The organism is Bradyrhizobium nitroreducens, from assembly GCF_002776695.1.
GTDB classification, from domain to species: domain Bacteria; phylum Pseudomonadota; class Alphaproteobacteria; order Rhizobiales; family Xanthobacteraceae; genus Bradyrhizobium; species Bradyrhizobium nitroreducens.
The window spans coordinates 3,872,543-3,930,075 of the sequence record NZ_LFJC01000003.1 but is presented as its reverse complement, the minus strand read 5'-3'; the positions used below and the strand labels follow the sequence as shown (position 1 = coordinate 3,930,075).

The following is a 57,533-nucleotide window of genomic DNA, read 5'->3' as shown; positions in this document are numbered from 1 at the left end:
TCAAGACGTTCCCCGAGGTCGCCTCCGTCTACGGCAAGGCGGGACGGGCGGCGACGGCGACCGATCCGGCGCCGACCGAGATGTTCGAGACGGTGGTCAATCTGAAGCCGAAGGAGGCTTGGCGCCCCGGCGTCACCATCGACAGCCTGATCGCGGAGATGGACAAGGCGCTGCAGTTTCCCGGCGTCTCCAACGCCTGGACCATGCCGATCAAGGCCCGCATCGACATGCTCTCCACCGGCATCCGCACGCCTGTCGGCGTCAAGGTCATGGGCACCGACCTCGTGGAGATCGACCGGCTGGCGCGGCAGGTCGAGCGGGTGATCAAGACCGTCCCGGGCACGTCGTCGGCCTACGCCGAGCGCGGCATCGGCGGCTACTATCTCGAGATCGTCCCGGATCGCGAGGCGCTCGCGCGCTACGGCATCCTGATCCAGGACGTGCAGGACACCATCGCCGCCGCGCTCGGCGGCCAGACGGTGACGACCACCGTGGAAGGCCGCCAGCGCTTCACGGTGAACATGCGCTATCCGCGTGACCTCCGCGACAATCCCAAGGCGATCGCTGGCGACATCCTGGTGCCGATGCCGGCGGGCGGCGCCGTGCCGCTCGGCGAGGTCGCCAAGGTCGAGCCGGCGCGTGGACCGACGTCGATCCGCACCGAGAACGGCCAGCTCGCGACCTACATCTATGTCGACATCCGCGATCGCGACATCGGCAGCTACGTCGCGGACGCGCAGCGCGCCGTGACGGAGAGCATCCAGTTTCCCGCCGGCACCTATGTGGTCTGGAGCGGCCAGTACGAATATCTGCAGCGCGCCGCCGCGCGCCTGAAGATCGTGGTCCCCGTGACGCTGACGATCATCTTCCTGCTGCTGTACCTGAACTTCAGGGCGCTGACCGAGACCCTGATCGTGATGCTGTCGCTACCGTTCGCGCTGGTCGGTGGCATCTGGATGATGTGGTGGTTCGGCTTCAACCTGTCCGTGGCGGTCGCCGTCGGCTTCATCGCCCTCGCGGGCGTTGCCGCCGAAACCGGTGTCGTGATGCTGATCTATCTCGATCACGCGCTGGCCGAGAAGAAGGCAAAGCGCGGCATCGAGGGCCGCGTCGTCACCCGGCGCGATCTCCACGACGCCATCATGGTGGGCGCGGTCGAGCGCGTCCGGCCCAAGATGATGACCGTGGTCGCCATCATGGCGGGCCTGCTGCCGATCATGTGGAGCACGGGCGCGGGATCGGAGATCATGCAGCGCATCGCGCTGCCGATGATCGGCGGCATGATCTCGTCGACGCTGCTGACGCTGATCGTGATCCCCGCGATCTTCGGCCTGGTGAAGGGGCGGGGGCTGCCGGATGGCGTGGAGCCGGCGCTCGCCGAGGAAGACGGCGCCGAATCGTCACGCGCCATGCAGGCTCCGCAAGCGGCCGAGTAGGATGAGCGCCGCGGGACGCTACGGCTGCGGCGGAAAGCGATCGAACGTCGGCAACTCGTGCGCGTGCTCCATCCAGCGCAGGCGCTCGGCGACCTGGATGTGCATCGCCGGCGGCACGGCCTCCGGATCATCATAGGTCGCGCTCTGGACGTCGATAACGCCGGGCATCATGCTGGTATTGACGTAGAACAGGCCGGTTCCGCAGTCGCCGCAAAAGTGCCGCCGAGCGTGTTCCGAGGAGTGGTACACCTTCGGCTCGCCCTTGGTCACCTTGACGGCGCCGTCCGCATACATCGTCCAGCCGACGAGCGGCGCGCCGGCGTGGAGCCGGCAATCGCGGCAGTGGCACAGCGCGTGCACGATCGGCTCGCCCTCGACCTCGTAGCGGATTGCGCCGCAGTGACAGCCGCCGGTGATGGTGCTCATGCGTTCCTCCCGATAGCAGGCCGGTTCGGTGGACCGATAGCTCTCGAGACTGGCGGCTTCAATGGCGCAATCGATCTTCGATTGCGTCCTACTGTCGCGTGACAGCTCCCGCCATGACGGCCGCGCCTAGCGCGCTTCGACCACTTCGCCGTCTTCCTTGACGAACCGGCCGACCGGGCCATCCAGCAGCTCGATGACGGCTTCGGAGGGGCGGCACAATCGCGTACCCTTCGGCGTCACCACGATCGGGCGGTTGATCAGGATGGGATGCGCGAGCATTTGATCGATCAGCTCGTCATCGCTCCATTTGGGATCGTCGAGGCCGAGGTCGCGAAACGGCGTGCCTTTCTCGCGCAGCAGCGCGCGGACGGAAATGCCCATCGCCTTGACGAGCTCGACCAGTTTCTCGCGGGATGGCGGCGTCTTCAGATATTCGATGACGACGGGCTCGACGCCGCTCTGCCGGATCATCGCCAGCGTGTTGCGCGAGGTGCCGCAAGCCGGGTTGTGATAGATCGTGACGCTCATGACCGGGTCTCCGCGCGTTACCGACGTGCCTCGACGGCCGTCGGAACCTGACTGCTGCCCGCCTCATACCATCCCCGTGTCGCCTTGACGATGCGGACGACGGACAGCATGACCGGGACTTCGACGAGCACGCCGACCACGGTGGCGAGCGCCGCGCCGGAGTCGAGGCCGAACAGGCTGATCGCGGCGGCGACCGCCAGCTCGAAGAAATTGCTGGCGCCGATGAGGGCGGCCGGAGCGGCGACGCACCAGGCCACGCCGAACCGTCGGCTCAGCCAGTACGCCAAACCTGCATTGAAATAGACCTGCACCAGAATCGGCACGGCGAGGATGGCGATGACGAGCGGCTGCCGGACGATCTGCTCACCCTGGAAGCCGAACAGCAGCACCAATGTCGCGAGCAGCGCAACCAGCGACAGGGGCTGCAGCGTCCGCATGACGCGATCGAAGCTGTCGCCGCCGTTTCGCAGCAGCGCCTTGCGCCACAGCTGTGCGACGATCACGGGAACCACGATGTAGAGCAGAACCGAGAGCAACAACGTGCCCCAGGGGACACTGATCGAAGCCACGCCAAGCAGCAGTCCCACCAGCGGCGCGAACAGGAACACCATGATCACGTCGTTCAGGGCGACCTGGCTCAGCGTGTAGTGCGGCTCCCCCTCGCACAAATTGGACCACACGAACACCATCGCAGTGCATGGGGCTGCCGCCAGCAGGATCAAGCCGGCGATGTAGGACGAAATCTGCCCGGCCGGCAGCCATGGTGCGAAGAGGTGGCCGATGAAGAAGGAGCCCAGCAGCGCCATCGAGAACGGTTTGACGGCCCAGTTGATGAAGAGGGTGACGCCGACGCCGCGCCAATGCTGGCGCACCTCGCCGAGTGAGCCGAAGTCGATCTTCAGCAACATGGGCACGATCATCAGCCAGATCAGCACGGCGACCGGCATATTGACCTTGGCGACCTCGGCAGCTGCGACCATGCCGAAAAAGCCGGGCATGACGTGCCCCAGTGCCACGCCGACGACGATGCACAGTGCAACCCACAAGGTGAGGTATCGTTCGAAAATGCCCATCGTCACGCCACGTCGTTTCTGCCGGATGTCGTGCCGTCGGAGCGGCCGATCTCGCGCAGCCTGGTGCCGAGCGACAGCTTGTCGATGCTTCTCAGCGGCAGATTCACGAAGGTGTCGATCCGATTTTTGAGATAGCGGAACGCGGTGACGAACGCCGCCTGCTGTTCCAGTTGCGATCCCTCTGCCGCGGCAGGATCCTCGATGCCCCAATGCGCCGTCATCGGCTGGCCGGGCCAGATCGGGCATGCTTCGCCTGCGGCGTTGTCGCAGACGGTGAAGACGAAATCCATCACCGGCGCATCGGGCGCGGCGAACTCCAGCCAGCTCTTCGAGCGCATGCCGTCGATCGGGTAATCCATCGCCTGCAGCGTGCGCAGCGCCAGCGGATGCACCGCGCCTTTCGGCGTGCTGCCGGCGGAAAACGCCCGAAAGCGGCCGGCGCCGTCCTTCTGCAGGATCGACTCGGCCAGGATCGACCGCGCCGAATTGCCGGTACAAAGGAACAGCACATTGTAGATCTGGTCAGGCACGGCTTCGCTCCTTGCGTTTCGGCGAGCAGCAGGATTGCAGCGTCTCGACGACGGGATTGCAGACCTCCGGCCGTCCGCCGCAGCAATCACGCAGCAGGAACAGCGCGACGTCGCGGAATTCGTCGAGATTGGCGCGGTAGACGATCGAGCGGCTGTGCCGCTCGGAGGAGACGAGGCGCGCCCGGCTCAGGATCGCCAGATGCGCGGAGAGGGTGTTCTGCGGCACTTCCAGCAGCCGGGCGAGGTCGCCGGCGGCAAGGCCGCCGGGCTCGTGCCCGACCAGCGTCCGGAATGCTTCCAGGCGGGTCGGCTGGGCCAGCGCGGCGAGGGCGAGGACGGCGTCTTCTGTTTCCATATATCCAGATTTACGGATTTATGGCGGCGGCGTCAATGTGAATCTCATCGGCTCTTTCACTCCATAATTCGAATATTCTAGAAATATGGTTTGACAGGGAGCGGCAAGCAGGGCACTGTGGCGTCATGAAGATCGACGACGCAGCTCAACGTCTGGAGGCCCTGGGTAACCGCACCCGGCTCCAGATCTATCGCGCCCTGGTCCGGGCCGGACACGCGGGCATGCCTGTCGGGCGCCTGCAGGAGAAGCTGAAGATCCCGGCGTCCACGCTGTCGCATCACATCAAGGCCCTGGTTGCGGTCGGGCTGGTCAGCCAGGTCCGGGAATCGACGACGCTGATCTGCCACGCGAATTTCGATGCGATGCGGGGGCTGGTCGCCTTTCTGGCGGCGGAATGCTGTGCCGACGAAGCCGGATGCAAGGGCGCGCAAACGGCGGCGTGATTTTTTGCGGAATTATTCGATTGTTCTGGAAGTATGGGAGAAGTCGGAATGAACGCCAAGACGGTTGCCAAGACGGTCGCCATCATCGGAGCCGGGCCGGTCGGCCTCGCCGCGGCTGCGCACGTGCTCGAACGCGGCATGTCTCCGATCGTGCTCGAGGCCGGCCCTGAAGCCGCGCATGCGGTCCGTCAGTGGCAGCATGTCCAGCTGTTCTCGCCGTGGGAATACAATGTCGACAAGGCGGCATCGCGCCTGCTCGCGCCGACGGGATGGAATTCGCCGGACCCTCATTCCTATCCGACCGGCGGCGAGCTGATCGAGCGCTATCTCGCACCGCTCGCGACACGCACGGCATTGCGTGAGGCGATCCGCACGTCGAGCCGGGTCACGGCGATCAGCCGCGCCGGCTTCGACAAGGCGAAGACCAAGGGCAGGGAGCAGGCGCCGTTCGAGATTCGCTATCAGAACGGCAAGGGGCTCGAGGTGTTGCGCGCGGATGCCGTGGTCGACGCGTCAGGCACGTGGTTCACGCCAAATCCCGCCGGCAGCAACGGCTTGCCTGCGATCGGCGAACGCGAGCGCGCGGGCCGCATCGCCTATGGCATGCCGGATGTGCGCGGCGCCGATCGCGCCCGCTATGCCGGCAAGACCGTTGCCGTGCTGGGGGCCGGCCATTCCGCGGTGGGCACCCTGATCGATCTCGCGCAGCTTGCGGGCGAGGTGCCCGCCACGCAGGCGATCTGGCTGCTGCGTGGCGACGACCCGGCCAAGGCGTTCGGCGGCGGCCGCAACGACAAGCTGGCCGCGCGCGGCGCGCTGGGCTCCGCCTTCGCCGCGCTCGTGGCCGCCGGCAAGATCAAGGTCGAGACCGGATTTGGCGTGACGCATCTCTCGGACTCCGAGGGCCGCCTCGGCGTTTCCGCAGGCTCGCGCAGCGTGGTGGCGGACGAGCTGGTCGTCTCGACCGGCTTCCGTCCCGATCTCTCCTTCCTGTCCGAGCTGCGGCTGCGGCTCGATCCGGCGATCGAGGCTCCGGTCGCGCTCGCGCCGCTGATCGATCCCAACGAGCACAGCTGCGGCACGGTCCGGCCGCACGGCGCGCGCGAGCTCGCGCATGACGAGCCGGGCTTCTATCTCGCCGGCATGAAGTCTTATGGCCGCGCGCCGACCTTCCTGATGATGACCGGATACGAGCAGGTCCGCTCCATCGTCGCCGACATCGCCGGCGACAAGGCCGCTGCGGCCCGCGTCGAGCTCGCGCTGCCCGAGACCGGCGTCTGCACGCGCGGCGGTGTCGAGGCGGCGGATGCCGGATGCTGCGGCGGTCCGGCGAAAGAGGAACCATCCGCCTGCTGTGCCGCCGATGAGACGGCCAAGAAGGCGGGTCGTGTGGGATGCGGCTGCTGATGACGCCGGTCCCAGCGGGCCGGTCGGCGGGTCCGCTCGCCATTGTCCTCGCGCTCGGAACTGCGCAGACCATTGCGTGGGCGTCGAGCTACTATCTCCCTGCCATCCTGGCGGCGCCGATTGCGCGTGAACTCGGTCTCGCGCCGACTTATGTTTTCGGCGCGCTCTCCGGAGCGCTCGTCATCTCCGGTCTGCTCGGCCCGCGCGTGGGGCATGCCATCGATACGTTCGGAGGGCGCGGCTTGCTTGCCGTCTCGAACCTCATCTTCGTGGCAGGCTTGCTTCTCCTGTCCGTGGCTCACGGCGTGGTGGTGCTGATTGCAGCCTGGGGGCTGCTCGGGATCGGCATGGGCATGGGCCTTTATGAAGCGGCCTTCGCGACGCTTGCCCGCATCCACGGCAGCAACGCGCGACGAAGCATCACCGGCATCACCCTGCTCGCGGGCTTCGCGAGCACCCTCGGCTGGCCCCTGACGACGTGGCTGGCCTCGGCGTATGACTGGCGCGTGGCCTGCCAGGTGTGGGCGGCGATCCATGTCTGTCTGGCGCTGCCGCTCAATCTGTCGCTGCCGCGCGCCGGTCCGTTGGACCTGCAGCCCCAAGCGGATCCGCTTGCGGGACGGAGATCCGGACGACAGAGCGAGACGTTCGCGATGGTGCTGCTGGCCTACATGTTCGCGGCAGCAAGCTTCGTCAGCTCGGGCGTCTCTGCAATTCTGCCGACCATGCTGGTTGCGTTCGGCGCGACGCCGGCGCAGGCTCTGTTCGCAGGTGCCCTGGTCGGGCCCGCGCAGGTCGGTGCCCGCCTGCTGGAAGCAGGATGGCTCGGCCGGTTTCATCCACTGCTGTCGGCACGGCTTGCCATGCTGATGAATCCGATCGGTGTGGTTGCCCTGGTCGCGGGCGGCCCCTTCCTCGCATCGACCTTCACGGTGCTGTATGGCGCAGGCAACGGCATCATTACCATTGCCCGCGGCACGCTTCCGCTGGCGCTGTTCGGGCCGGCGGGCTTCGGCAGGCGTGTCGGCATGATCTCACTGCCTTCGCGGGCCACGGGCGCGCTCGCGCCACTCGCGCTCGGGGTGATGGTGGAGCATTTTGGCAGCAGCGCGCTGTGGATCAGCGCGCTATTCTCGATCTCCGCGTTCTTCGCGCTTCTGTTGCTACGCGCAGACGAGACGAGATAGGGACTGACGGGAGGGGAGCATTCGAAGCCTGAGTGGTCGATCGCTGATTGCGGTGATGTGCATCGGTCAGGTCGGCAATCTGCTGCCGCATGTGACGCTGTCCGCGAACCTCGCGCAGCACCTGATGCCGGCCTGGGGACTCTCGGCGGCCGAAGGCGGGCTGATGGCGAGCGGTTATGCGTTCGGCTACATGCTCGCGGTGCCCGTGCTGACGACCTTGACCGACCGCATCGATGCGCGCCTCGTCCTGCTCTGGGGCTCGATATTGAGCGGACTCGCCACCATCGCATTCGGCGTCTTCGCGCAGGGCTTCTGGTCGGGGACTGCGATCTGGTCCATTGCGGGGCTCGGATTTGCCGGCGCCTACATGCCGGGCCTGAAGGCGCTGACGGACCGGCTTCCCGCCGGCGACACCTCGCGGGCGGTGACGCTGTACACGTCGAGCTTCTCGGTCGGTGTCGGCGTCTCGTTCCTGGTGGCGCAACTGGTCGCGGACCACTGGGGTTGGCGCGCCGCTTTTCTCGTGACCGGCTTCGGCCCCGTCGCAATGGTCGCCGCGTGTCTTCTGATGCAGGGGCAGCGGCCCGCGCCGAAGGCAGGACGGCTGTTGAACTTCGCGCCCGTCTTCGCCAATCGCGAGGCGCTCGGCTACATCCTCGGTTACGGCGCGCACTGCTTCGAACTCTACGGCATTCGTACCTGGCTGGTCGGGTTCTGGACCTTCGTCGTCGCGCATCAGGGCGGGCCGTCCTGGATGACGCCCGTGCTGATGAGCTTCTGCTTCGCGGTGATCTCGATGCCCGCCAGCATCCTCGGCAACGAGGCCGCGCTGAAATTCGGACGGCATCGTGCGATCACGATGGTGATGATCGCCTCGGCCTGCGTTGCGCTGGTGATCGGCCTCAACGCAACGGCCCCGGCCTGGGTGCTGGCACTGCTCTTGATGATCTACGGCCTGACGGTGCCGGCTGATTCCGGCGCGTTGACTGCCGGCATGTCGGCTGCGGCCGTCTCCGAGCATCGCGGTGCGACGCTGGCCCTGCATTCCACGGTCGGCTTCGGCCTGTCGGCCGCCGGCGCCTGGGGAACCGGCGTCGCACTCGACATGGCCGGTGGACCGCAGAGTGCGCGCGGCTGGCTGCTGGTGTTCATCGTGCTCGCGGCCGGAATCGCGCTGGGGCCGTTGGCACTGCTGTGGGCGCGGCGGGCCGGTGCCGAGGGTGTCGCGCGGCGGACGCGATGACGTCGCCGCGTGACGTCCGGCGTTTTCAGAAGCTGATCCCCAGCCGCGCGTTGAACGAACGGCCTGGTCCCTTGACGTTGTAGCCGTAGGCGGCCGAAGAGCCCATCATCGAGACCACCTTGTAGTCGACCAGATCGGCGCCGCCGAGCGGCAGGTAGTAGTTCTGGTTGAACAAATTGTCGATGCCGAGATCCAGCCGCACGTGCTGCCACTGATAGCCGGTGCGCAGATTGACCAGCGCGTAGGACGGTGTCGTCAGCTCGTTGTGGACCCGGCTGACCTGGTCCTTCGATCCGACCAGCTGCAGCTCGACGCTGTTGGTCCAGCCGCCGAGGCGATGGTCGAGCGCGAGCTTCGCGTTGACAGGCATCATGTGGTAGAGGTCCACGCCGTCGGTGCGCTGGCCGCGGACATAACCGATCAGGCCGCGAACCTGTCCCTGGCCGTAAACCGGATTGTCCCACACGGTCAGCCGCCCCTCGACATTGACGCCGTAGAGCGTCGCGTCGTGGTTGGCGAAGCGGAGGTAGACGAAGCCGGTGTTGGCGGTCAGGTTGGCGGGATTGCTCGCGAGGCAGCTTGCGGTCGCGCAGCGATCGACGTCGATATAGTCCTGCACGTAGCTGGCATAGGGCGTGACCTCGACGTCCCAGACCCGCTGCGCGGGATCGTGCCATCCGGCCGTGAGGCTGATCGTGTGAGCCTTCTCCGGTGCAAGATCGAGATTGCCGACATAGCCGTTGCCGTCGCCGAACCAGCCGATCATCTGCATCGCCATCGCATTGGTGGACCAGGCGTAGCGCTCATAGAGATTCGGCGAGCGGGTCTTGCGGGCAAAGCCGAATTCGTACTGGCTCATGTCGTTCGGCTCGTAACGGAGGAGGGCGGAGCCGTCGACATGAACGTCGGTGCGGGCGTGATTGACCGCGTTGAACGCGGCCGCGTCGGCGCCGTAGTCCATGGCGTTGTAGCCCTGCACATTGCCGGTGTTCATCCACACGACGTCGTTGCGCAGGCCGACGATCGAGGTCCACTGCCGGTCCCAGTGCCGTTCCCACTCGACGAAGGTGCCGACGCGGTCGCGCGTCCCGCCGTTGATGTTGATGAAACTGTTCGGGCTCATCATCATCGACCCCGCCACCGGCCTCCACCAATCGTCGAGCCGGTTCAGCGCCAATTCGTTGCCGATCCGCAGCAGGTCGTGGCCTGACAGCGCCACGGTCGCCTTCAGCGCGTAACCGCCATCGAGGCCCTTGGTATCCATCGGCATGTCGGCCACCTTGTCGGGCGCGATGAAGCCCATGGTGTGCCGGATCTGGTGCACGAAGGCGCTGGCCTCGAACTTGCCCCAGTCGAAGACGCCTTCGTAGCGGCCGTTCGCATAGAGGCCGCGGTTGTAGACCATGTCCATGTACTGGTTGACATAGCCCTGGTACGGAATGAACTGTCCGCCGACCTGGAACGTGAAGAGATTTCCGAACGTCTGCTTCGAGACGCTGATCGCATGGTTCTGCGTCTCGTAGAGCGTCGACTTGACGGTCGTCCCATCACCGGCCCTGTAATCGCCGGCACGGACCCAGCCGCCGGTGTAGGTGATGCTGGTGTCGTGGTTGGCCATGGTCGCGGTGGCGTCGACACCATAGGCGTTGCCGTTGCTGCGGAAGAAGCTCGACAGTTGCGTGCTGGTCACCCATCCGGCCTGTGCCGGCACGAAGGCCGGCGGCGCGGTCGTGACGTCGATGCGGCTGCCGATATAGTCGCCGCCGACCGATACCGGCCCGACGCCGAGATAGGCCCGCATCTTCGCGATCATCGCCGGATTGACGAACGACAGTGGCGGATTCATTTCGTTCGGGCAGGCCGGGCTGATCAACATCGAATTGATCGCGACCTGCAGCCGGTCTGCGCCAAATCCGTTGATCGCGGGCAGGCTCGACACGCCGCCGGCTCCCCACGCCGCGCCGCCGGGCAGGTCGGTGACGAGCGAGGCGGAATCGCTCGACGACAGGCCGCGGTCGAAGCCTGCCGTTGGCGGCAGGCTGACCGACGCCGGCGGCGAGCTTGCGCTCTGGTCGGGTGCCGCAGTGCTTCCGCTTCGCGTCGCGGCGGGCGGGGCGGCCGTGACGACGGCACGCGGCTTTCGTTTGCGCTGTTGCGCAGGATTGACCGTCACCGGCGGCAGCCGCTCCGCCGATTGCGCGGAAGCCGTTGTGACGAAGGGCGGCAGCAGCGACGCCACGCCGAGCAAGGCAGGTGAGATGAGCGCCGTCGTCGCGGCCTGGATGGACCGGCGCAGGCTGGTTGATGTGTTGGACATGAGCGTTTCTTTGCGAGGCCAGCGATTACGCCGGCGCATGACGGGAAGCGGGGCGCGCGCTGGCGGCCCTGCCGATGATGTCGGAAATGAGCAATGGTCGAACGCCCCCGCGCGCGCCCTAAGGCGGGTGCGGGCAGGAACCGGACGGGCGAACGTCTGCGCCGTCCTGGCGCAATTTCAGATCAGGGCAGGAGGTCCACGCGACAGATGATCGAACGACCATGCGTAGGCGATGATGCGCTGCCGGAAGGAATAGACCGCACTCGCCGTCAGCGGAATGCGACCGGCCAATGTGGGGTGAGGCGGTGGCAGGGCACCGGAGATATGGTGCGCCGCGCAGAGCGGGCAATGCACGGCGGTCTTGCCGCTGGTCTTGTCCGCGTCGGTTCGTGCTGCATCCGTGTTGTCGCCGCTGATGCACAGCTCATGAGCCGCCGCGGCGGCCGTGGGAGATACGCTCGCAACGAGGATGCTGGACAGGATGACGTTGAAGACGAGAGCATAGGCTGCAATGAACGCAGCGCCCCAGCCGATCCGTCGCTTGAAAGCGAGCCGTGTCATTCACCTGTACCCCGATGGCACACCTACCACACGAGGAAAGCGAGTCAAATCCGGAGGAGACTGGCGCGGTCGATGGGTGTCTGGTGTTGCCGCGCGAACACGTCGGGTCGCGTGACGCACTTGGCTTTGCTTCGCAGCCTCATCCCGGTGGCCTTCGCCTTCGGATCGCTGGCGATCGGAACGAAGGAGCTGCTGGTCCACGATTGACGGCACGCAGGGGGACTTTGACCTGGCGCAATGCCTTCGGAGACGAATTCGGATGAATTGCGTCCGCAATGTTCGATTTCGACCAGCCATTGTTCGTCGCGGGGCTTCTGCTCGGCCTTTCCTCCAGCCTGCATTGCTTCGGCATGTGTGCAGGCATTGCTTCCTCCTTGCACTTCGCCGCCGACTTCGGCTCGAACCGGCCGCGGCGGGGTCTGTTGACGGCGACGGTTCTGATCAACGCGGGACGCATCTCGGCCTACATGCTGGCAGGCGCCACGGTGGGCGCGATCGGATCGAGCGTGTTCGGATCGTTCGACCACGCATTCGCCCATGCGATCCTGCGTTGGGCCGCGGCCGCGGCTCTCGCCTGGATCGGATTTTCGATGCTCGAAGTGCTGTCGCTCCCGGCGTGGCTGTCGCGGCTGGCCGCGGCCGTCAGCGCCAGGATCGGCACGGCCGCGCGTGCGACGAATCTACCGCCGACGCTAGGGCTGTTCGTCAGCGGTGCGGTCTGGGGCTTTCTGCCCTGTTCCATGGTCTACGCGGCGTTGTTCTACGCCATGCTGTCCGGCTCGTCGCTCGGCGGCGCGTTGGCGATGAGCGGATTCGGTCTCGGCACCCTTCCGGTCCTGCTCGGTGCCGGGTTGGGACTTCCGTGGCTGCGGCGCCGCGCGACCGCGGGATGGCTGAGAAACACGGTCGCGCTCGCCATCATCGCAGTGGGGATCGTCAGCGCCGGCGTGTCGCCTTCGACCTTGGTCGTGTGGTGCCGAACCTGACCGGCTTGCCGACGTCTTCGATCGTCGGCCGCTGCAGTGTCGCCCGCAATGGCGGGGTGACTCGATCCGCCGCTATGGCTGCGGTGGACAGCGCTCGAACGTCGGCCGTTCGTGCGCGGCTTCGCCAGGGGGAACTGCGGCGTCAGTTTTCCACACCCACGACCGGAAGTATCGAATTGCAGATGCAGCCTACCAGCTATCGATAATTTGCCAACGCCGCTCGCCCTCGCTTTGATGGCGGCATGAGCACCAAATCACGCGAGGTCATCTGGAGCGGCCGAATTCTCGGTGCGGAAATTTCGGCCAAGCATGCGCGCGAGGAGGCGAAGAAGGCGGTCCGCGAGGCCGACCGCGCCGAAGCCGAAGCCTGGTCGGTCCGCATGGAAGGTTACGGCGGACCCTCGCAGCCGTCGCCGACGATCGCCCAATGCCTCAACGGCGGCATGGGCTGGCTCGAGGTCGAGTGCAACAGGTGCAAGACGCGCGCGAGCCTGCCGCTCGATGCGATCCGCCGGCCGCGTGATACGCCGATCTGGAAGCTGGAGGCCTCGCTGAAGTGCCGGTCGTGCCGAAAGGGACGGTCCGCGCCGCCCGTCCACATGATCAAGCTGACGGCGACGCGCAGCATCACGCCCTACAAATGGGTGCATCCGACCGAGGAGCGTTAGGGCGGCGCGGCGATGACGAGGGCGCGCGTGCCATCGCATCAGTTTGAACCATTCGCCGCGTGCTGCCGACCAAGAGCGGTGCTCGCGATCGGGTCGAGATCATGTTCGACGTTCTGGTAAATCTCCTGGCCGGTCTGTCTTTCGGCTTTCCCGCCGTGCCATGGCTTCTTGGCGCGCGATGGGGCGCGAGGGGTGTTTGGCTCGGTACCGGATTTTCCGTCGTCATCCTGCTCTGTCTCTTTCCCATCCTGTTTGGGTTCGGGTGCGGTGACTGCGGGCAGGGCGCGATCGCCATCTTCGTGCTGGTGCCGATCTGGATCGCTGCGGCATTGCTGACGGCCGCTTCGGCGGCGTTCGCTCACTTCAAGTTCGCGCGCTGACGTCCGCGAGACGTCGGGCGACGATGCCGCGCATGAGACGCAGCGGCATCCGATCTTTCCCCGAGATTTCCTTCAATTGGATTCAAGTCGACCAAGCGCATTCAATCGTCCTTAACTCGTGCGCGCGTACATCCGGGTTGTTACAACCGATAGAAACACGTCGTAACAACAACCTTCGCGAAAGCGGCTATGCGGGTGGATTGCAATGGCGGAAGCGGATGACCGGCGCGAGAGCTGGCGGCTTCATCAAGCCAGCTGGATCCCGCTGGCGGCCATGGGCGCGCTGTTCGCGGGAACTCTCGCAATATCACGCTTCTCGGTGGCCATCGAAGTCGAGCTCGTGACGAGCTTGGTCGTGACGGCCTGTCTCGTCATCTCCAGCCGCTACCTGATCTCGCGGGCATGGGGAGCGCGTTCGGCCTTCATCCTCCTCTCCATCGCGCAGCTGACGGTCGTCGGACTGTTCGGGGCTCCGCTGACCTACATCGCAGCTTCGGCCAATCTTCCCCTGCAGGACGCAAACCTCGCCTATCTCGATAATCTCCTCGGGCTCGACTGGCCCGCCTATTACAATTTCTTCGTCGCCCGGCCGTGGCTTCTGCAATACGCCGTCTTCTTCTACGCGATGATTCTGTCGCCGACGCTCACCGTTCCCATCGTTCTCGGATTGACCGGCAATTACATGCGGCTGCAGCGCTTCGTCCTGGCCTGCACCCTGACCGTGTGCGTCACCGCGCTCGTGTCGGCACTGGTGCCTGCCATCGGCACGTATCAGCAATACGGGTTGCCCGCCGATACCCAAGACTTCAAGGCGATGGGCTATCTCATCCAGCTCGAACGCCTGCCGCTCGCCCGCGACGGCTCGCTTCGCATTCTCCAGATCTCCCAGATTTCCGGAATCGTCACGTTCCCCAGCTTCCACGCCGCCGCGGCCATCCTCGCGCTGTGGGGATTTTGGGCCGTCTGGTGGCTGCGCCCGGCAGCCTTGATCCTCAACGGCGGCATGCTCATCGCAACCCCGTTGATCGGCGGACACTATTTCGTCGACGTATTTGCAGGCGTGGCCCTGGCCGCGCTTAGCATCTGCGCCACGGAATGGCGCGCCCTCGGTAAATTTGCGGGTCAAGGTGAGGATGTCTCGACGGTACGGGCCTATCCCGTGCCCGCGAAATCCGAAGTCGTTTGAAGTTGCCCGGCCGCGCGCATTTGACGAGCCGATCTCCGCACTCGCCCCCGGGATGGTCAAGGAGGTGCTCGACATCATGGTCGACCTCGCGCGGGACGGAGCGGGCGCGGGATTTCCTGGCCGAGATCATTCATTGATTGAGAACGACGATCTTCGCCAGCATGCCGCTGTTTTGCCCGGACGGGTCAAAGCGGTGTCGTCGCGGCGACAGCTTCCTGGCGCTCTCGAAGAGGCAATGATTTCAACACCCCCGCTACTGTGCATGGGGTTGTTTTTCAGTTTTTGTATTGAGCTCGCCTAAATATCCGCTCAGCGCCGGCCGCGCGGCGCTTCGGCCTTGGCGGGCGGCTCGGTCTGCGGTCCGCACGTTGCGGCGGCCAGCGTCGCCTGCGCCTGCGGCATCAGGCCGGGCTCGGGGGCGAGCGCCTTCATCACGATCAGGCCGGTGGTGCTGGGCGAGTCGATGATCAGGCGGTCGGCCGCGGTGACCTCTTCGTCCTCCGGCAGCTCGTTGTGCTGCGCCTCCGTCATCAAATCGAGCTCGATCACCTTGCGGCCTGCCGAGCGGTCGTTGATGGCGTAATAGGCGATCTCGTTGCGGGTATAGAACGACACCGAGGTGTAGGCCTGGCTCACCGGGACCGTGAGCTTGATCGGTCCGCCCGTGAGGTCATAGCGGCAGATCGCCAGCGCAAAGGCCGGATCCATGAACGGCATCGGCGAGGTCGAGGGATCGGCGAGGGGAAGCTGGGTGACGCCGTTCACCTTCGTCATCGGCGTCAGGCGCGAATAGGCGTCCTGCGTCGCGATCCGCGGCAGTGCCAGCACGCTGACCAGATGGACGACGAGGCCCAGCACGATCCCGGCAACGATGGTGAACGCCAGGCGGATCATGAGCAGCCCACCGTCGAGATGGAGGGCATCGGCGCATCGCGCTGGGTGCGCGTGGCGACGCCGACCGGGGTGTCGTAGAGGCGCAGCATCAAGGTGTAGCGCTCGATGCCGCCGGTCGGCAGCCAGTTGCCGGCACGCGAGCGCGAGGCGATGCGGATCTCGAACGAGCCGTCGGACTGGCGCACGATCTCCTGGCTGGTGAAGCCGTAGCGCTGCAGCGAATTGGCGACGAGATGGCCCTTGCGGTCGTACAGCGTCAGCGTCCAGAACCGTGCCGGCGGCGTCACGCCGGAGACGATCACGTCGCAGCGGCCGTCGAGCGGCTTCTTCTTGTCGTCGGCGCGCGCGGTGAAGGCGACGCCGTCGCCGGTGCCGATCGGCAGCTCGCCGTTGCGCACGATGGTGGCGCGCGAATAGGGGTCGACGTCGGCGGTGCCGGTGCGGGGACGGGCGGTCCAGGCGCCGATGGTCAGCGCGCCGATCTCGGTGCCGCGCGTCGTCGTCATCCAGGTCGCGCCGACGCCCACGACCGTCGCAAGCAGGAGCGCCGTCAATGTGATCAGGATCAGCCGCACGGGTTTCGATCAGTTCTTGCGCGGGGCGGCTGCGTTCGCATTCTCTTCCGCATAGTTCTGCGGGAAGGCGAGCGCGCTCGTCGACGAGGGCTTGGCCGGCTTGCCGTCGTTGTCAGCCGATTTGTTCGCGGTCTTGGCGGCGTCGTCGAGCAGCTTCTCGACGCGCACCAGGATGTCGGCGCCGCGCTTGGTCAGGACCGGCGGCGGACCCGGCTTGGTCTCCAGCACCTTCGGCGCCGCGTTGGCCTGCGCGTTGGTCACGTGCTGCGGCGGCAGCTTCTGGCCCATGCCGACGCCGGGAATTTCCCGGACCTCGACGCCCTGATGCGCCGCGACCATGATGTCGTGCCAGGTCTGCGCCGGCAGCGAGCCGCCGGTCATGCGGTTGGTCGGCGAATAGTCGTCGTTGCCGTACCACACCGCGCAGCTGAAATTGCCGGTGTAGCCGACGAACCAGGCGTCGCGATACGCATTAGTCGTGCCGGTCTTGCCCGCGGTCGGGATGCCGTCGAGGGCGGCGCGGCGCGCGGTGCCTTCGCTGACGACGTGGCTCATCATGCCTGCCATGTCGGCGGCGATGTTGGGCGGGATGGCCTGCTTCGGCTTCGGACCGTCGCGGTCCCAGCGCCAGACGAGATCGCCCGCGCCGGTACGCACCTCGAGCACGGAGTGCGGCGTCACGGACTTGCCGCGGTTGGGGAAGGTCACGTAGGCCACGGCGTGCTCGAGCACGGTGACCTCGTCCGAGCCGATCGGCATCGACGGCGTGTCGGGCAGCGGCGCCTTCAGGCCGAAGCGGCGCGCGACCTCGACGATCTTGGCGCGGCCCACCTTGGCCGGGTTCGAGGCCTTGGGCTCGTTCTTCTGGCCGATCGCGATCGACAGCTTCACCGGCACCACGTTGATCGAGCGCGTGATCGCCTGCGTCAGCGTCACCGAACCGGAATAGGAATGGCCATAGTTCTGCGGACACCAATTGCCGATGCAGACCGGGCCATCGACCACGATCGAGTTCGGGGTGAAGCCGTTGAGCAGCGCCGTGGTGTAGACGTACGGCTTGAACGACGAACCCGGCTGGCGATAGGCGTCGGTGGCGCGGTTGAACTGGCTGGCGCCATAGTCGCGGCCGCCGACCATGGCGCGGATGCCGCCGTCGAGATCGGACACCACGGTCGCCGCCTGCGTCGCGTGATAATCGCGGCCGAACTGGCGCAGCTGGTTCTCCACCGCGTCTTCCGCCGCCTTCTGCACGTTGGTGTCGATGGCAAGCCGCACCACGAAGACGCGCTCGGTGTACGACTTCGGGAAAGTGTCGACCAGCTTGCGCATCTCGTCGAAGGCGTAGTCGAGATAATAGTTCGGCGAAGCCTCGTCGCGGCGGTCGACCGCGAAGGCCGGATTGCGGCGGGCACCGAACACCTGGCCCTCGGTCATGAAGCCGGCATCGACGAGATTGTCGAGCACGACGTTGGCGCGGGCGCGGGCGGCGGGCAGGTTGATGTGGGGGGCGTATTTGGTCGGCGCCTTGAACAGGCCGGCGAGCATCGCCGCTTCGGCCAGCGTCACGTCGCGCGCCGACTTGTTGAAGTAGAAATGCGCAGCTCCATCCACGCCAAAGGTGCCGCCGCCCATGTAAGCGCGGTCCAGATACAGCTTGAGGATCTCGTTCTTGGTCAGGCGCCATTCCAGCCAGACCGCGAGGAAGGCCTCGTTGACCTTGCGCTCGATGGTGCGCTCGTTGCTCAGGAACAGGTTCTTGGCGAGCTGCTGGGTGATCGAGGAACCGCCCTGGCGGACGCCGCCGGCCTGCGCGTTGGTGACGAGCGCGCGCGCGGTGCCGGCGATGTCGATGCCGAAATGCTCGTAGAAGCGGCGGTCTTCGGTCGCCAGCGTCGCCTTGATCAGCACGTCAGGAAAATCTTCCAGCGGGATCGAGTCGTTGTGCTTGATGCCGCGGCTGCCGATCGGATTGCCGTAGCGGTCGAGGAAGGTCACCGCGAGGTCGGACTTCTTCAGCCAGTCCTCGTCCGCGGTCTCGCGGAAGGCGGGGATGGCGAGCGTGAGCATCACGATGAGGCCGCCGAGGCCGAGGGTTGCGGCTTCCGACAGCGGCTCGATGAACACCCAGCGCTTCCAGCGTCCGACATAGAACCGGTCCATGAAGGTCGAGTAGCGCTCGTAGAGCTCGCGGATGCCCTTGGCCGAGGAGAACAGCGAGGAGTCGATGCGCGCGTCGAGGTCCAGAAAGAAATTCCGGATGCGGCTCTTCCAGTTGGATGGTGTATTCTGGACCACCTAGAACCCTTGAGGCTCGCTTCGACAGCGTTCAAGCACCCGGCCGGGGCGGCACCGAAACGTCTTGCGGGAATGTTGCGGCAAACCCAAGGCGCCCGGTTCGCATCCGAGGGGGGACTTCATGTTCCTTCTAGCCGAGCGGGGTCCATAAACCAATGGTCACGCTCGCGATTTTGAACAACAGGCCTAATTGACCCCGGTTCATTACGGGCCTCGAAAGGCGCCTGCTTGCGGCATCCCGGTGCTACGGCCTAGATGGCGTCGCCGTCACTCTTTCGAACCTTGTTGAGGCGCATGACCGCAGCTCCCAAACGACCTTCCCCGCAGGAAGAATTCTTCTGGAAAACCAAGACGTTGGAAGAGATGTCGGCGGTCGAATGGGAAAGCCTGTGCGACGGCTGCGGGCGCTGCTGCCTGAACAAGCTCGAGGACGAGGATACAGGGAAGATCTATTTCACCCATATCGGCTGCAAATTGCTCGATGGGACGAGCTGCGCCTGCAAGGACTATCCGAATCGGTCCGACAAGGTTCCGGATTGCGTCCGCCTGACGCCGGCCAATGTCCGCACCCTGAACTGGCTGCCGCCGAGCTGCGGCTACAAGCTCGTTGCCGAGGGGCGCGACCTCTATTGGTGGCATCCCCTGGTCTCCGGCGATCCCAACACCGTGCATGACGCCGGTGTCTCCGTGCGCGACCGTGTCGAGGGCAGCGAGGAGGAGATTCCGGACGAGGAGCTCGAGAACCACATCGTGCAATGGCCGGCGCAGCTGCCGAAACGGGCCCGCCTGAAGCGACGTCCGAAGGACTGAGCCGCCGCCGTCAGGTCCTGGCGACGATCACGGGTTCGGGATGACCCGGGGGCGGGATGCACCCATGCGCCGCGGTGCCTGCCTGGGAAGATCTTTGCTGTCTACATTGGGCTGCATAGAACGAATCCTACGCGGCGTTGCGCCGCCACACGGCATCCGAGCGAGATGAACAAGTTCGACCGGCGGAGCAGTTCTGCCGACATCCAGACTTTGCCCGACGACCTTGCCGAGGAGCTGTCCCGGCTGCCGAGCGAGGTCATCAGCGTCGATGACGCCCCGTCCATCACGCCGCCGGCGCCGCTGTCACAGGACGAGGTCCGCACCATCGTCATCAGCCTGATGCTGACGATGTTCCTGGCGGCGCTCGACCAGACCATCGTGGCGACCGCGCTGCCGACCATCGGGCGCCAGTTCCAGGACGTCTCCAATCTCTCCTGGGTCATCACCGCCTATCTGCTCGCCTCGACCGCGGTCGCGCCGGTGTTCGGCACCTTGAGCGACATCTATGGCCGCCGCGCCATGATCATCATCTCGCTCAGCCTGTTCGTCGCGGGCTCGGTGCTGTGCGCGATCGCGCCGAACATGCCGATGCTGATCCTGGCGCGCGGCCTGCAGGGGCTCGGCGGCGGCGGCATCATGCCGGTCGTGCAGACCGTGATCTCCGACGTCGTCTCTCCGCGCGAGCGCGGCCAGTACCAGGCCTATTTCTCCAGCGTCTGGATGGTCGGCGGTATCCTCGGCCCCGTCATCGGCGGCGTGTTCGCCGAGCATCTGCACTGGTCGATGATCTTCTGGATCAATCTGCCGCTCGCGGCCGCCGCCATCGTGATGCTGCTGCCGAAGATGAAGAAGATCCCGGTGTTCCACCGCAAGCGCAAGGTCGACTGGCTCGGCGGCGTATTGCTGATGGCCTCCGCCGTCGTCTTCATGCTGGTGCTGACCTGGGGCGGCACGCGCTATCCCTGGCTGTCGCCGACCGTGCTGGCGATGGTGGGTGGTGCCGTCGCGCTCGCGGTCAGCTTCGTGTGGCACGCGCGGCGGGCCGACGAGCCGTTCCTGCCGCTGCCCTTGCTGACGGGATCGGTGGCGCCGTTCGCGCTGACCGCCGGCGGCTGCGGGCTCGGGGCGATCACCGGCCTCACCGTGCAGCTGCCGCTCTATTACGAGTCGGTCTACCATTTGAGTGCAAGCGAGGCGGGGCTTGCGCTGATCCCGCTCGCGGCGGTCTCGACCGTCGGCGCGGCCGTCGCCGGCCGCACCATGGCCCGGGCAAAACACTACAAGCGCGTCGCCATCATCGGCACGTCCTGGGCCGCGCTGTGCGGCCTCGGCCTCACGCTCACCACCTTGCCGCTGTGGGGATTGCTCACACTGATGGCGGCGTTCGCGCTCGGGCTCGGCACCACGTTCCCGGTCTGCGTGGTCTCGCTGCAGAACTCGGTCGCGCGCCCGCAAGTCGGCACCATCACCGGCGCGATGAACTTCTTCCGCTCGCTGATGTCCTCGTTCACGGTCGCCGCCTTCGCCGCGATCCTGCTCATCGCGCTCGGCATCGACGTTCCGCTCGCCGGCGAGCACCACGCCGCCGGTAGCGTCGCCATTCCCGCCGAGGACATGCGGCACGCCTTCCGCTACGTGTTCGGCGCCGCCACCGCGCTGATGACCACCGCCGCGCTGTGCCTGATCGCGATGGAGGAGCGGCCGCTGGCCGGCCCCTCGGCGCAGCAGCCCGTCGAGATGGCGGAGTAGGGCGCTAGCCCGCAGCATCCGGGAAGCTGCTCCTCCGCGGCAGCAGAATGGTGAATTCGGTGAACTCGCCAGGCGTGGTCGCGACGTCGATCGTGCCGCCATGCTGCTTCACCACGATGTCGTGACTCATCGACAGTCCGAGCCCGGTGCCTTCGCCGGCCGGCTTGGTGGTGAAGAACGGATTGAACATCTTCTCCTTCACCTCGTCCGGGATGCCCGTGCCGTTGTCGCGGATGCGGATTTCGACGTGATCGCCGCGGTCGCGGGTCGCGGCGGTCACGACCGGCTCGTAACCGGCCGCCGCGTTGTCCGCCTTGCGCCTGGTGACCGCGTAGAAGCCGTTTCCGATCAGGTTCAGCAGCACCCGCGTGATCTCCTGCGGAAACACATCGGCCGAGCCTGCCGCGGGATCGAAGTCGCGTTCGAGCGTCACGTCGAACTGCGGCGTCTCGGCCCGCGCCCCGTGATAGGCGAGGTTGAGGCTTTCCTCGACCACCGCGTTGACGTCGCTCAGCCGATGCTCGCCGCCGCCCTCGCGCGAATGCAGCAGCATGTTCTTGACGATGGAATCGGCGCGCCGTCCGTGCTGCACGACCTTTTCGAGATTGTCCTTCAGGAGCCCCGTGAGCTCGTCGACCTCGCTGCGGATATCGTCAGCAAGGGCGGCGGGTGCGAGCACCTCGTTCAGCTCGTCGGTCAATTCGGCCGAGAGCGAGGCAAAATTGTTGACGAAGTTGAGCGGGTTCTTGATCTCGTGCGCGATGCCGGCGGTGAGCTGGCCGAGGGAAGCGAGCTTTTCGGTCTGGACCAGCCGGTCCTGCGCCGCGCGCAGATCGTCGAGCGATTTCGCAAGCTCGCGCGTGCGATCCTGCACCTCGTTGAACAGGCGCGTGTTCTCGATCGCGATCACGGCCTGGTCGGCGAAGGTCTTGAGCAGGTTGATCGCCTTGTCCGGGAATTGGCCAGCTTCGGGTCGCGTCACCGCGATGGTGCCGATCGCGATGCCGTCGCGCAGCATCGGCACCACCAGGATGCTGCGATAGCCCCGGGTGCGCGCCAGCTCCTTCATGGCCTCGGTCAGATCAGGCTCGTTCTGCATGTCGCTGCGGAAGGCATATTCTCCGCTTAGAGCGACCCGGCTGTGAATCCCCGGCGACGCCAGCGGTGCGGGGAACGAACTGAGCAGATCGGCATTGCCGGCTTCGTTGTCGGTGGTGAAGGCGGCCAGGTGCAGCATGCCGTCCTTGAGGCGGGTGACGGTGGACGAATGTCCGCCGATCAGCGTCTTGGCGCTGTCGGAAATGGCCTGGAACACCGGCGTGACGTCGGCGGGCGAGGCGGCGATCACCTTGAGGATGTCGGCGGTCGCGGTCTGGCGCTCCAGCGCCTCCCGCGTCGCATTGAACAGGCTGACATTCTTGATGGCGATCACCGCCTGGTCGGCGAAGGTCTGCAGCAGCCGCACGTGATGGTCGGCGAACGCACCGGTCGCGCGGCGTGTCGCGATGATGAGGCCGATCGCCTCGCCCTCGCTCATCAGGGGCGCGAACAGCATGCTGCGATAGCCGCGGGCGCGCGCGATGTCGCGCGCGGCCGGCTCCAGCTCGGTGTCGGGCAATTGCGCCGCGGCCCCCTTGGCCACGAGCGGGTAGGGCGGGAAGCGCGCGAAGGGGACCGGGAACGAGGCCTGCAGCACCCGATCGCCGGCCGGATCGGTCGGCGTGAAGGCGGCAAGGTGGGCCGCGCCGTCGACATAGCGCAGCACCGCCGTGGAGAAGCCGCCGATCAGCCGGTTGGCGTTGGCGGCGATGGCGTCGAACACCGGCTGCACGTCGGAGGGCGAGGCCGCCATCACCTTGAGGATGTCGGCGGTTGCGGTCTGGCGTTCCAGCGTCTCTTTCGTCTCGTTGAACAGGCGTGCATTCTCGATCGCGATCACGGCCTGGTCGGCAAAGGTCTGCAGCAGCTCGACGAGATCGGCCGCGAACGCGCCCGGCTCGGCGCGCGTGACGCTGATCATGCCGACCGGCGTGCCGCGGTTCATCAGCGGCATGAACAGCACGCTGCGGAAGCCGCGCAGCCGCGCCAGCTCGCGGTTCAGCTGCGGGACGTCAGCGGCCTCGCTGTCGGGAAACTGGATCGTCTCGCCGCCGCGCACCAGGGCAAAGGTCGGAAACTCCGAGATCTTGCGCGGGAACGAGGCCTTGAGCCCTTCGTCAGCCTCGGGGCTGGTCGGCGTGTAGGCGACGAGATGCAGCTCATCGCCGATGAACCGGAGCACGGTGGCGGAGAAGCCGCCGAGCAGGCGCCTGGAACTCGACGCAATTGCCTCGAACACCGGCCGGGCATCGGAGGGCGAGGCCGCGATGGTACGCAGGATCTCGGCGCTGGCGCTTTGGCGGTCCCGCGCAATCGCGAGCTCGCTGCGCAGCCGCGCATTCTCGGCTGCGAGCTCATCGGCGACAGTCTTCGGAGGGGTGGTCATTCGCAATCCGGCTCGATGCCACGACAGACGCAGCACCAGGCCGGATTATCACATCCCCTGCGGCCGGAGCCAGCGCCCGGCTTGCCTCATGTGCCCGGCCGCGACACTTCCGTCTCCTTGCTGGTGATGAACTCCAGCAGCACCGGGATGCCTTCCCTTGTCTTCTGGATGCCGCGCCTGATCGCGGGGATGATGTCTTCGGGTCTCTCCACCCGTTCGCCATAGCCGCCGAAGGCGCGCGCCATGGCGGCGTAGTCGCCGGAAATATCGGTGGAACGATATTTCTCCGTCGAGATCGGCATCACCTTCAATTCGATCGCCATCGAGAAATTGTTCAGCAGGATCGACATGATCGGGATGCGCTCGCGCACCGCGGTCTCGAAATCCATGCCGGTGAAGCCGATCGCCGCATCGCCCCAGACATTGATGCAGAGCTTGTCGGGCTTTGCGAGCTTGGCGCCCATCGCGAGCCCAAGGCCGTAGCCGAGTTGCGTGGTCTTGCCCCAGCCGAGATAGGTGAGGGGTTGTGTCGACCTCCAGAACGGCGAAAGCTGGTCGCGCGGACTGCCGGCATCATGCGTGATGATGGTGTTGTCGATGTCGACGGTGTGCTGCAGGTCCCACAGCACGCGATAGGGGCTGAGCGGCGCGTCGTTGCTGGTGAGCTTCGGCATCCATTTCGCCAGCCATTCCTTGTGCGAGGCGGCGATCTCGGCAGCGACCGCCGAGGCATCGCGATCCGCAGTGACGGTCTTGCCGATCTCCTCCAGCAGCGCATCGAGCACCAGGCCGGCATCGCCGACGAGGCCGATCTTGGCTTCTACGTCCTTGTTGAGATGATTGGGATCGAGCGTGGAATGGATGATGGTCTTGCCCTTCGGCATCGCGATGCCGAAGTTCGTTTCCGTGAACGAGCAGCCGATGCCGAAGATGACGTCGGCATCAGTAAGGAATTTCGGCACCGCGCGCGGCACCGCAAGGCCGCCGGAGCCGAGCGAGAGCGGATGGGTTTCCGGGAACGCGGATTTTCCGCCGAGGCTGGTGGTGACGGGAATCGCCAGCCGCTCCGCGAGCCGCTTCAACTGCGGCCAGGCCTGCGCGTAATGCACGCCCTGGCCGGCATAGATCACCGCACGCTTGGCGTTGACGAGCAGGCTGGCTGCTTCCTTCACGTGAACAGGGTCGGCGCCATAACGCGTGCGCAGCACCGGCGTGTAGTTCAGCGGCTCCGGCACCTCCTCGTTCCACATGTCGGAGGGAATTTCGACGATCACAGGCCCGCCGCGGCCGTTCTTCAGTTTTGTGAAGGCGCGGCGGAAGATGTTGGCGACTTCAGCCGCGAGGATGATCGGCTCGGAGGATTTCGCGAACGGCTTCATCGCCTCGCTGGAATTGAAGTTCGGCTCGATATGCGCGAGCCGGCGCTGGTAGCCCATCGGCAGCACCAGGACGGGAACGGACTCGCCGAAGCATTGCGCGACGCCGCCCATCGCGTTCTCCGCGCCGGGCCCATGCTGCATGCAGAACGCGCCGATCGAGCGTCCCGACGTCACCCGCGAGATCGCATCCGCCATGTGGATGCCGACGCGCTCCTGCCGCACCATCACCGGGCGGATCTCGGCCTTGGCCGCGTGCTCGATCAGATGGTTGACGGGATAGCCGCAAAGGATCTCGATCCCCTCGCGTCGCATGATTTCCGCAATGGCGGTGCCGAGCTTCATGGCGTCTCTCTCCCCTCTGAGGCTTGGCCGGTTGATCCGGCCGGTTGGGGGAGAGAGGATCAGGAATCCCGGGAAGCGTAAAGCGCGCGCGATGGGCGCGGCGGTAGGCCTGCTATGCACCGCGAGCGTGCACCGGCGCCGCCGAGCGGAAATGGCCGCAGCCGCCCTGCGCCGGCCGCATGCGCTGCAACAGGCGCGATGCGGCAACCAGATCCGGCGTCTCGAAGCCCTCGGCGAACTCGTCGTAAATCGGAGCGAGCAGCCGAACGGCCCTGGGCCTGCGGTCGGTCGCCATCCAGTGTGCGGCGAGGTCGGTGGAGATGCGCAAGGCGAAGGTCATCGCGCCGATGGCGCGGGCTTCGGCGAGCGCCTGCTGCAACCGCTTTTCGGCACGCAGCGGCTCGCCGGCGTGAAGAAGGACCGCTGCGTCGATCCGCTGTAGTTCCGGGCGGCACCAGCGCTCGCCCTGGCGTTCCTGATGGTCGATCGCCCGCGCGATGGCTTCGCGCGCCTCCGCGATCCGCCCCTGTCGCAGATAGGCGCGGGCGAGGACCGCGAGATAGCTGCCGATCCGCATCAGGAAGCGGCATTCGATCAGTTCGTCGATCGCCGCGCGAATATCCTCCACCGCGCGCGGATCGCCGCGCAGGTCGCGAAGGCAGGCGGAGAAGTAGCGCTCGACCGGAACCCAGCGCGAGATGCGTTCACGTTCCAGGTTGCGTCGCAGCCGTTCGGTGAAGTTCTCGAGCGCGTCAAGATTTCCGGTTTCGAGCGCGACGGGAAGTGCGGCAAGCCCGAGTGCGTTCGATTGCGACACCCAATGGCCGCTGCGGTCCGCGGCATCGACGGCGTCGCGGGCCAGCCTCGCCGCGTAGTCGGGCTGCCCTTGCATCCACGCCACGAAGGGCAGGTTGAAGCGGACGGTGATGAACCGGTAGACCTCGTTCGCATCCTTGCGCGAACGGCCTGCGGCCAGCGAATAGGTTGCCGCGAGACGATCCAGCACCGGGCGGCTCTTGCTCAACTCACCTGCGAAGGCGTGGGCCCAGGCCAGCGCACGATCGGCTTCGGACGTTGCCGTCAGGTCGGGGTCCCGGTCAGCCAGCGCGGTGGCCTCCTCGAGATGGGTTATGGCGCGCGGGACCTGACCGATCTGCAACAGGTAAAAGGCAAAGCCCACCAGCGTGCGCTGCCGATACTCGACGTTGCCGGCGCGCCTTGCAAAGCCGATCGCATCGAGCCAGGCAATCTCGTTCTCATTCGACATCTTGCGGGCGTAGAACAGGCTCCATCCAAGGGCACAGGCAAGCTTTGCCTTCGACAGATCGTCGCACGCGACGGTCTTGGCCAAGGCGAGCGCGTCCTCCAGCCGCGCTTGCGCTTCCGACAGGATGAAGGTTTCCGACCACAAGGTGATCGCTGCAACCGTCAGCCTGATTCCGAGGACGGGATCGCCTTCCTCGCTGACGGCCCATGAAAGAGCTGCGCGTAAATCCGCGATGCGTCCAAGGTAGCGCTGTGTCCAGTCGGCCGGCTCGCGCCAGTTCCACTCCTCCTCGGACTGTTCGAACAGCGCAAGCACACGCTCCGCATGGCGGCGCAGCGCCTGGCTGCAGGCCGGATCGGCCTGGCGGCGCTCGGCCGCATAGCGGCGTGTACTGTCAAGCAGCCGGTAGCGAAGGTGCGCTCCGCGGGCCTGCGCGCTCAGGAGCGATTTGGCGACGAGACTGCCGAGGCCGGTGACGACGTCGATCGGCGTGAGCCCTGCCGCTTCCGCGACGAAGACCGCATCCTCGGCGGCAAAGGCGTCGCTGAACACCGACAGCAGGCCGAACAGCCTGGCCTCCTTCTGCGACAGCAGCCGGAAGCTCCAGTCGATCGTCGCCATCAGGGTCTCATGGCGCGGCGGCGTGCCCTCGGCGCTCGGGGCGCGAAAGCCCAGCTCCTGATCGAGCATCGCGACTAGTTCGCGAGGATTGAATCTGCCGATCTGGGCTGCCGCCAGTTCAATGGCCAGCGGAAGGCCGCCGAGCGCGTGGCAGATCGCGGCGACGGCCTCGCAATCATCGTCGACGAACCGGTAGTCCGACCATTCGGCGGCGCGGCGGACGAACAGCTGCACTGCCGGAAACCTGACGGCCTGATCGACGGTGAGGGCGAGGCCGGGCTTGGGTGAGGGCAGCGAGCCAAGCCGCACGACATGCTCGGTGGCGGTGCCGAGCGGTTCCCGGCTCGTCGCCAGCAGCCTGGACGGCGATGTGTCACTCAGGAACCTGCCGGCGAAGATCGTGGCGGCGGGCAGCACATGCTCGCAATTGTCGAGAATGAGCAGCATCTGCCGCGGCCTCAGATAATCGAGGGCCACCGCAAGACCATTGTCCGTATTGCCTCTGATGCCCAGTGCCGTCACCAGCGCCGCGCCGAACAACGTCGGATCGGAAATCGTGGCGAGATCGACGAAGCAGACGCCGTCGCGGCACCGTGGCGCAAACGCCCGGGCGACCGCAACGGCAACCGTCGTCTTGCCGATTCCTCCTGTGCCGGCCAGGGTCACGTGCCTGTTGTCGGCCAACAGATCGGCGATTTCGACGATTTCCGCTTGACGGCCGACGATGCCGCGCAACGAGGGCGGCCTGGACAAGGGAGCCGGTCCGGCGTGCGGGAGATCGTCCTCGATCTCGCCGATGCTGGTCTGCACCTCCGCGATGAACTTGTAGCCGCGGCGCGCCACGGTCGCGATGTAGACGGGCTCGATCTGGGTATCGCCCAGCGAACGCCGCAAGCTCCACATGTTGACCTTGAGATTGCTGTCGTGAAGGAAGGTGCCCGGCCAGGCCGCCGCCATCAGCTCAGTCTTGCTGACCAGCTCGCCGCGGCGCTGCACCAGCAGCTGCAGGAGCTCGAATGCGCGCCCGCCCAATTTGACGGGGCGCCCGTCGAAAAGGAGCAGTTGGCGGCGGGGAACCAATCGAAATGGCCCGAAGCAGTATGTGAGTTCCTGTCGGCGTGTGCCCCGTTGCCGTGTCTCGGTGCCAGCCTGCATTGCTCATTGCCAATCGATCGAACAGATCGTCCGCAAATTATCATGCGCTGCAAACCTGTTGAAGTGAGCGGTTCTGAATTCGCACGATTGCTGCCCGCACTTGCCGGCAGAATGGCTGCGACAAGATCGCTCGTGGGGCTGGCTATTTCTTGGGCACGCCAAGAACCGCCATGTGCATCACTTCGACGCCGCCATCGGCAAGTTCCGGAAGCTTGGCGAACCAGTCCTTCACATAAGGCATGGCGTTATGCGCGTCGAAATCAGCCTGGCTGGCGAAGACCTCGTAGAAGATAAAATGACCGGGCTTGGCGCGGTCTTCCTGGAGAAAATAGACCAGGTTCTTGGGATCGCCGCGAACGAGGTCGATCAGGGGAAGCGTGGCCGCACGCAAAGCGTCTTCCTTCCCGGCCTTGGCGCGCACCTGGGCCACCACCGAATAGGCGCCTTCGGGAATCTCCTGATAGCGCACGCGTGGGGCTTCCTGGGCGACGACCGCTGCCGCCGTCATGGCCGTCGAGGCGGCGAACAGCAGGACGCCAAGCGAGTTGCGGAGCAGAGTTTTCATGACGAAGTCCTTCACATCGAGATCGTGAGCGCTTCGCCGGGCAACCGGCGCCCGCCGGCCGCCCGGCATTTGAGGGATCAGCGCACGATTGTCTGCTGTCGCTTTGCGAGAGCCTCGCTGAAGCGCTGCTTGACGGGGCCGAGCGCCTTGACGAATTCGAGCTGCTCGCCTTCCGGCCCCTTGCAATAGATCAGCTCCCAGCCGTTGGAAGGTTCCGCGGTCACCCGGTTGGTGTTGGCGTTGCGGGGCGCGGCCTTGCGCTCCGCCTCCGTTATAACGCGGATGATGCGGTTCGCTCTCACCTGCGTCATGCCGCGGCGTGCGGATTCGGCTTCGAGGTCGGCAATGAACTTGTTGAAGTCGACGTCGTCGCGAACGTAGAAGCAGATGTGCATCATGCGCGGAAAGGCCGGGCTCATGTGCTCCACCGGCTCGGCAAAGCTCTTTGCACTGCCCATCGGCTGATCGGATTCACGATATTGCAGCAGTTCGAGCACCATGTTGTCGAACTGGATGAAGCGGACATCGAGCCTCTGCGCTCCGCTTCTGAGGTCGGGAACGCCGATCGTCCGCGGATTGACCCCGCGTGCATTCGCCTCGATTTCCTGGTCGGCCAGCAGCGTGTTTTGCACCTCGTCGCCCTGGAAGTCGCCGTGACGGAACACCTCGGCGCCGCCGAGCACTTCCGTATAGAACTGATAGGCCCGCTCCATGTTCTGGACTGTCAGCCCGAAATGCTGGACGCCCTGGAGCCGTGCGCCGAGCGGCGCCTCGTTGCGGTCGGCCGGCGACATGCCGTTGGCGCCCTGCGTCGCGGCCTGCGCGTCTTCTGCCGTGCCGGCGACGAGGCCCGTGACGACGGCCGCGCCGGCGGTCTGGAGCAGGGTGCGGCGGCCCATATCGGTGGCGTTGTCGGCTTCATCTGTCATGTCGCTCTACTTGTTGGTTCGGTGGATCTTGCGTGCGTTGTCCTGCCGGCGGGAGCGGTGCCCGACCGGGATCAATCTGCTGCGCTCGCGACACCTCAGGCGGCGGGAAGCGGTGCTGCGGCGTTGACGAGCCCCTCCGAACGGAGCTCACGCCAGAAATCGGCGGGAATGGCTTCCTCGAGCGCTGCGCGATCCTCGGCGATGCGGCCCGGGCGGCTCGCACCGGGAATGACGGCCGCGACCACGGGGCTGGCGAGCGCGAACTGCAGGCCTGCCGCCTTCATGCTGATGCCGTAGCGGTCCGCGATGGCCTTGATCCGTGCCACCTTGCTGAGGATCTCCGCAGGCGCCGGGGCATATTCGAAGTTCGGGCCGCCGACCAGCGCGCCCGAACTGTAGGGGCCGCCGACGACGATCGCGAGCTCGTGCTCGGCCACCATCGGCATCACTCGCTGAAGCGCCCTTGCGTGGTCGAGCAGCGTGTAGCGGCCCGCGAGCAGGAAGCCGTCGGGGCGCGGCTCTTCGAGCGCGAGCAGCAGCTCGATCGGTTCGACACGGTTGACCCCGAGTCCCCATGCCTTGATCACGCCCTCGTCGCGCAGCCGGTCGAGCGCCCTGAACGCGCCCTTGCGCGCGCTTTCGAACACCGACAGCCACTCGTCGCCGTAAAAATCCTGCGCGACGTCATGCACGAAGGCGATGTCGATGTGGGAGGTGCCGAGCCGCTTCAGGCTGTCCTCGATCGAACGCAGCGTGGCATCGGCGGAGTAATCGTTCACGATCCTGTTCGGACGGCCGTATTTGAAGACGCCGCCCTTCTCGCCGAGGTCGCGTGCGCCGACATCCTCGATCTCGTCCAGGATCAGGCGGCCGACCTTGGTGCTGACCACGTAGTCGTTGCGCGGCCGGCCGGCGAGTGCCGCGCCCAAGCGGATCTCGGCGAGGCCCGCGCCGTAGAACGGCGCGGTGTCGAAGTAGCGGATGCCGTCGTCCCAGGCCGCATTCACCGTTGCGCGCGCTTCCTGCTCGGGGATGTCGCGGAACATGTTGCCGAGCGGCGCGGCGCCGAAGCCAAGCTTGCCCGGCAGAATAGTCTTGAGGGCCATGTTGCGAATCCTTGCGTGTGACGGCCGTGGGACCGATCTCAGTCGGTTGCTGAGGTGTCAGCGCTTCTGATGAAGGCAGCGACCTCGCGTGGATGCGCCAGCATCACCGCGTGGCTGCTTTTGATCTCCGTCACCTTCGCGCCCGAGCGCTTGGCCATGGAGCGCAGTAAGCTCGGAGGGATAATGTGATCCTCCATCGTCACCATGTAATGGGTCGGCTTCGTCTTCCAGGCCACGCGCTCGACCTTGGTCTGCACCGCCTGCAATCCAAACGGCAATTGCGCCGAAGCCATGAAGCGGGCCGTTGCGGCATCGACGCCGGCGGCGAACGCGGTCGGGAATTTATCGTGGTCGACGAAGAGATAATTGCCCTCCTTGACCAGCGGACCCGCGTGCTCGCCGGCCGGCACGGGTATTTCCGACAGCGTGCTGACCGACTCCCCGGCCTCGGGCGCATATGCGGCGAGATAGACGAGGCTGCGAACCTTAGGGTTGTCGCCGGCTTCGGTGATGACCATTCCACCATAGGAGTGCCCGACGAGAATCACCGGATGCCGCGCCTTGGCGATCACACGCTCGGTCTCCGCGACGTCGTCACGCAGCGAGATCGTCGGCTGCTGGACGACGAGCACCTCATAGCCGGCCTTCGACAGAATGTCGTAGGTGTCCTTCCAGCCCGATCCGTCGACGAAGGCGCCGTGGACAAGGACGATAGATACGGTCTTCTCGGCCGAGACCGCGGGGGCGGCCGTCGCGATCGACATTGCGGCAAGCATAGTGATGAGCGTCTTCATAACAGGCTCCGATCTTCGATACGGCGACATTGCCGTTGACGAGCCTTTCACTAGCGCAGGCGCACACTGCGGTATTTCCGATTCATGCGCGATGACGGACGCATCTTGCTCATCCGCGGCGGGATCGGCTCTTCAACGCAATCGAGCGCGTTGTCCAAGCCTTTGCGTTGTCTGCCTTTTACCTCTTTTAACCGCGCCGGGTCTGGACTTCACAATCGCCGCTTGTGAGAAAGTTCGCATCGGCGTGGCAGCGGCCGGGGCTGCAACTCACCACCGGATGGAATGATCGCGCGTTCGCGATACGGGGCCGGGATTCGCCGCAACAAAGCGGAGGTCGTGATGGCGCTCGTGACGCATGGAGATCAGAAGTACAAGAACAGCGAGAAGCTCGCTGCGACCAGCGACTGGCCGGGGCTGAGCATCGAGCATCGCAAGTTCGAGGCCGGGCGGCAGGCGACGCCCGTTCCGATCTGTACGGAAATCGTCGTGGTGCTGTCGGGCGGCGGCATGGTGTGCCGGATCGGCAACGGCGAAGTGCAGAAGAGCTTCGCCCGGCCGGGCATGAGCTACCTCGTCCCCGTGGGGACGCAAGAGAGCCATCTCGAGTTGTCGGACCGGATGGAATGCCTTCATCTCTATCTTCCGCCTGCGCTGCTGAACCAGAGCGCGCTTGCGGACTTCGACATCGATCCGGCGAAGGTGGAGATCGCCTACGCCCATGGTCTGTCGGACCAGGTGCTCTTCCACATCTGCTCGCCGCTTCGCGACCTGCTGCATCGTCCGCGCCAGCCGACCGACGCGCTGTTCGTGGAGGGAATCCAGGTCGCGCTCGCCGCGCATCTTCTCGGCAATTACACGATCGACCGCTGGCGCGCGCCCGATAAAGCGCCGTCGCTCGATCCGAGGCGCCTGCAGCGCGTGCTGGACTATATCGAGACTTCTCTTGCCAGCGATATCAGGCTCGAGGATCTCGCAGCCCAGGCTTGCCTCAGCCCCTATCATTTCTCCCGGCTGTTTCGCGAGGCGACCGGATTGTCACCGCACCGTTACGTGACCGATCGCCGTGTCCAGGCGGCGCGGCAGGAACTCGCGCGCGACCGCTTGTCCCTGGTCGAGATCGCGCTGGCGTTCGGTTTCGGCTCGCAGGCCAATTTCACCCGCGTGTTCCGCAAGGCCGCAAGTCTCACGCCGGGGCAGTATCGCGAATTGTGCTGCGGGGAGGCCGAGCTGCAGAGCGATCGTTCCGATGCGGCATTCCGCAGGGATTGCGCATGATTCCGCAGGAATCGGGAATACGGCTCGGCCTCGATCAGGCAGTGCTGATGTGCCGACCAGATCCGTCAGGAGACATATCGACATGATCGAGCTCACGGTGAACGGGATCAAGCGCAGCGTCGACGTTGTTCCCGAGATGCCACTGCTGTGGGTGTTGCGTGACGAGCTCGGCATCACCAGTGCCAAATACGGCTGCGGGGTCGCGCAATGCGGCGCCTGCACCGTCCACATCGACGGCAAGGCGGTGCGGTCCTGTCAGGCGCATATCGGCGAGGTCGCCGGCAAGTCGATCGTCACGCTGGAAGGCATCGACAAGAAGGAGCAGCACCCGGTGGTCCAGGCCTGGATCGAGCATCAGGTTCCGCAATGTGGCTACTGCCAGACCGGCCAGATCATGCAGGCCATCTCGCTGCTCACAAAGATATCCAAACCGACGGACGAGCAGATCAATCAGGTGATGTCGGGAAATCTCTGTCGCTGCGGCACCTATCCGCGCATCCGCGCGGCGATCCATGCGGCCGCAGCCAAGAAAATGGCGGAGAAGTGACATGGGCCATATCCAGGACCTTTCGCGCCGCGCGTTTGTCTTCGGCTCCGCCGCGATGGCCGGCGGAATCGCCTTCGGCTTCTACAGTGGTGCTGAGGCGGCCGCGCCGACCGCCAGTGACAATCCTCTGACGGCCGGCCTCGGGCCGAATTCCGTGACCTTCAATCCCTGGGTCGAGATCAGCCCGGACAAGATCACGCTGATCGCCCAGCACGCCGACATCGGTCAGGGCGTCGGCTCGGTGCAGCCGATCATGATCGCCGAGGAGATGGACCTCGATCCCGGCCAGTTCGAAGTTCGCTTCGCAGGCCCCAGTCCCGCCTATTTCAACACCGGCTTCAAGGAAGAGCTGGCGCCGTTCCTCGCCTCGGATCAGAGCCCCGCGGCCGAAGCGGGTCGCGCCGCGGCGCTGGAAGGTCTTCGCAAGTCCGGCATGCAGATGACGGGCGGCTCGAGCACGATTCCCGACACCTATGAGAAGCTGCGCAAGGCCGGCGCCGTCGCGCGTGAGACGCTGAAGGCCGCTGCCGCCAAGCGTTCGGGCGTCGCGGTGGCCGACATCCGCACCCGATCCGGGCACGTGATCCTCCCCGACGGCAAGAAGTTTCCCTATGTCGAGCTCGCGGCGGACGCCGCGAAGATTCCCCCGGTGCTCGACGCGCAGACGCGCGATCCCGCCACCTGGCGCTTGATCGGCAAGCCGATGATGCGCCTTGACGTGCGCGCCAAGGTTCTGGGCGAGTTGAAGTTCGGCATCGACATGAAGATGGAGGGTATGCTGTACGCCTCCGTCAAGCTGAACCCCAACAAGGGGCAGCCGATGAAATCCTACGACGCGGGCAAGGCGCAATCGATGCCGGGGGTGAAGAAGATCCTCGAAATCAACAATGGCGTTGCCGTGATCGCCACCAACAGCTGGTACGCGATGAGGGCCGCCGATGCGATCAGATGCGAGTGGGCGCCGTCAGTGTACCCCGCCGAGCAGGCCGACCATTGGAAGGTGCTGCAATCCTCGTTCAAGCCGGAGTTCCTGGGCAAGGAATGGCGCAAGATCGGCGATGTCGAAGCCGGGTTGAAGACGGGCACGCGCATCGAGGCGGAGTATCGCGCGCCCTACGTCGCCCATCAGCCGCTCGAGCCGCTCAACGGTATCGGCCTCGTCACCGACAAGGGCATGGAAATCTGGGTCGGCCACCAGAGCCCGCAATTCGTGCAATACGTCGCGGCGACCGCGATCGGCCTGAAGCCGGAACAGGTCACCTTCCACAATCAGTGGACCGGCGGAAGTTTCGGCCACCGTCTCGAATACGAGAACGTCCGCGTTCTCGCCGAGATCGCCAACCAGATGAAGGGCACGCCGATCAAGCTGGTGTTCTCGCGCGAGGAGGATTTCCTCCAGGACATTCCGCGGCAGATCGCGCTCGCCCGGTACAGCGGCAGCATCGACAAGGGCAAGATCGTCGCGGCCGATCTGCAGCTTGCTTCGACGGCGCCGTTCAAGGGGCTGCTCGAACGTTCGGGCGCCCCCTCGAAGGATCCCGACCCGCAATTGGCGGCCGGCCTCTGGAACGTCTACTACGATATCCCCAATTTCCGGGCTACGACCTACGAGGCGCAAGGATTGTCGCCGAGCACCACATGGCGGTCGGTCGGCGCCTCGACGGGTGGCTTCTTCACCGAGAGCTTCATCGACGAATTGATCCATGCGGCGGGACTCGATCCGATGAAGGCGCGGATCGAGATGTGCGCCGTGCCACACTACCGCAAGCTGCTGGAGACAGTCGCGGAGATGTCGGACTGGAAGGGACCGCTCGGCAACGGCCGAGGCCGGGGCGTTGCCTTCGTCGAGTCCTTCGGCACACCGGTTGCCGAAGTCGTCGAGGTCACAAAGACCGACCGGGGCATCAGGATCGACAGGGTCTGGGCCGCGGTCGACGTCGGCAAGGTGATCGACCCCGTCAATTTCGAGAACCAGGTGCAGGGCGGGATCGTCTGGGGCCTCGGCCACGCCATCAACTGCGAACTCACTTACGCGAAGGGCGCGGTTCAGCAGACCAACTACAACCACCACGAGGCCATGCGCATCTACCAATGTCCGGTGATCGAAGTTCGCGGGCTCGAGAACGATCCCAAGGTGAGGGGCGTCGGCGAGCCGCCCGTTCCGCCGGCAGCGCCCGCGCTTGCCAACGCGATCTTCGCCGCGACCGGGCTGCGCATCCGCGAAATGCCCTTCAACAAGTTCGTCGATTTCGTGTGAGCAAGGCCATGAAGAGATCTCTGATTGCGCTCGTCCTCGCGGGGGCGACTATAGCCGCCGTCACCGGCATCGTCGCGGCCAAGGACGAGGCCGCCAAAGACCTGCTGCCGCCCGGCAGCGTCAGCCGCGTCGAGGGGCTGGAGGCCTGGAAGCGGATCGAAGCCGTGGTGACGCATCCGCGGTGTGCCAATTGCCACGTCGATGCCAAGGCCATTCCGATCTGGACGCCGGCAGGCGAAACCAAGCCCCGCGTGCACGGCATGAACATCCATGGCGGCGAGAGCCGCATCGGCGCGGAGGCGATCCCGTGCTCGACCTGTCACATGACCTCCACCCAGGCGAACGAGCCTGCGCCGGCGCCGCCGCGCGCCGGCATCGACTGGCAGCTTGCCCCGGTGGCCTTCATCTGGTTCGGCAAGAGCGGGCCGGAGATTTGCGCGCAGCTGAAGGATCCCAAGCGCAATGGCGGCCGCGACGCCGCCGGCCTCGTCGAGCATTTGCGGCACGATGCCTCGCTGAACGGCTTCATTCCGCGGGGCTGGGCGCCCGGAGAGGGACGTTCGACGCCGCCCGGCACGTTCGAGGATCACGTCAAGGACATGGCCCGGTGGGGAGCAGCTGGGCAACCCTGTCCGAATTGAACGTTCTCCGCGTCGCGCCGGCGCGATCCCACCTAGCTCCTTCGAAAGGAAGAAACCGTGACCCAACATGTCCTCTTCATCGTCACCAACGCAGCGGTGATCGGCCCGCACAGTCGCAAGACCGGCTTCTTTTTCGCCGAGGTCGCCCATCCTTTCGACGTGCTCGACAAGGCCGGAGTCGCGGTCGAGTTCGCGTCTCCGGCTGGGGGATGGACGCCGTACGATGCGTATGACGAGAAGGATCCCGCCCAGAAGGAGTTTCTCGCGAGCAAGGCCTTTCGTCGCCTCAATCACAGTCGCAGATTGTCCGAGGTGGACGCTGCCGACTACGACGCCATCCTGGTGCCCGGCGGTCTCGGGCCCATGGTGGACATCCAGCGCAATGTAACGGTCCAGAGTGCCGTCGTGCGCGCCTGGACCACCGGCAAGCTCGTCGCCGCTGTGTGTCACGGGCCGTGCGCGCTGCTGGGCGTCAACCTCGGCGACGGCACGCCGTTCGTGCGCGGCAAGAAGCTCACGTCCTTCTCGAAGAAGGAAGAGTACGATTACGCCCGCGATGACGTGCCTTACGAGCTCGAGGACGCGTTGAGGGCAGAGGGCGCCGAGTATTCGTCGGCAGCCAATTGGCAGCCTCACGTCGTCGTCGACGGCCGGCTCATCACGGGGCAGAACCCCGCTTCGGCCGGACCGCTGGGAAAAGAGTTGCTATCCGCCCTCAAGGACCGCTGACGCGAAAATCTGAAACTTGGGGAGCGGGTGCAATTGATCGGCCGGACCCGCTGCCCGGACGTCGCTGCGCGCGATCCGGGCCACGAGCTTGCGAGCTGCCAGAGCCGCAGTTGGGCTGGCCGGCCAACAAACGTCCTATTTGCAGTTCTGGCAGATCATCAGCTTTCGCTTCAACGCCCCATCTTCCCGCTCGAGGACATCTGCATCCGGATCGGACCTGGCGTCCTTTGCGGCGCGTGACCTCATTGGCGGCGCCACCTGGTGCGGGGCGTCATTGTCATCGACGCTGCCGACGCTGAAGCCGTCATAGTCGGCGGCGGGATTCGGTATCGCCTGAGACCCGCCTATCGTGGGCACCGAGGTCTCTCTGCGGGACGTCGCTGGCGGAGCTCTGTTTGTCGTCACCCGTGCGGGCTTGGTGGCACTCGGGCGCGGCGGCGATGCATCGGGCGGAGCAAGCGAAACCGGCGGGGCGTTCGAAGTCTGGCTTCTCGCGCTGTCATGCGACCATGCGACGACAAACATGAGGCCGAGAGCCAGGAGCGTCACGCTTCTCATCCGCATTCCTTCGGCAGCTCGGGTTCAACGATGGATGGCATGGCCCCGCCGAACCACGACGCGGACAGAGTATCAGGACCAGCATGGCCGTCAAAGCGTCATGGCCCGGACAGCACGCTGCGCCGTCCGGGCTGTATTCGATTGCGTTACCCGCAGGTCAGCGGGCCGGCGCCGGGCGAAGCGCGCCTCGCCGGCTCAGACCAGCGTGCCCGAATGGAAGCTTGCATGCGCGAGCAACGACTGGATCACGACGTTGTCTCCGGGCCCACCATCCAGCACGTCGAGGCCGCCACCGCCGATCAGCACGTCATCGCCAAGTCCGCCGAGCAGCGTGTCGTTCCCGGCGCTGCCGATCAACACGTCGTCGCCGGCACCGCCGTCGAAGACGAGATGCGGCCCGCCCGGGCCGACGCCCGAGGCCTCGATCACGTCGTCGCCGCCGAGGCCGTTGATGGTGATGGTGTCGTTGAAGTCGAAGTTCTCGATCACGACCTGGCTGGCGAGGCCGTCGATCACCAGCGCGCCGTTGCTGTTGAGCGACAGCGTGATGACGTCGTCGCCGCCGGTGCCGTTGATCACGATGTTGTCGACCGCGCCGTCGCCGCCGGGGTTGCCGGGGTTTGCGCCGAGGTCGATCTTCACCTGCGTGACGTCGGTGCCGGTCATGTCGCCGACGGTGATCTTGTCGGCGCCGCCGCGGGCATTGAACGCGATCGTCTCGACGCCGTGCGTGTCCATCGTGATGTTCGCGACGTCGCGCGTCAGATCGGCGCGGGAGCCGTTGGCAAAGATGTTGATGTTTTCGGCGATGTTGGCGCCGTTGAACAACAGCGTGTCGCTGCCGGCCTGGCCCTCGACCGTGTCGTTGTCGTCACCGGGATTCCAGACGAATGTGTCGTTGCCCGCCCCCATCAGCGCGACGTCGTTGCCGTCGCCGCCGTTGATGAGGTCGTCGCCCTGGCTGCCGCGGATGGTGTCGTTGCCGATGCCGCCGTTGACCGTCAGCTGCAGCACGCCGGCAGCAAGGCCGCTGGCGTCGATGACGTCGTCGCCGGAAAGGCCGTTGAGCGTCAGCTGATCGGTCCCGTCCATGGAAGTCAGGTGGGTGGCCGCATGCAGGCCGAACACCGTCACGCCGCCGGCATTGCCGCTGACGCCGAACGTGTCGGCGCCCTGGGTGGCATCGACTGAGACCGTATCGACGGCGCCGTCGGGCGTTCCGGTCGAGCCGCCGAGGTCGATGTTCACCTGCGTCAATTCGGTCCCGCTCAGATCGCCCACGGTGAAATGGTCGGAGCCGCCCAGCGCATGGAGATCGACATGCTCGACCCCGTGCAGGTCCATCGTGATGTTGGCGACGTCGCGCGTCAGCAGGGCGCGATCGCCGTTCGCCACGACGGACATGTTTTCCGCAATGTTCGCGCCGAAGAACCGCAGCGTGTCGACGCCATCGCCGCCCTCGACGGTGTCGCTGCCGTCGCCGGGATTCCATTGAAAGACGTCAGTCCCGGCGCCGAGCAGCGCAACGTCGTTGCCGCGGCCGCCAACGACGACATCATTGCCGTCGCCGCCGATCAACGTGTCGTTGCCGGCGCTGCCGGTGATCGTGTCATTGCCGGCGCCGCCATCGATGGTCAGGTGCACGATCCCTGCGGCAAGCGCGGCCGCCGAGATCGTGTCGTTGCCGCCGAGGCTCTCGACGAGAAGCGCATCGTTGGCGCCTTCTGCATTGGTGATGGCCACGGAAGCCGGCAGTCCCGTGACCGCCACCGACGTGCCCGTGCCGGATATCTCGATCGCATTGCTGCCGTTGGTGCCGAGCAGCGTCACGGTGTCGGAAGCGCCGTCGCCGGCGCCGTTCGACCCGAGATCGATATTGACCTGCCTGACGTCGGTGCCAGCCAGGTTGTTGACGACGATGTTGTCGCTGCCGCCCTGGGCATTGATCGTGACAGTTTCAATGCCATCGAGGTCCATCGTGATGTTGGCGACATTGCGGGTGAGCAGCGCGTGGCCGCCATTGGCCGCGGAGAGGGTGATGTCCTCGCTGATGTTCGAGCCGTTGAACAGCAATGTATCGGTTCCGGCCTGTCCGTCGACCCTGTCGCTGCCGTCGCCAGGGTCCCACTGGAAGGTATCGTTGCCGGCGCCGAGCAATGCGGTGTCGTTGCCCTGATTGCCGTCGACGAAGTCGTTGCCGTCGCCGCCGAGCAGAAGGTCCGCGCCGTTGCCGCCGAGGATGGTGTCGTTGCCGGCGCCGCCGTCGAGGGTCAGACTGATGAGCGCGGCGAGATTGCCCGTTGCGGTGATGACGTCGTCGCCGCCTCCGGCATGAACGACGAGGTTCTCGGTGGTGCCGATGTCCAGCGAGAATGGCGCCGGGTCGACCCGGTCGAAGCGCACGCGCGTGCCGTTGGCCGTGATGGCAAAGGTCTCGCTGCCGTTGCCGCCATTCACCTCCGCGGTGTCGATGCCTTCGCCGCCTTCCATCAAGTCGCTGTCGTCACCGGGGTTCCAGATCATGCGGTCGTTGCCGGCTTCGCCGAACATCTGGTCGTTGCCGTCGCCGCCGACCAGAACGTCGTTGCCGGAGCCTCCGAACAGCAGGTCGTTGCCGCCCTTGCCGAACAGCGTGTCGTTGCCGGACTGGCCGAACAGCATGTCGCCGCCGGATCCGCCGGTCAGCGTATCGTTGCCGGCACCGCCGAACAGGTTGGCGGCGGGCATCGCGCCGTTGCTTTCGTCGATGGTGATGACGTCATTGCCGTCGAGGCCGAAGGCCTGAATCAATTTGGTATTGGCGACCGTGGCGGGGCCGCCTTTGACCGCGACCGCGCCATGGTTGACGATGATCGTCCCGGCCGCGCTTCGGCCCAGTGTGACCGTGTTGTTGTGGGCGTTGCCAAAAACGGTGAGAATTCCGGCGGAAAAATTCGCTGTGACAGCCATATGCGCTTCTCGCTCTGCGTGATCGAAATAGGCCGTGCGGCGGTACCGTGACGCTTTTCGCGATGCCGGGCGGACGGCAGACGGTCTCGTCTGTAGGCCGGGATGCCGGTTCCGGCTTCGCTGAAGTCTTCGGACAGGCTCCTGTTTTCCTTGAGAACCGCTTGATTCTGGGGAGGACGTGGCAAGACGGTCGTTCACGCCGCCGTGTTCGCCGCGGCTCGGCCGATGCCACCTACCATCCGTTGTGTCGCCCGACAGGCAAAACACGCCAGCACTGGGTCGATAGCCCCAGGCAAAAATATTCGAATTTACAGAAGTTCGGTTTTGCCGTACAAGCTGCGCCATCCCGCCCGCCACAAGGGGCGTTTCGCGATCGTCACGAGACGCGGGCCGGGATGCGGTGGCCGCGACGGCGTCGGCGCGCAATGTGGTTGCAGGGCGGGAGACCGTGAGCAGCGACGGGCGCGATACGACACGGCGTCGACAGCGTCTTCGAATGGCCTCGACGGTGAGCGCACGCCAGCCGTGGAGAACCCAGCGAGGATGTGCGCGGACGGAGAAGTCGTGTGGTCCTGACGCCCGGGGTCTGTGCGTCAAGTCCTGCGGGGATGTGGCGGCCAACCGGCACCGCATCCGAAATCCGCAAGGCGACGGGGGCAATAGTGCATCGCTCCCCGGGGAGAGCACGAAGGACACCGTGAAAACCATCGCGCAGGGAAGGCCGGGCGACCGGCACACCTGTCGTCCAACCCCGTGCGCGTTTTTCGCACGCGGGACTTCGGGTGCCAGCCGGCGCCCGGCCTTCCCTGCGCCCTTGCTTTCAAAGGGTGCGAGACCAAAGCAAAGCTCGGGCGAAACACGCCGCGAGAATAGGCAGTCATGTCCATCGCTCAACAACAGTCTCGTGCCCCGGACGCAGCGCAGCGCGCCCCCGGCGATGCGAAGCATCGTCCGGTGCCGCGTGGTGCGCTGCAGAGCCGGGGCCCATGCGTGAGCGGAACATGAAGCCTGCTGGGTCCCGGCTCTGCGCAGCAGCGTAAGAACGCTGCAGCGCGTCCGGGACACGAGAGAGGCGCGTTAGGGCGATGTCGTGTCTCCGTCATTGCAAGGAGCTCCTGCGACGAAGCAATCCAGGGTCTGATCGCCGAGGGATTTTGGATTGCTTCGCTGCACTCGCAATGACGGAGTCCAATTTGCCGTCACGACTTTACCGCGCACGCCATACGGCTTGCTGCGAACGAGAAGCGGCTGCAACATTGGTGCGATCAAGGCTGCCGGCGCGCGACCGCGAACGGCTTTGGCATTGCAAGCCACACGTCGACCATCCAGCGGTTGAGGTTGCTTTGCGGTCTCCCGCACAGGATGGGTTTTTGCCGGAAACCGTCATCCAAAAGCGATTCCATCGATCGGATCGATGCTCTCTCTTTAGGCAAATTAAATGCTTCGGCGCTTACCTGAAGTTCACAGGTTCGATTTTTGCGAATGCCATTTTGGAGGCTCCCATGCGGACCAACCTTCCGGTCACGACCACCGAATATCCGATTACCGACGAAACCCTGATCGTTTCCCACACTGATACGAAAGGGAAGCTGACCTACTTCAACGATCAGTTCGTGGAAGCGGCCGGGTTTTCGGAGGCCGAGTTGATGGGGCAGCCGCACAACATCATCCGTCATCCGGATATGCCGCCCGTCGCCTTCGAAAATCTGTGGGCGACGCTTAAGCAGGGCAAGCCCTGGTCGGGCGCCGTGAAGAACCGGCGCAAGAACGGTGACTTCTACTGGGTGCTGGCGACCGCCTCTCCGATTCGGCAGAACGGACAGGTCGTCGGATACAGCTCCATCCGTACCAAGCTGCCCGCCGACCTACGTGCCGAGGCGGAGCAGGTGTATGCGATGATTCGCGAGAACAAGCCGCACAATTACAGGCTGGATGCCGGCATGATTCGCCGACGTTCGCCGCTTGATCGATTGTCCATCTTCACCGGCACGCTCAACGCGCGCCTGGTCACCCTCGTCACCATCCTGTCGTTGTTCCTGCTGGTGATCGGCGCCATGGGCCTGCAGGGGACGCGCCAGAGCAATTCGCGGCTGCAATCGATCTACGAAGACCGTGCGGTGCCGCTGGCGCAGCTCTTCGAGATCAATGACCGGATGAGGGACAACACGGTGCTGCTGTTCGAGGCGGCCACCAATGGACGGGCCGGGAAGCCGGTCGAAGGGATCGCAGCCAAGGTGAATGCCAATTTGGAGAAGGTCGGGAAGGCCTGGGCCGACTACATGGCGACTTACCTGACACCGGAAGAGAGAAGCGTTGCCGACAGCTTCACGCCCAGGCGCATGAATTATGTCGAGCAAGGACTGAAGCCGGCGCTGTCGCTCTCTGCCGAGCGCAAGTACGAGGAGCTGGCCACCTTGCTGGCCGGGCGGGCGCGCGAATTGTACGAGGCGGCGAAGACGGATCTCGACAAGCTCGTGGCGATCCAGGTCAAGGAAGCCAAGGCGGAATATGATGCGGCCGAACACGAATATGGCTGGCTGGTCGGCGGTGCGCTGGCCCTCCTGTTGGCGAGCATCGCCATCGGCGGGCTGGTGAGTCGGCAGACGATCCGTGCCATCGTCCGGCCGCTTCGGCGCCTGAACGATGCGATGCTCAGCATCAACCAGGCCAAGCTCGACAACCGCATCGTCGTCGAACGCGACGACGAACTCGGCGAGGCTCTGCGAAATCTACAGACGTTGCAGGCCATCGTTCGATTCGATCGCGACGAGCTGAAGGCGACGGAGAAGCGTGCGGCTGCCCAGCGCAAGGTGGAGATGATCAAGCTCGCCGGCAATTTCGAGAGCGCGGTGGGCGAGATCATCGAAACCGTCTCGTCGGCCTCGACGGAGCTGGAGGCCTCGGCGAACACGCTGACCTCGACCGCCGAGCGTGGAGAGAGGCTTGCGACGATGGTTGCGGCGGCTTCCGAAGAGGCCTCGACCAACGTGCAATCCGTCGCGAGTGCGACGGAAGAGCTGTCATCTTCCGTCAACGAGATCGGCCGCCAGGTTCAGGAATCTGCGCGGATAGCCAACGAGGCGGTCGAGCAGGCCCGCATCACCGACCAGAAAGTCGGTGAGCTCTCGATGGCAGCGGCGCGGATCGGCGACGTAGTGGAGCTCATCAACACGATCGCGGGCCAGACCAATCTGCTCGCATTGAACGCGACGATCGAGGCCGCGCGGGCCGGCGAGGCCGGCCGCGGCTTTGCCGTCGTCGCCTCCGAAGTGAAGGCTCTTGCCGAACAGACCGCCAAGGCCACCGGTGAGATTTCCCAGCAGATTTCCGGCATTCAGGGGGCCACTCAGGATTCGGTCAATGCCATCAAGATGATCGGCACCACGATCAAGTCCTTGTCGGAGATCTCGTCGACCATCGCGGCGGCGGTCGAGGAGCAGGGCGCCGCGACCCAGGAGATTGCGCGCAACGTCCAGCAGGCCGCGCAAGGCACGCACCAGGTCTCGTCGAACATCGCCGACGTCCAGCGTGGCGCGACCGAAACTGGCTCGGCCTCGGCGCAGGTGCTCGATGCGGCGCAAGCGCTTTCGAGCGACAGCAACCGGCTGCGTACGGAGGTCGATCGCTTTCTCGACAGTGTCAGGGCGGCCTGAGCGAATGATGAGAGCGCATGTCCGTGTCCTGCCCGCGGACCATGCCGATCTGCAACAAGTCGTTGTCTCACCTGCGGGGACAACGACTTGTTCGACAATCCGGCGCGGCGTTCGGTCCGGCCTACGCCGCCGCCTTCTTGCGTGCCAGCTCGGCCTTGTACAGCTCGAACTCCTCCGCAACCGCCTTCGCAATCGACGGCCGCTGGCGCAGACGCTCGTAATAGGCCTTCACGTTCGGCCATTTCGCAAGATCGATCGGCGGCGTCGCCATGGTCCAGTTGATGACGGTGACGAGATAGGCGTCCGCCACGCTGAAATGGTCGAGCAGGAAGTCGCGGCCCTTCAGGTAATTGTCGAGATAGTCGAGCCGCGACAGGTTCTTCTCCAGCGCATAGGCCTTGGTTTCCTGCGGTGCCTTGCGGTCGAGCACGGGGATGAAGAGGCCTTTGTGCAACTCGGTGCCGATGAAGCAGAGCCATTGGTGCAGGCGGGTCCGATCGATGCCTTCGGCGGCGCCGAGCCCCGATTTCGGAAAGCGATCGGCGACGTATTGCAGGATCGCCGCGTTCTCGGTCAGGACCACGCCGTCGTCGGTGCGCAGCGTCGGCACCAAACCGATCGGATTGACGGCGCGGAAGTCGGAGCCGTCGCTCAGCACGGTCTTGGTCGGCGGGTCGACCTCGAGATAGTTCGCCTCGGCACCGGCTTCATACAGCGCGACGCGGGTCGCCATCGAACAGGCGAGCGGCGAGAAATAGAGATCCATCTGTAGCCTCCTTGGCAATTCTCTTGAGTTTTCGCTCAACCTGGCCAGATTGATTTTTGTACTGTCTTGCATAATATGGGGTCGGTCAAGGACTATTTTGCGAGATGGTACAAAAATCAAAACCGCCAGCTGTTGCCAGCGAGCCCGAGCGCCGCGGCGGACCGAAGCGCCGCGGCCGCCCCCGCGCCTACGAGCCGGAGGTCGCGCTCGGCAAGGCGCTGGACCTGTTCCGCAAGCAGGGCTTTGCCGCGACGTCGCTCGATGATCTGAGCGAAGCCACCGGCATGAATCGCCCGAGCCTCTATGGCGCCTTCGGCGACAAGCGCGAGCTCTACATCAAGAGCTATCAGCGCTACCGCGAGGAGGCGCGGGCCTCCATGGCTGAGATCTTTCGCGAGGACATGCCGGTGCGCCAGCGGCTGGAGCGCATCTTCGCCTCCGCGCTGAACATCTATCTGTCCGGCGAGACCGGCCCGCGCGGATGCTTCACGGTGGTGACGGCGGCATCCGAAGCCGTAGGAGATCCCGAGATTCGCGCCATGGTGCTCGACGGTCTCACCGAGCTCGACAAGGCCTTTGCGAGCTGCTTCCGCCGCGCCAAGGAGAAGGGCGAGTTGCCGGAGAGCGCCGATCCGGTCGTGCTGGCACAGCTCGCCTCAGCCACCGTGCATAGCATCGCCATCCGCTCCCGCGCGCGCGTCTCACGCAAGGAGCTGGAGGCCATCGTCAAGGGCGCGATCGACGTGATGCTGGGCGCCAAGCAGTAGGTTGTCGTCCCGGACAAGCGTAAGCGCAGATCCGGGACCCCATACGCCGCAGCAGTAGTTTGGCGACGACTCGGAGTTACCAGTCAGCGCTACAACCACTCCCTGTGGTTATGGGTCCCTGCGCCCGTGCGCAATTGCGCACTAGGCAGGGACGACCGCGAGCAGGTGGCGCGATCGCGCGTCCAATTACGCCGCGCGAATCTGTGCGAGGAAGCGATCCACCTCATCGCGCAGCCGCTGCGACTGTTTCGACAGCTCGACCGCCGAACCCAGCACTTCCTCCGCCGCCGTACCCGTCGCGGCGATGCCGGCGGTGACACCGGAGATGTTTTGCGAGACCTCGCCGGTGCGGGCGGCGGCCTGCTGGACGTTCTTGGCGATCTCCTGCGTCGCGGTGCCCTGCTGGCCGACGGCAGCGGCGATCGCGGCGGAGATCTCGTCGACCTGCTGGATCGTCGCGCAGATCGACTGGATGCCGTCCACCGCGCCGGTGGTCTCACCCTGCACCGCCGTGACCTGCGCCCCGATCTCCTCTGTCGCCTTCGCGGTCTGGGTCGCGAGTGCCTTGACCTCGGAAGCGACCACGGCAAAGCCGCGGCCGGCTTCGCCCGCGCGCGCCGCTTCGATCGTCGCGTTCAGCGCCAGCAGGTTGGTCTGTCCGGCGATGCCGTTGATGAAGGAGACGACGTCGCCGATCTTCTGTGCGGCCTCCGCCAGGCTCTGCACGCGCGCATTCGACTGCCTGCCGTCGCTGGCGGCCTTGCCGACCACCTCGGTGGCGTGAGCCAGGCGCCGGCTGATCTCGGTCATCGAGGAGGACAATTCCTCGGCCGCTGCCGCGACGGTCTGCACATTCTCCGAGGCCAGCGCCGAAGCCGAGGACACCGCGCCCGTCTGCTGCCGGGACTGCTCGACGATCGCCGACATCGAGCGCGCCGTGTGCTCCATCTCGACCGCGGCCGCGGACACCGTGGTGACGACGTCGCGGATGCTGGCCTCGAAATTGTCGGCAAGCGCGGCGAAGGCGCGTCGCTTCTCCGCTTCCGACTGCGCCTTGGCTTCCAACTGCTCGGTCTGGAGCGCGTTGAATCTCACGGCATTGTCGCGGAACACCGTGACCGCCTTCACCATCGCGCCGACCTCGTCATTCGCCTTGCTGGTGGGAACGGCGACGTCGGTGCGCCCGTCCGCGAGTTCGCGCATGACGGACGTGATGGAGATGATCGGACGCGAGATGCTGCGGGCGATGAGATAGCCGACGATCGCGGCCAGCACGAGGCCGAGCGCGGCGATGCCGATGGCGAGCAGCCAGGCACGGTCGGCGGAGGCTTCGTAATCGGCATTGTCCATCACCAATTCGACGGCGCCGAGCGGCTTTCCGGAGAAGTCCTTGATCGGTCCGAGCAGCGATGCGACCGGAATATTGTCGAGCCTGGCCTGCTTCACGGTGAAGCTGCCTGCGGTGGCGCGGCCATAATCGGCCGCCTCGAAGAAGCTCTTGCCCTTCAGCGTGCCGCCGAACAGCTTGAAACCCGCGCCGTCGGCAAGATGGAAGGCGATGTCGACGTGGCGGTTGGTCTTGAAATCGTCGAGGAAGGACTGGCCGAAGGTCAGGCCGAATTCGACCGTGCCGAGTTGCTTGCCCCCTTGCGCGATGGGCACCACGCCTCGGATCCCGAGCCCGGCCACGCCGCCCTCGAGCCCGACCACGATCTTGTGCTCCTGATTGGCGACCAGGACCGTCTTGCGGAAGCCGGAGAGATCATCGCCGAACTTCGCGGGCTGATGCACGCGCAGGAACGAGGTCGCCGGCGCCACATGGAACTGGAACTGCTCGACCCCGTATTCCGATTTGGTGGCGGCGAACACCGGCCCGAACAGGGCCATCAGCGCGTTGCGGTCCTGCCTGGCCATCGCATCCTGCGTCGCCGGCATTGCGGCCACCACGGTGCTCATGGCGGCGGCGCGGTGCGACTCCTCCGCGATCCGCGACAGCAGGGCATCGTAATGACTGCGCAGCTCGCGCTGGTCGGCGCGGTCGATGATCCCGGCGATGATCCACATCGCCCCGAGCACGGCGAACAAGGCAGTCGCCGCCGCCGTCACCGCGAGGGCAACCGTGATCCGCATCCTGAGGCCGAGGCTCGCGCGCATGTCCGACTCGTTCTTTGACCGTTGGTTAAGAACGCTTATCAAGTTCTCGCTAAGAGAGCGTGAACGGGATACCGTCGGAGCGCGGTGGTTGTGGGAGCGCGCAGCGCGCCTAATACCCCCTGGCCCGGTCCACCACGTTCTCCAGCGCACCTCCCGCCTCGAACCGCGCGATCTGCTCGGCGACATAGACCGAGATCGCGTCCGCGTCGGTGTCGGCGGCGTTGTGCGGCGTCAGCACCACCTTGGGGTGGGTCCAGAACCGGCTGTCCGCCGGCTGTGGCTCCTGCACGAAGACGTCGAGGGAGGCGGCGCCCAGCGTGCCGTCGTCGAGGCAGGCCAGGATATCGGCTTCGTTCTGCAAGCCGCCGCGGCCGGCATTGATCAGCACCGGCGCGCCGAGCGGGCTGTTGCGGTTGAGTTTCGCGAAGAGCTCGCGGTTGAGGATGCCGTGCGTCTCAGGCGTCAGCGGCAGCAGGCAGACCAGGATGTCGGTCTTGCGCAGGAACGCATCGATCTGCTCTGCGCCGTGGAAGCATTCGACGCCGTCGATCATGCGTGGGCTGCGGCTCCAGCCGGCGACCCGGAAGCCGAGCCGCCGCAGCACGTCGGCCGCGTCCGCGCCGAGCGTGCCCAATCCCATGACGCCGACCGTCACCGCGCTGGCCGGCCATTGATATCTGGGCTCCCAGCGTTTTGCGCGCTGAGACTCCCGCAAATAGAGCTCCTGGCGGTGGTGCATCAGCACGTGCAGCACGACATATTCGGTCATGCGGCCGGTCAAGTCGGGCACGGCGACGCGGACCAGCGGCACGTCAGGCAGGCTCTTGTCCGCCATCAGCGCATCGACGCCCGCACCCAGATTGAAGATGGCCCGCAGATTGGGAAACGAGCCGAGATCGCCGGGCACAGGTTTCCATACCGCGGCATAGTGCACCTCGGCCGGATCGAGCCCGTCATCCGGCAGCAGCACCACGCGGCGACCGCCGCAGACCGTGTCGAACCGGGCCTTCCAGCGCTCCGGCAGCCAGTTCTGCTGCGTGCTGTTGATCAGGACGGCCAGTGTGCCCATGGTCATTCGAAGTGCCTCGTCAGGTTCCGCTCAAGAAGGCCCTCTTGGCACGACCCGCCGGCTTTTTCCTGCTATTTTTTTCCGCAGCCCTGTCGGAGCGGGGCAGAGTGAACCGTCTTCAAAACAAGACCCCAGGAAAATGTCGCCCATGCTTTATGCAATCCTTTGCTATCACGATGAGGACTTCGTCGGCTCCTGGAGCAAGGAGCAGGACGAGGCCGTCATGAAGAAGCTCGCCGTGGTGCAGGAGAGGCTGACCAAAGAGGGCCGGCTCGGGCCGGTCGCGCGGCTGTTGCCGACCACGGCAGCGGCGACCTTGCGCAAGGAGGATCCGCCGCTGGTGCTCGACGGCCCCTATGCCGAGACCAAGGAGCAGCTGCTCGGCTTCTACATCGTCGACTGCAAGAACCTCGACGACGCGCTCGACGTCGCCCGCGACCTCGGCGCTGCCAATCCTGGCGGCGCCTATGAGGTGCGCCCCGTCGGCGTGTTCCGGCCCGGAGGGAATCTGACGTGAGCGAAGCCGACACCGGCTGGATCGAGACCGCGCTGACCTCGGCGCGCCCCCAGGCGGTCGGTGCGCTGCTGCGTTATTTCCGTGATCTCGACACCGCCGAGGAGGCATTCCAGAACGCCTCCTTACGCGCGCTCAAGAGCTGGCCGCAGAACGGGCCGCCGCGCGATCCTGCGGCCTGGCTGATCATGGTCGGCCGCAATGCCGCGATCGACGAGGTGCGCCGGACCCGCAAGCAGCAGCCGCTGCCGGAGGACGACCAGGCGATTTCGGATCTCGACGACGCGGAGGGCGCGCTGGCCGAGCGGCTGGACGGGTCGCATTATCGCGACGACATCCTGCGGTTGATGTTCGTCTGCTGCCATCCGCAGCTGCCGGCGACGCAGCAGATCGCGCTGGCGCTGCGCATCGTCTCGGGCCTCACCGTGAAGCAGATCGCGCGCGCCTTCCTGGTCTCGGAGGCGGCGATGGAGCAGCGCATCACGCGCGCCAAGGCCAGGATCGCGGAAGCCGGCGTGCCGTTCGAGGCGCCCGGCGCCGTCGAGCGCTCGGAGCGGCTCGCGGGCGTCGCGGCGATGATCTATCTGATCTTCAACGAGGGCTATTCGGCGAGCGGCGACACCGCGGCGATCCGCATACCGCTGTGCGAGGAGGCGATCCGTCTGGCCCGCCTGCTGCTCCGGCTGTTTCCGAGCGAGCCCGAGATCATGGGGCTCACCGCGCTCATCCTGCTGCAGCATGCACGCAGCGCCGCGCGCTTTGCGGCGGACGGCACGCTGATTCTGCTGGACGACCAAGACCGCTCGCTGTGGAACGGGACCATGATCGCGGAGGGGCTCGCGCTGATCGACAAGGCAATGCGCCATCGCCGCAGCGGTCCCTATCAGATCCAGGCCGCGATCGCCGCGCTGCATGCGCGCGCCAAGACGCCTGAAGAAACCGACTGGGCCCAGATCGACCTGCTCTATGGCGCGCTCGAGCTGGTGCAGCCTTCGCCCGTGGTGACGCTCAACCGTGCCGTCGCGGTCTCCAAGGTGCGCGGGCCGCAAGCTGCGCTCGATCTGATCGAGCCGCTGGCGCCGAAGCTCGCGAGCTACTTCCACTTCTACGGCGTGCGCGGCGCCTTCCTGATGCAGCTTGGCCGCAGCGACGAGGCCCGGATCGCCTTCGATCGCGCCATTGCGCTCGCCAACACCTCCGCGGAAGCCGCCCACATCCGCATGCATCTCGATCGCCTGATCCGGGACAGCCAGCCGAAGGCAAAGCAAGGCGCGAAGGCGACCTGACGCGCGAGACCCTCTCCGCCGTCATGCCCGGCTTGACCCGGGCATCCACGCCCGGCCATGACGAAAAGATTCGTCCGCCCTTGTCGGCCCCCGCCGTTCCCGTTCGTCCTTTGCCCGTATCCACGGAGCCATCCATGCTGAAAGCCATTGCCATCATCGCCATCGTGCTCGCCGCCGGCCTAGCCGGGGTTCTCGTCTTCGCCTTGACGAAACCCGACACATTCCGCGTCGAACGCTCGCTCGCCGTGAAGGCGCCGGCCGATGCGATCTATCCGCAGGTGGCCGATTTCCGCCGCTGGACCGGCTGGTCGCCCTATGAAGCCCGTGATCCCGCCATGAAGCGGACCTTCGGCGGAACCGCTGACGGAAAAGGCGCGACCTATGCCTGGGACGGCAACAACAATGTCGGCGCCGGCCACATGGAGATCCTCGAGGCGAGCGGGCCGTCAAGGCTTCGCATCAAGCTCGATTTCGAGCGGCCGTTCGAAGGCCACAACACCGCTGAGTTCACCTTTGTGCCGCAAGGCGATGCCACTCTGGTCACATGGGCGATGTACGGTCCGGCTCCGTTCATGTCCAAGGTCATGCAGGTGTTCATCGACATGGACAGCATGATCGGCAAGGATTTCGAGGCCGGCCTCGCCAGCCTGAAGAAGCTGACCGAGAAGCAATAAGCTTCACTGCAAACGAAGAGGAGAGAAACGATGCTCAATGCCTATCTGTTCTATCAGGACACTTGCGAAGCCGCGTTCAACTTCTACGCCAGGACTTTGGGCGGCAAGATCGACGCGATGATGCGCTCATCGGATGCGCCGCCGGACACGCCTGCCGCGCCCGGCCGCGAGAAGACGATCATGCATGCACGGATGTCGCTGCCCGACGGCAGCGTGCTGATGGCTTCCGACGTGCCGCCCGAGCACTTCAGCAAGCCGCAGGGCTTTTCGATCTCGTTCACGGTCAAGGACCCCGCAGACGGTGAGCGCAAGTTCAATGCGCTCGCCGACGGCGGCACCGTCACCATGCCCTTCAGCAAGACGTTCTGGGCCAAGGGCTTCGGCATGTGCGTCGACAAGTTCGGCATTCCCTGGATGGTGAACTGCCCGGCGGAAGGAATGTGACGCGTAAGACTGCGCGCATGATTGATTGAGCAACGGTCCCCTCTCTCCATCGTCGCGGGAGAGGGGATGAATGGATTTGCCGCGTCACGCTCGGAACGGTCGCGAGCCGCTCAGCGGATCGATCCGGTCACGTCTTCGTCTTGTCGCGGCTGAACGCAGCGCGGGCAGATCACGAGCTTGGTGCCGAGCTGCTTGTCGCGCTCCGCTTCGATTTCGTCATACACCGCCCACCACGCCTCAGAGTATGGCCGCAAGGTGCCGAGCACTCTTTCCCGCTCCTGATTGGGATCGGTTGCGGCGGGCGCGGGGGACGTTGCGCGCCGCTTGCCGACATGGGCGCGGTGCGAGCTCTTGTTGGGGTCTTGGCCGAGGCCGTCCCAAGCGATCGGACGACGCTCCTGCGCCGGCGCGACTGCACATCCAAGCAGCGCTGTGCAGAAAGTGAGCAAGACAATGCCGTGTCGCATCATGCCGGATCCAGACTTCGGTGCGTAACGTGCAAGCGCCGTTTAGGAAGCTCACATCGCGTCGATCAAATGGAACTTAACGCAAATCGGTTGGTCGGCATGGCCGCGGAATGAACGAACGATTCACATCACTTTGTGCGAGCAGTGAGGCCGCTTCGTGAAACAATGCGGATCGCATTGCACAACAATTGGCGCAATATTGGGCTGTGATCTGCACGTTAGAATCGCTATTGGTGATTCATAAAATCTACAAACTGGGGTGGACGTCACTTGGAAGGGGAGCGACCGATGGCGGCGGCGCTACAGATCAATTTTGCCCTATGGGGGATGCTTATCTGCGCCAGCATGAAGCTGGTGCCGGTGATTCAGACTCTCTACTGAAGGCAGCCACAGCGTGATGGCGTAGAGCCCGGTGCGAATAAATCGCCAGCACCAGGGAACCTGCCTTACGGCCTCGGGCCAGCCAAGTGCCTTCAAGTCAGGCGCCCTTCATGTGACGCGGTTCACAGGAGTCATCGACGTCACATTCGTGGCGGCTGTCGGACGCGTCAGCGGCAGCGCGGGTAGATCGCGGCGAGATCGCGCCCTCTCAGCAGGAGCAAGCGCGAGGTGAGGCCGCCGCGGCGGCTGATCCAGTCGCGTACCGGGCCGGGATAGGCCGCAAGCACTGCAACCGATGCTTCCGGCTCGGCATAGAAGCGACCGCGCCGGTCCACCGAACGTGCCGCGTGGAAGCCGAGCACGGCGCGCTTGGTGACGCAGATGCGCTCATCCGGCACGATGCTGAGCACCAGTGTGCAGGCGGACAGGCAGGGACCGTCGATGACTACGCGCTCGCCGCTCTCGCGCACCTTCTCGAACAGATCGAGGAACGGTCCGACCTGTCCCCCCGGAGACTGGATGATGCGGATTTCGGCGACGGCAGGGGTGATGGCGACGAGCACGGATGCGAGCATCAGGACCTTGAGGAAAATGACGCGTCGCATGGCACTCTCCACGAATTCGATTCCGGTGGGCAAAGCGTAGCGTGCCCACCATCTGCACCGCAAAATTCGGGATCGATGGTGGGCACGGCGCGTTGCGCCTTTGCCCGCTCTGCGAATCCCGTGCCTATCCGTTCCGCCTTTGCCCGCGCAGCGTCGGCAGGCCGATACCCGCCGCATCGAAGCCGCCATCAACGGCCAAAATTTGTCCGGTGATGTAGCTCGCGCTGCCCGAGCAGAGGAAGTAGATCGCTTCGGCAAGCTCTTCCTCGAGGCCGTAGCGGTTGAGCGGAATGGCATCGTGATAGTCGGCGCGGATCTCCCTGCTGTGCACCTGCTTCGCCATCGCCGTGTCGACCGGTCCCGGCGCGACCGCGTTGACGCGGATGTTGAGCGAGGCGAGCTCGACCGCGAGCTGCTTGGTCAGGTGCGCCAGCCCGGCCTTGCTGGTGCCGTAAGCCGAGCGCAGGGTCGAGGCGCGCACTGCCGAGATCGAGGTGATGTTGACGATGGCGCCGCCATGGCCCTCGCGCATCAGGGGCACCGCCGCCTTGGTGCAAAGGAAGGGACCGGTGAGATTGACTTCGAGCACGCGGCGCCAGTCGATCTCGGATGTTTCCATCAGCGGCGCGAACACCGCGATGCCGGCATTGTTGACGAGCGCATCCAGGCGGCCGAACCGGCCCGCGACCGCCTCCATTGCATCGCTCACTGCGGCTGCGTCCGAGACGTCGCAGGTCAGTGCCAGCGTCGCCTCGCTTTGGTCGATTTCGGCGACCGCCCGGCCGAGCAACTCGCCCTCGATGTCGAGCAGCGCCACACGCCAGCCCTCGGCCAGGAACTTCTTCGCGGTCGCGAGCCCGATGCCGCGCGCGGCTCCAGTGACGAGAGCGACTTTGGTGGGCGAGGGGGTCATGACGGGGTCCTTTGCTCGAACCCGCGGCATGACAGTTTAGCTGGCCCCGCGCAAGGGATCAGAACTTGGGGCCGACATATCTGAGACGGTTGATATCGGACTGCCCCTGTTCCGGGAATTCCAGCGTGGGCGTGACATGGCCGACGAGGATGCCCGGTGTCACAGCAGTCTTGATGTATTTGGACTCGCCGGCAGACAGCTGGAATGACACCGCATTCTCGACCTCGGTTGCCGTCGTCACGACATACTTCCCCGGGGGACGGTCGACAAAAGTGAACCCGCCGGGCACGGACCTGCCGACGACTTCATTGTTCATCCGGATCTCAGGCTGAACAGCAGATCCAACGAATTCGCCCGGCCGGGTGAAGTACACTCGGCCCAGGCCAGGCTTCAATGGCGGCATCTGGAAGGCCGGTTCGTCCAGGCCTCGTGGGCTCGCGCAACTCGCCAACAAAAATCCGACAAGCAAAAGGGGCAGCGCCCCGATCTTCGACCTCATATGCCCCCGTCCCAAATATCGGAGCGCCCAGCTCCAAATCAGCGGCAAACGGCGAGCAATTGCCTCGCCGTTTCCTCGCCCCCACGGACTTGATTAGGCATACACGCCTTGATTGTGCAACCGTTTTTCAATCGGCAAGCACAGCGGGTATCTATGGCTGCTCGTACGTGTCCATCGGGCAGCGCTGGCTGCGCCGACTATGCCAGCTCCGCCGACGCCCGCTGCATGTTGGCCGACATGTCCGCCGTCACGATGCTCTGTTCCTCGACCGCGGCGGCGGTGGAGGCAATGAACGCGTTGACGCCGGCGATCGCGACCTTGATCGTGGTCAGGGAGCTGGCGACGTCGCCGGAGATGGTATTCAGCGCGTCGATTTCGGACGTGATCGTATCGGTCGCCTGCTTGGCTTGACTTGCAAGATTCTTCACCTCGGAGGCGACCACGGCGAAGCCCCGGCCGGCTTCGCCCGCGCGGGCCGATTCGATCGTGGCGTTGAGCGCGAGCAAATTGATCTGGCTGGTGATGCCGGAGATCATCTCGACGATGCCGCTCATGGCCTGTGCGGCCGCGGTCAGCTTCTGGGCCTGGCCGTCGGCGGATTCGACGCGGTTGGTCGCGACTTTGGAATTCTCGCGCGACTTCGCCATGGTCTCGGAGATCTCGCGTATCGAAGCGCTCATCTGCTCGCTGCCGGCCGCGACCGCCTCGATCAGCCCGCGCGCGTTGTCGGCCTTCTTGCGACCGATCGCCTGCGCGGTGATGTCGGTGGCGTATTTCACCACCTTGTAGGGCTTGCCGTTCAGATCGAAGATCGGGTTGTAGGACGCCTGGATCCAGATCTCGCGGCCGCCCTTGGCGATGCGCTTGTATTCGGCGGCCTGGTATTCGCCGCGGTTAAGCGTCTCCCAGAACTGGCGATAGGCGAGCGAATTCTTCTCGTTCGGCTCGACGAACATGGAGTGGTGCCGGCCCTTGATCTCGGCGAGCGAATAGCCCAGAGCCTTCAGGAAGTTCTCGTTGGCGGTGCGGATCGTGCCGTCCATGTTGAATTCGATCACCGCCTGCGACTTCTGGATCGCGGCGAGCTGGCCGTCATTGTCGGCCGCCCTCATCTTCTGCGCCGTGACATCGGTCGCGAACTTCACCACCTTGAACGGCTTGCCGTTCTCGTCGAGGATCGGATTGTAGGTCGCGATGATCCAGATTTCCTTCGCCCCCTTGCCCAGCCGCTTGTATTCGGCGGCTTCGAATTCGCCGCGGTTCAGCTTGACCCAGAACGCGGCGTAGGCCGCACTCGTGCGGTCCTCGGGCGTCACGAACATGCTGTGATGCTTGCCCTTGATCTCGTCGAGCGAGTAGCCCATCGCATTCAGGAAGTTCTCGTTGGCGCTGATGATGGTGCCGTCCATCTGGAACTCGATCACGGCCTGCGCGCGGTTCACCGCGGCGATCTTGCCGGAATCCTCCATGGTCTTGATCTTGTGCGCCGTGATGTCGGTGGCGAACTTGATGAAGCTGACCACCTTGCCGTTCTCGTCGCGCAGCGGCGCGTAGGAGGCGTGGATCCAGAGTTCCTTGCCGCCCTTGCCGAAACGCTTGTATTGCGTGGTCTGGAACTCGCCGCGGTTCAGGCTGGCCCAGAAGTCGCGATAGCGGGCGCTCTCTCGCTCGGCCGCGCTGACGAAGATGCTGTGGTGCTTGCCCTTGATCTCGGCCAGCGTGTAGCCGCTCATCTTGAGCAGGTTCTCATTGGCATCGAGGATGGTGCCGTCGAGACCGAATTCGATCACGGCCTGCGACCGATCGAGTGCCTCGACCTCCGCGATCGCGTGCCTGACCTTCTTGCTCTGGAAATTGAACACGTGAGCTCCGCAATCCGCCGGGAGCGAATCGGCAGCATCGGCGTACCGCTTCCCCCGCCCGAAAATTTGCATGCTCTCCTTGAGCGTTTGTAAACTGAGACAAGGGCTGCGGCCGGTTCCGCAATTTCACGTGCGTCAGCCAACTATTTCAACCGGCGAGGGTTCTCGCTCCATATGCACGGCGGGAGTCACATCGCGGGTTCGTATTTTTACGGACGGCATGCGAATTATTTTTCGCGGCGTGTCGACGAAGTTCCCGCAGGCGGACCGTGGCGGCGACATCCGCGTCGCCTCCGACCGGGGATGACCGCCAAGAAAATCTTCTCGCCCGTGTCGGCCTCGCGGCACCGCGTTCGTCTTACAGGGGCACCGCCGTCATTCCGGGAACGCGATTTCGGCTTGGCCGGAAGGTCGGGAGTAACAAGGACACCCCATGCGATTCATGATGCTGATGATCCCGCTCGGCTACGAAGCCGCGCCGCCGGACGTGCAACTCGATCCCGAACGTGTCGCCGCGATGATGCGCTACAACGAGGCGCTGAAGGACGCCGGCGTGCTGATCACGCTGGACGGGCTCCATCCGCCGTCGATGGGCGCACGCGTTTCGTTTGCGACCGGTGAGCCCATGGTCACGGATGGCCCCTTCGCCGAGGCCAAGGAAGTCCTGGGCGGCTACTGGATGATCGAGGTCGCCTCGCGGGCGGAGGCGATCGCCTGGGCAAAGCGATGCCCGGCCTCGCCGAACGAGATCATCGAGATCCGCCAAGTGCAGGAAATGGCCGACTTTCCGCCTGACGTGCAGGCGGCCGCCGCCGGTTTCGACGAGCTGAA

Annotated in this window: 50 protein-coding genes (1 of these 50 cut by a window edge); 24 read left to right on the top strand and 26 right to left on the bottom strand. The window is 65.4% G+C overall.

Annotated elements, in window-relative coordinates; genetic code table 11:
* A protein-coding gene (locus TSA1_RS18965; protein ID WP_100177680.1) for an efflux RND transporter permease subunit crosses the window boundary here: on the top strand, positions 1-1,436 show its 3' end. It extends 1,753 nt beyond the left edge of the window; the window shows 1,436 of its 3,189 coding nt (coding positions 1,754-3,189); its start codon lies off the left edge, out of view; the stop codon is at positions 1,434-1,436.
* Between the two features lie 18 nt (positions 1,437-1,454).
* Here TSA1_RS18965 and TSA1_RS18960 read toward each other — a convergent pair whose 3' ends face one another.
* From TSA1_RS18960 to TSA1_RS18940, 5 genes are all read right to left on the bottom strand, one after another.
* Positions 1,455-1,862 (bottom strand): GFA family protein, encoded by a 408-nt coding sequence (locus TSA1_RS18960; RefSeq protein ID WP_100177679.1) that lies wholly within the window; start codon positions 1,860-1,862, stop codon positions 1,455-1,457.
* A 126-nt stretch (positions 1,863-1,988) separates the two neighbouring features.
* Positions 1,989-2,390 (bottom strand): arsenate reductase (glutaredoxin), encoded by a 402-nt coding sequence (arsC, locus tag TSA1_RS18955; RefSeq protein WP_100177678.1) that lies wholly within the window; start codon positions 2,388-2,390, stop codon positions 1,989-1,991.
* Between the two features lie 17 nt (positions 2,391-2,407).
* Positions 2,408-3,463, bottom strand: coding sequence for an ACR3 family arsenite efflux transporter (arsB, locus tag TSA1_RS18950; protein ID WP_100177677.1), 1,056 nt, complete (start codon positions 3,461-3,463; stop codon positions 2,408-2,410).
* A gap of 2 nt (positions 3,464-3,465) precedes the next feature.
* Complete coding sequence (locus TSA1_RS18945; RefSeq protein ID WP_100177676.1) at positions 3,466-3,993, bottom strand: arsenate reductase ArsC; 528 nt, start codon at positions 3,991-3,993, stop codon at positions 3,466-3,468.
* Positions 3,986-4,348 carry an ArsR/SmtB family transcription factor gene (locus tag TSA1_RS18940; protein WP_100177675.1) on the bottom strand — a complete coding sequence of 121 codons (363 nt, stop codon included), beginning with the start codon at positions 4,346-4,348 and terminating at the stop codon, positions 3,986-3,988. Before TSA1_RS18940 ends, TSA1_RS18945 begins: the two co-directional genes overlap by 8 nt.
* Before the next feature lie 125 nt (positions 4,349-4,473).
* On the opposite strand from TSA1_RS18940, the gene TSA1_RS18935 reads away from it, so the two are divergent.
* From TSA1_RS18935 to TSA1_RS18920, 4 genes are read left to right on the top strand one after another with little or no spacing between them, the layout of a single operon-like run.
* Positions 4,474-4,791, top strand: a complete 318-nt coding sequence (locus tag TSA1_RS18935) for an ArsR/SmtB family transcription factor (protein ID WP_100177674.1) — start codon at positions 4,474-4,476, stop codon at positions 4,789-4,791.
* 48 nt (positions 4,792-4,839) lie between these two features.
* The gene (locus TSA1_RS18930; RefSeq protein WP_100177673.1) at positions 4,840-6,198 is read left to right on the top strand and encodes an NAD(P)-binding domain-containing protein; all 1,359 of its coding nucleotides are present in this window, start codon (positions 4,840-4,842) and stop codon (positions 6,196-6,198) included.
* Positions 6,186-7,385, top strand: coding sequence for an MFS transporter (locus tag TSA1_RS18925; protein WP_100177672.1), 1,200 nt, complete (start codon positions 6,186-6,188; stop codon positions 7,383-7,385). Before TSA1_RS18930 ends, TSA1_RS18925 begins: the two co-directional genes overlap by 13 nt.
* Before the next feature lie 55 nt (positions 7,386-7,440).
* On the top strand, positions 7,441-8,628 hold the full coding sequence (locus TSA1_RS18920) for an MFS transporter (protein ID WP_100177671.1): 1,188 nt from the start codon (positions 7,441-7,443) through the stop codon (positions 8,626-8,628).
* A 25-nt stretch (positions 8,629-8,653) separates the two neighbouring features.
* Here the strand turns inward: TSA1_RS18920 and TSA1_RS18915 are convergent, their stop codons facing one another.
* Complete coding sequence (locus TSA1_RS18915) at positions 8,654-10,945, bottom strand: TonB-dependent receptor (protein ID WP_100177670.1); 2,292 nt, start codon at positions 10,943-10,945, stop codon at positions 8,654-8,656.
* A gap of 177 nt (positions 10,946-11,122) precedes the next feature.
* Positions 11,123-11,506 carry a DUF2946 family protein gene (locus TSA1_RS18910; RefSeq protein ID WP_100177669.1) on the bottom strand — a complete coding sequence of 128 codons (384 nt, stop codon included), beginning with the start codon at positions 11,504-11,506 and terminating at the stop codon, positions 11,123-11,125.
* Between the two features lie 275 nt (positions 11,507-11,781).
* Here TSA1_RS18910 and TSA1_RS18905 point away from each other — a divergent pair, with 275 nt between their 5' ends.
* From TSA1_RS18905 to TSA1_RS41160, 5 genes are all read left to right on the top strand, one after another.
* Complete coding sequence (locus tag TSA1_RS18905; protein ID WP_100177668.1) at positions 11,782-12,492, top strand: sulfite exporter TauE/SafE family protein; 711 nt, start codon at positions 11,782-11,784, stop codon at positions 12,490-12,492.
* Positions 12,493-12,734: 242 nt separating this feature from the next.
* A complete protein-coding gene (locus TSA1_RS18900; protein ID WP_100177667.1) occupies positions 12,735-13,160 on the top strand; it encodes a hypothetical protein in 426 nt (141 codons plus the stop codon).
* Between the two features lie 101 nt (positions 13,161-13,261).
* Positions 13,262-13,540 carry a hypothetical protein gene (locus tag TSA1_RS18895; protein ID WP_145984334.1) on the top strand — a complete coding sequence of 93 codons (279 nt, stop codon included), beginning with the start codon at positions 13,262-13,264 and terminating at the stop codon, positions 13,538-13,540.
* Positions 13,541-13,814: 274 nt separating this feature from the next.
* Positions 13,815-14,726: a phosphatase PAP2 family protein gene (locus tag TSA1_RS18890; RefSeq protein WP_161497246.1), complete on the top strand. Its 912-nt coding sequence runs from the start codon at positions 13,815-13,817 to the stop codon at positions 14,724-14,726.
* A gap of 64 nt (positions 14,727-14,790) precedes the next feature.
* Positions 14,791-15,027, top strand: a complete 237-nt coding sequence (locus TSA1_RS41160) for a hypothetical protein (protein ID WP_430649768.1) — start codon at positions 14,791-14,793, stop codon at positions 15,025-15,027.
* Between the two features lie 8 nt (positions 15,028-15,035).
* Here the strand turns inward: TSA1_RS41160 and TSA1_RS18880 are convergent, their stop codons facing one another.
* Genes TSA1_RS18880 through TSA1_RS18870 form a run of 3 tightly spaced genes read right to left on the bottom strand, consistent with a single transcriptional unit; the run spans position 15,036 to position 18,490 of the window.
* Positions 15,036-15,620: a DUF1254 domain-containing protein gene (locus TSA1_RS18880; protein WP_100177664.1), complete on the bottom strand. Its 585-nt coding sequence runs from the start codon at positions 15,618-15,620 to the stop codon at positions 15,036-15,038.
* Entirely contained in the window at positions 15,617-16,195 is a 579-nt protein-coding gene (locus TSA1_RS18875; protein ID WP_100177663.1) for a DUF1214 domain-containing protein, read from the bottom strand. Before TSA1_RS18875 ends, TSA1_RS18880 begins: the two co-directional genes overlap by 4 nt.
* A 9-nt stretch (positions 16,196-16,204) precedes the next feature.
* Entirely contained in the window at positions 16,205-18,490 is a 2,286-nt protein-coding gene (locus TSA1_RS18870) for a transglycosylase domain-containing protein (protein WP_100177662.1), read from the bottom strand.
* A gap of 294 nt (positions 18,491-18,784) precedes the next feature.
* Here TSA1_RS18870 and TSA1_RS18865 point away from each other — a divergent pair, with 294 nt between their 5' ends.
* Both TSA1_RS18865 and TSA1_RS18860 read left to right on the top strand, forming a co-directional pair.
* On the top strand, positions 18,785-19,300 hold the full coding sequence (locus TSA1_RS18865; RefSeq protein ID WP_100177661.1) for a YcgN family cysteine cluster protein: 516 nt from the start codon (positions 18,785-18,787) through the stop codon (positions 19,298-19,300).
* Positions 19,301-19,465: 165 nt separating this feature from the next.
* The gene (locus TSA1_RS18860) at positions 19,466-21,049 is read left to right on the top strand and encodes an MDR family MFS transporter (protein ID WP_100177660.1); all 1,584 of its coding nucleotides are present in this window, start codon (positions 19,466-19,468) and stop codon (positions 21,047-21,049) included.
* A 4-nt stretch (positions 21,050-21,053) separates the two neighbouring features.
* Here TSA1_RS18860 and TSA1_RS18855 read toward each other — a convergent pair whose 3' ends face one another.
* The 7 genes from TSA1_RS18855 to TSA1_RS18825 form a co-directional block, all read right to left on the bottom strand.
* The gene (locus TSA1_RS18855; RefSeq protein WP_174718971.1) at positions 21,054-23,534 is read right to left on the bottom strand and encodes a GAF domain-containing sensor histidine kinase; all 2,481 of its coding nucleotides are present in this window, start codon (positions 23,532-23,534) and stop codon (positions 21,054-21,056) included.
* 86 nt (positions 23,535-23,620) lie between these two features.
* Entirely contained in the window at positions 23,621-25,291 is a 1,671-nt protein-coding gene (locus TSA1_RS18850; protein WP_283814405.1) for a thiamine pyrophosphate-requiring protein, read from the bottom strand.
* 76 nt (positions 25,292-25,367) lie between these two features.
* Positions 25,368-28,298 (bottom strand): ATP-binding protein, encoded by a 2,931-nt coding sequence (locus TSA1_RS18845; protein ID WP_100177657.1) that lies wholly within the window; start codon positions 28,296-28,298, stop codon positions 25,368-25,370.
* Positions 28,299-28,440: 142 nt separating this feature from the next.
* Positions 28,441-28,863, bottom strand: a complete 423-nt coding sequence (locus tag TSA1_RS18840; RefSeq protein ID WP_245448345.1) for a putative quinol monooxygenase — start codon at positions 28,861-28,863, stop codon at positions 28,441-28,443.
* A 77-nt stretch (positions 28,864-28,940) separates the two neighbouring features.
* Positions 28,941-29,792, bottom strand: a complete 852-nt coding sequence (locus tag TSA1_RS18835; RefSeq protein WP_100177656.1) for a VOC family protein — start codon at positions 29,790-29,792, stop codon at positions 28,941-28,943.
* A 95-nt stretch (positions 29,793-29,887) separates the two neighbouring features.
* Positions 29,888-30,898: an aldo/keto reductase gene (locus tag TSA1_RS18830; RefSeq protein ID WP_100177655.1), complete on the bottom strand. Its 1,011-nt coding sequence runs from the start codon at positions 30,896-30,898 to the stop codon at positions 29,888-29,890.
* A gap of 38 nt (positions 30,899-30,936) precedes the next feature.
* Positions 30,937-31,692: an alpha/beta fold hydrolase gene (locus TSA1_RS18825; RefSeq protein ID WP_174718970.1), complete on the bottom strand. Its 756-nt coding sequence runs from the start codon at positions 31,690-31,692 to the stop codon at positions 30,937-30,939.
* 339 nt (positions 31,693-32,031) lie between these two features.
* Between TSA1_RS18825 and TSA1_RS18820 the strand changes: the two genes are divergently transcribed.
* The 5 genes from TSA1_RS18820 (at position 32,032) to TSA1_RS18800 (ending at position 37,141) form a co-directional block, all read left to right on the top strand.
* Positions 32,032-32,967 carry a helix-turn-helix domain-containing protein gene (locus TSA1_RS18820; RefSeq protein ID WP_100181209.1) on the top strand — a complete coding sequence of 312 codons (936 nt, stop codon included), beginning with the start codon at positions 32,032-32,034 and terminating at the stop codon, positions 32,965-32,967.
* Positions 32,968-33,049: 82 nt separating this feature from the next.
* Positions 33,050-33,514, top strand: a complete 465-nt coding sequence (locus tag TSA1_RS18815; RefSeq protein WP_100177654.1) for a (2Fe-2S)-binding protein — start codon at positions 33,050-33,052, stop codon at positions 33,512-33,514.
* Position 33,515: 1 nt separating this feature from the next.
* Complete coding sequence (locus TSA1_RS18810) at positions 33,516-35,771, top strand: xanthine dehydrogenase family protein molybdopterin-binding subunit (protein ID WP_100177653.1); 2,256 nt, start codon at positions 33,516-33,518, stop codon at positions 35,769-35,771.
* A gap of 8 nt (positions 35,772-35,779) precedes the next feature.
* Complete coding sequence (locus tag TSA1_RS18805) at positions 35,780-36,412, top strand: hypothetical protein (RefSeq protein WP_100181208.1); 633 nt, start codon at positions 35,780-35,782, stop codon at positions 36,410-36,412.
* 57 nt (positions 36,413-36,469) lie between these two features.
* The gene (locus TSA1_RS18800) at positions 36,470-37,141 is read left to right on the top strand and encodes a type 1 glutamine amidotransferase domain-containing protein (RefSeq protein ID WP_100177652.1); all 672 of its coding nucleotides are present in this window, start codon (positions 36,470-36,472) and stop codon (positions 37,139-37,141) included.
* A gap of 753 nt (positions 37,142-37,894) precedes the next feature.
* Here TSA1_RS18800 and TSA1_RS18790 read toward each other — a convergent pair.
* Complete coding sequence (locus TSA1_RS18790) at positions 37,895-40,648, bottom strand: beta strand repeat-containing protein (RefSeq protein WP_100177650.1); 2,754 nt, start codon at positions 40,646-40,648, stop codon at positions 37,895-37,897.
* 1,502 nt (positions 40,649-42,150) lie between these two features.
* On the opposite strand from TSA1_RS18790, the gene TSA1_RS18785 reads away from it, so the two are divergent.
* Complete coding sequence (locus TSA1_RS18785) at positions 42,151-44,301, top strand: methyl-accepting chemotaxis protein (protein WP_100177649.1); 2,151 nt, start codon at positions 42,151-42,153, stop codon at positions 44,299-44,301.
* Positions 44,302-44,422: 121 nt separating this feature from the next.
* Here the strand turns inward: TSA1_RS18785 and TSA1_RS18780 are convergent, their stop codons facing one another.
* The gene (locus TSA1_RS18780) at positions 44,423-45,067 is read right to left on the bottom strand and encodes a glutathione binding-like protein (protein ID WP_100177648.1); all 645 of its coding nucleotides are present in this window, start codon (positions 45,065-45,067) and stop codon (positions 44,423-44,425) included.
* A 104-nt stretch (positions 45,068-45,171) separates the two neighbouring features.
* On the opposite strand from TSA1_RS18780, the gene TSA1_RS18775 reads away from it, so the two are divergent.
* Positions 45,172-45,834: a TetR/AcrR family transcriptional regulator gene (locus tag TSA1_RS18775; RefSeq protein ID WP_100177647.1), complete on the top strand. Its 663-nt coding sequence runs from the start codon at positions 45,172-45,174 to the stop codon at positions 45,832-45,834.
* Positions 45,835-46,020: 186 nt separating this feature from the next.
* On the opposite strand, the gene TSA1_RS18770 is transcribed toward TSA1_RS18775, so the two are convergent.
* Positions 46,021-47,988: a methyl-accepting chemotaxis protein gene (locus TSA1_RS18770; RefSeq protein ID WP_161497245.1), complete on the bottom strand. Its 1,968-nt coding sequence runs from the start codon at positions 47,986-47,988 to the stop codon at positions 46,021-46,023.
* Between the two features lie 109 nt (positions 47,989-48,097).
* The gene (locus TSA1_RS18765) at positions 48,098-49,063 is read right to left on the bottom strand and encodes a 2-hydroxyacid dehydrogenase (protein WP_100177646.1); all 966 of its coding nucleotides are present in this window, start codon (positions 49,061-49,063) and stop codon (positions 48,098-48,100) included.
* A gap of 142 nt (positions 49,064-49,205) precedes the next feature.
* On the opposite strand from TSA1_RS18765, the gene TSA1_RS18760 reads away from it, so the two are divergent.
* The 4 genes from TSA1_RS18760 to TSA1_RS18745 all read left to right on the top strand — a co-directional run bounded on the left by TSA1_RS18760 (position 49,206) and on the right by TSA1_RS18745 (position 51,975).
* Positions 49,206-49,574, top strand: coding sequence for a YciI family protein (locus tag TSA1_RS18760; RefSeq protein WP_100177645.1), 369 nt, complete (start codon positions 49,206-49,208; stop codon positions 49,572-49,574).
* Positions 49,571-50,857 carry an RNA polymerase sigma factor gene (locus TSA1_RS18755; RefSeq protein ID WP_100177644.1) on the top strand — a complete coding sequence of 429 codons (1,287 nt, stop codon included), beginning with the start codon at positions 49,571-49,573 and terminating at the stop codon, positions 50,855-50,857. Before TSA1_RS18760 ends, TSA1_RS18755 begins: the two co-directional genes overlap by 4 nt.
* Positions 50,858-50,991: 134 nt before the next feature.
* The gene (gene kdpF, locus TSA1_RS18750; RefSeq protein WP_100177643.1) at positions 50,992-51,531 is read left to right on the top strand and encodes a K(+)-transporting ATPase subunit F; all 540 of its coding nucleotides are present in this window, start codon (positions 50,992-50,994) and stop codon (positions 51,529-51,531) included.
* Between the two features lie 30 nt (positions 51,532-51,561).
* Positions 51,562-51,975, top strand: a complete 414-nt coding sequence (locus TSA1_RS18745; protein WP_100177642.1) for a VOC family protein — start codon at positions 51,562-51,564, stop codon at positions 51,973-51,975.
* A gap of 110 nt (positions 51,976-52,085) precedes the next feature.
* Here the strand turns inward: TSA1_RS18745 and TSA1_RS18740 are convergent, their stop codons facing one another.
* The 5 genes from TSA1_RS18740 to TSA1_RS18720 form a co-directional block, all read right to left on the bottom strand.
* Entirely contained in the window at positions 52,086-52,445 is a 360-nt protein-coding gene (locus tag TSA1_RS18740; protein ID WP_100177641.1) for a hypothetical protein, read from the bottom strand.
* 545 nt (positions 52,446-52,990) lie between these two features.
* The gene (locus TSA1_RS18735; protein ID WP_100181207.1) at positions 52,991-53,428 is read right to left on the bottom strand and encodes a hypothetical protein; all 438 of its coding nucleotides are present in this window, start codon (positions 53,426-53,428) and stop codon (positions 52,991-52,993) included.
* Between the two features lie 124 nt (positions 53,429-53,552).
* Entirely contained in the window at positions 53,553-54,341 is a 789-nt protein-coding gene (locus TSA1_RS18730; RefSeq protein WP_100177640.1) for an SDR family NAD(P)-dependent oxidoreductase, read from the bottom strand.
* Between the two features lie 58 nt (positions 54,342-54,399).
* Positions 54,400-54,744 (bottom strand): DUF2846 domain-containing protein, encoded by a 345-nt coding sequence (locus TSA1_RS18725; protein WP_245448559.1) that lies wholly within the window; start codon positions 54,742-54,744, stop codon positions 54,400-54,402.
* Between the two features lie 293 nt (positions 54,745-55,037).
* A complete protein-coding gene (locus TSA1_RS18720) occupies positions 55,038-56,702 on the bottom strand; it encodes a methyl-accepting chemotaxis protein (protein ID WP_100177638.1) in 1,665 nt (554 codons plus the stop codon).
* A 433-nt stretch (positions 56,703-57,135) separates the two neighbouring features.
* On the opposite strand from TSA1_RS18720, the gene TSA1_RS18715 reads away from it, so the two are divergent.
* A partial coding sequence (locus TSA1_RS18715) for a YciI family protein (RefSeq protein WP_100181206.1) occupies positions 57,136-57,533 on the top strand: 398 nt, incomplete at its 3' end.

Bases quoted from the DNA above. Each gene is read 5' to 3' on its own strand.
- TSA1_RS18805 (WP_100181208.1), top strand. From the start codon at position 35,780: ATGAAGAGATCTCTGATTGCGCTCGTCCTCGCGGGGGCGACTATAGCC.
- TSA1_RS18775 (WP_100177647.1), top strand. From the start codon at position 45,172: ATGGTACAAAAATCAAAACCGCCAGCTGTTGCCAGCGAGCCCGAGCGC.
- TSA1_RS18765 (WP_100177646.1), bottom strand. From the start codon at position 49,063: ATGACCATGGGCACACTGGCCGTCCTGATCAACAGCACGCAGCAGAAC.
- TSA1_RS18815 (WP_100177654.1), top strand. From the start codon at position 33,050: ATGATCGAGCTCACGGTGAACGGGATCAAGCGCAGCGTCGACGTTGTT.
- TSA1_RS18855 (WP_174718971.1), bottom strand. From the start codon at position 23,534: ATGACCACCCCTCCGAAGACTGTCGCCGATGAGCTCGCAGCCGAGAAT.
- TSA1_RS18785 (WP_100177649.1), top strand. From the start codon at position 42,151: ATGCGGACCAACCTTCCGGTCACGACCACCGAATATCCGATTACCGAC.
- TSA1_RS18880 (WP_100177664.1), bottom strand. From the start codon at position 15,620: ATGATCCGCCTGGCGTTCACCATCGTTGCCGGGATCGTGCTGGGCCTC.
- TSA1_RS18905 (WP_100177668.1), top strand. From the start codon at position 11,782: ATGTTCGATTTCGACCAGCCATTGTTCGTCGCGGGGCTTCTGCTCGGC.
- TSA1_RS18810 (WP_100177653.1), top strand. From the start codon at position 33,516: ATGGGCCATATCCAGGACCTTTCGCGCCGCGCGTTTGTCTTCGGCTCC.
- TSA1_RS18960 (WP_100177679.1), bottom strand. From the start codon at position 1,862: ATGAGCACCATCACCGGCGGCTGTCACTGCGGCGCAATCCGCTACGAG.
- TSA1_RS18915 (WP_100177670.1), bottom strand. From the start codon at position 10,945: ATGTCCAACACATCAACCAGCCTGCGCCGGTCCATCCAGGCCGCGACG.
- TSA1_RS18825 (WP_174718970.1), bottom strand. From the start codon at position 31,692: ATGAAGACGCTCATCACTATGCTTGCCGCAATGTCGATCGCGACGGCC.
- arsC (WP_100177678.1), bottom strand. From the start codon at position 2,390: ATGAGCGTCACGATCTATCACAACCCGGCTTGCGGCACCTCGCGCAAC.
- TSA1_RS18895 (WP_145984334.1), top strand. From the start codon at position 13,262: ATGTTCGACGTTCTGGTAAATCTCCTGGCCGGTCTGTCTTTCGGCTTT.
- TSA1_RS18865 (WP_100177661.1), top strand. From the start codon at position 18,785: ATGACCGCAGCTCCCAAACGACCTTCCCCGCAGGAAGAATTCTTCTGG.
- TSA1_RS18735 (WP_100181207.1), bottom strand. From the start codon at position 53,428: ATGCGACGCGTCATTTTCCTCAAGGTCCTGATGCTCGCATCCGTGCTC.
- TSA1_RS18830 (WP_100177655.1), bottom strand. From the start codon at position 30,898: ATGGCCCTCAAGACTATTCTGCCGGGCAAGCTTGGCTTCGGCGCCGCG.
- TSA1_RS18760 (WP_100177645.1), top strand. From the start codon at position 49,206: ATGCTTTATGCAATCCTTTGCTATCACGATGAGGACTTCGTCGGCTCC.
- TSA1_RS18745 (WP_100177642.1), top strand. From the start codon at position 51,562: ATGCTCAATGCCTATCTGTTCTATCAGGACACTTGCGAAGCCGCGTTC.
- TSA1_RS18740 (WP_100177641.1), bottom strand. From the start codon at position 52,445: ATGATGCGACACGGCATTGTCTTGCTCACTTTCTGCACAGCGCTGCTT.
- TSA1_RS18770 (WP_161497245.1), bottom strand. From the start codon at position 47,988: ATGCGCGCGAGCCTCGGCCTCAGGATGCGGATCACGGTTGCCCTCGCG.
- kdpF (WP_100177643.1), top strand. From the start codon at position 50,992: ATGCTGAAAGCCATTGCCATCATCGCCATCGTGCTCGCCGCCGGCCTA.
- TSA1_RS18845 (WP_100177657.1), bottom strand. From the start codon at position 28,298: ATGCAGGCTGGCACCGAGACACGGCAACGGGGCACACGCCGACAGGAA.
- TSA1_RS18730 (WP_100177640.1), bottom strand. From the start codon at position 54,341: ATGACCCCCTCGCCCACCAAAGTCGCTCTCGTCACTGGAGCCGCGCGC.
- TSA1_RS18835 (WP_100177656.1), bottom strand. From the start codon at position 29,792: ATGACAGATGAAGCCGACAACGCCACCGATATGGGCCGCCGCACCCTG.
- TSA1_RS18790 (WP_100177650.1), bottom strand. From the start codon at position 40,648: ATGGCTGTCACAGCGAATTTTTCCGCCGGAATTCTCACCGTTTTTGGC.
- TSA1_RS18900 (WP_100177667.1), top strand. From the start codon at position 12,735: ATGAGCACCAAATCACGCGAGGTCATCTGGAGCGGCCGAATTCTCGGT.
- TSA1_RS18725 (WP_245448559.1), bottom strand. From the start codon at position 54,744: ATGCCGCCATTGAAGCCTGGCCTGGGCCGAGTGTACTTCACCCGGCCG.
- TSA1_RS18925 (WP_100177672.1), top strand. From the start codon at position 6,186: ATGCGGCTGCTGATGACGCCGGTCCCAGCGGGCCGGTCGGCGGGTCCG.
- TSA1_RS18780 (WP_100177648.1), bottom strand. From the start codon at position 45,067: ATGGATCTCTATTTCTCGCCGCTCGCCTGTTCGATGGCGACCCGCGTC.
- TSA1_RS18940 (WP_100177675.1), bottom strand. From the start codon at position 4,348: ATGGAAACAGAAGACGCCGTCCTCGCCCTCGCCGCGCTGGCCCAGCCG.
- TSA1_RS18930 (WP_100177673.1), top strand. From the start codon at position 4,840: ATGAACGCCAAGACGGTTGCCAAGACGGTCGCCATCATCGGAGCCGGG.
- TSA1_RS18820 (WP_100181209.1), top strand. From the start codon at position 32,032: ATGGCGCTCGTGACGCATGGAGATCAGAAGTACAAGAACAGCGAGAAG.
- TSA1_RS18890 (WP_161497246.1), top strand. From the start codon at position 13,815: ATGGGCGCGCTGTTCGCGGGAACTCTCGCAATATCACGCTTCTCGGTG.
- TSA1_RS18920 (WP_100177671.1), top strand. From the start codon at position 7,441: ATGTGCATCGGTCAGGTCGGCAATCTGCTGCCGCATGTGACGCTGTCC.
- TSA1_RS18860 (WP_100177660.1), top strand. From the start codon at position 19,466: ATGAACAAGTTCGACCGGCGGAGCAGTTCTGCCGACATCCAGACTTTG.
- TSA1_RS18910 (WP_100177669.1), bottom strand. From the start codon at position 11,506: ATGACACGGCTCGCTTTCAAGCGACGGATCGGCTGGGGCGCTGCGTTC.
- TSA1_RS18840 (WP_245448345.1), bottom strand. From the start codon at position 28,863: ATGAAAACTCTGCTCCGCAACTCGCTTGGCGTCCTGCTGTTCGCCGCC.
- TSA1_RS18935 (WP_100177674.1), top strand. From the start codon at position 4,474: ATGAAGATCGACGACGCAGCTCAACGTCTGGAGGCCCTGGGTAACCGC.
- arsB (WP_100177677.1), bottom strand. From the start codon at position 3,463: ATGGGCATTTTCGAACGATACCTCACCTTGTGGGTTGCACTGTGCATC.